Source organism: Pseudomonas cedrina subsp. cedrina (genome assembly GCF_001983175.1).
GTDB lineage: Bacteria > Pseudomonadota > Gammaproteobacteria > Pseudomonadales > Pseudomonadaceae > Aquipseudomonas > Aquipseudomonas cedrina.
In genome coordinates this window covers 114,119-166,758 of the sequence record NZ_MNPW01000013.1, presented here as the reverse complement: position 1 = coordinate 166,758, position 52,640 = coordinate 114,119, and the positions used below count along the sequence as shown (strand labels likewise).

Here is a 52,640-nt window from a genome sequence, read left to right as displayed (position 1 = left end):
ACCAATGGCCAGGATCGACGGCTCGGCGGTCTGGTAAAGGTCGTCCACCTCAACGAAACCACGCTTGTCGAGCTTGATGCCCGTGTGTTCCAACCCGAGATTATCCAGCATCGGGCGACGGCCGGTGGCGTAGAACACGCAATCGGCCTGCAGCACACGACCGTCTTTCAACGTGGCCTTGAGACTGCCATCCGCCTGCTTATCGATACGTTCGATATCGGCATTGAATTGCAGATCGAGGCCGCGCTTGGTCAGCTCTTCCTTGAGGTGGGTGCGCACCGAGCCGTCAAAACCACGCAGGAACAGGTCGCCGCGATACAACAGCGTTGTCTGGGCGCCGAGGCCATGGAAGATGCCGGCAAACTCAACGGCGATGTAACCACCGCCGACGACCAGTACGCGCTTGGGCAGTTGCTTGAGGAAAAACGCTTCATTGGAACCAATGGCGTGTTCATGCCCCGGAATTTCCGGGATCTGCGGCCAGCCACCGGTAGCAATCAGGATGTGCCTCGCGGTAAAGCGCTCACCATTGATCTCGACCTGATGCGGATCAACCAGACGCGCATGCCCCTCATGCAGGGTCACGCCACTGTTGACCAGCAGGTTGCGATAAATGCCATTGAGGCGGTTGATCTCATGGTCCTTGTTCGCGATCAGGGTCGCCCAATCGAAATTCGCTTCGCCCAGGGACCAGCCAAACCCGCTGGCTTGCTCAAACTCTTCGGAGAAATGCGCGCCGTATACCAGCAGCTTTTTCGGCACGCAGCCGACGTTGACACAGGTGCCCCCCAGGTAGCGGCTTTCCGCCACGGCCACCTTGGCACCAAACCCTGCAGCAAAACGTGCCGCACGCACACCGCCTGAACCGGCGCCAATTACATACAGGTCAAAATCGTAGGCCATTTCACTCTCCTCGGCAGGGCATCAGCATACCGCCTTACATGGGGCTGAAAAACGGAAAAGCCACCCGAAGGTGGCTTTCTCTTGGAACAGGCTGGCTGACGTGAATCAGTAAGCCTTGCCAGTCTTGTAGAAGTGCTCGAAGCAGAAGTTGGTCGCTTCGATGTAGCCTTCAGCACCACCGCAGTCAAAACGCTGGCCTTTGAACTTGTAGGCGATGACGCAACCGTCTTTGGCCTGCTTCATCAGGGCGTCGGTGATTTGAATCTCGCCGCCTTTGCCCGGCTCGGTTTCTTCGATCAACTTGAAGATGTCCGGCGTCAGGATGTAGCGACCGATAATGGCCAGGTTCGATGGCGCATCTTCAGGGGCCGGCTTCTCGACCATGTCCCGTACGCGGATCAGGCCATCACCAATGTCGTCACCGGCGATGACGCCGTACTTGTTGGTTTGCGATGGATCCACTTCCATCACCGCAACGATGGTGCAGCGGTATTTTTGATACAGCTTGACCATCTGGGTCAGCACGCCATCGCCGTCGAGATTGACGCACAGGTCATCCGCCAGCACCACGGCGAACGGCTCGTCGCCGATCAGCGGGCGACCGGTCAGGATGGCGTGGCCGAGGCCTTTCATCTGCGTTTGACGAGTGTAGGAGAACGAGCACTCATCCAGCAGCTTGCGGATGCCGACCAGGTATTTCTCCTTGTCGGTGCCCTTGATCTGGTTTTCCAGCTCGTAGCTGATATCGAAGTGGTCTTCCAGCGCGCGCTTACCGCGGCCGGTCACGATGGAGATTTCGTTCAGGCCGGCATCCAATGCCTCTTCGACCCCGTACTGAATCAGTGGCTTGTTCACCACCGGCAGCATCTCTTTGGGCATGGCTTTGGTCGCTGGCAGGAAGCGAGTGCCGTAACCGGCTGCTGGGAACAAGCATTTCTTGATCATATGGGTCCTTACATAGGGCTGTGTGCACGGAATTCGGCGCAGTCTAATCAGGCCGCAGTCGCCTTACAATGGCTCCTGCTGGCGTTGCGATGTCATCATAGAGAAAAAATGTCGGCGTAAGTTCCGCTGATCTTGCGAAGAGGGTTCCCGCCGGCATGGCAAAAATGCCTGCACCTCAATGTTTCAAGGGCTGCGACCCTTTTAGCACGCTTTGGCCCCCAGGACACTGACCGAGAATAACTCGCGCGGCCGCGTGACATTTGGCGCTATCATTACGCCCTTGAACCACACCACGAGATTGATAGATGTCAGAACCAAAAGGCGTAAACGGCTACCTCATCACGCAGCGCGCGGACGGCTGGCACCTGATCAACTTCCACGGCGACAGCGTCGCCGGCGCCTTCGCCACCGAAAGCCTGGCGATTGCAGTAGCCGAAGTTTTTGTAGACGAAGCAGGCCATGCGTCGAGCAAACGTCCGAAAAGCAAGTAATAAGCGCCAGAATCGTTGCGCAGCCCACCAGGAAGCCCCGCTCTGCGGGGCTTTTTAGTGGGCTGTGACTACACACAGGATGGCAGTTCGCTATAATCTTGCGCCAACGCTCCACGACTGTGTCAGCGCCCCCTCCAACACCCTCGACGATGAACCCCTATGAACAAGTTTCTGGCACTGACTGCGGTACTGGCGATCGCCGGGTGCACCACCACCTCTGACGTCTATCTGAAAAACGGTGAACAAGGCCTGACGATCGATTGCTCAGGCGAGGCCAATTCCTGGGCCAGTTGCTACGAAAAAGCCGACGCCTCCTGCGCGGGCACCGGCTACCGTATCGTCGGCACCGAAGGCACGCCTTCGCTCAAGGAGAGTGAAAAGACCTTGGGCCAGGACGTGGGCAACTTCAAAGGCCGCAGCGTGGTCGTGGTCTGCAAGTAAGCGTTACGTCCTTACAGCTGGATGTCGGCAAACTTGATACCCAGGCCGCGAATGGTCTCGACCAGGTCATCCAGGCGCGGGAAAGACTCCACCTCATCCTGATCGTCCACCAGGAAAAAACTGCGGCCGCCGCTTTTTTTGAAGAAGACAATCCACTCGCCCAGGTCGGCCGGGTTCTGGATGATATGGGTCGCCGTTATCTGGCCTTCGGCCTGGCGAGCCCTGACGTGTTCACGCTTCATGAAAGACTTCCCAAAAACAGAAGCCGGCATCAACCGGCAACTTGCAAAATGCGCTAAAAAAGCCCAGCGCCACGCTCGCGGGGGCCAGGCTTTTTATTGGATTAAAAGTAGCAAGGTGAAATGGGCCGCCTCAGCCTGAAATGCACTCTTCGCCAGCCTTCTTCACGTCACCCGGACGGATCGGCACGTTGGACATGCTCTCGTAGAGCTTGATGCTGCTGCCACTGGAACGTTCATCAATCTCGAAAATGGCCGACGGGTCCGCCGAAAACTTTTGCGGCACGATCACCTGCACGCCACCTTCCTTGTGCGGTTCGATCTGCGGCGGCCGACGGGTAGCGGAGAGTTTGCGCACCACACAGGCAGCATATTCCTGTGGTTTCTTTCCGGAAATGACCGCCAGGGTCGGCGGGGTCTGCTTGATATCTGCAACCGAAGCACACCCACCAATCGCCAGGGCCAGAACCAACACACTCCACTTCATACAAAACCTCCGATAAAGACCCTACGACAGCGGGGATGGTAAATTTCTCCCGCCAACGTAGGATTTATCCCTGATAACTCGGTAAATAACTGTTTTAAATTGTCGACGTCGTTGAAGACGATCCGATAATAAACGCGCTGGGGCTGATAAACTCCATCTTAACCTACGTATCGTTCTGATTTTTCAGAAAAAGCCCTTCTGGAGACACCCCAATGAAATTCATTCACCAGCGCGAGCACCTCAACGAGGGGGACATTGTCGTCATCGAATGCTCGCAAACTTGTAATATTCGTCTGATGAGCGACGCGAATTTTCGCAGCTTCAAGAACGGCGGCCGCCACACCTACCACGGCGGCGCCTTTGAGAAGTTCCCTGCCAAAATCACCGCGCCGAGCACCGGGTTCTGGAACATCACCCTGGATGTAGTCACGCGCCGCGCCATCAGCGTGACCCGCAAGCCCGCGTTGTCCCACAAGATCCGCATTGTGCGGCGCACCAGCACCAAGCTGAGCTGAGCTGATCTGAACCTTTCACAGGAAATAGCCGTGACGACCACTACCAAATACGTGATCAAGTACAAGCTCAACGGCGAACGCCGCTTTGAGTTCGCGCAACTGTCCAGCAACAGCGTGGAAGAAGCCAAGCAGGCGCTGGCGAAAATTCATGATGCCAGTGATGAGATCACCGACATCAATGTGAGCAAGGCACTGTAAGACGATGCCTGGCCCCACCGCCGACCTGTTCGCCGATGACGCGCTTCGGCAACCTGCGGGGCGCGAGCAAATAGGCGAACAGTCCTACGTGTTACGCGGCTACGCTTTGCCCTGGGTTGAGCGCCTGTTGCCGGAGCTGCGGCGAGTGCTGGCTCAATCGCCGTTTCGGCAAATGGTCACGCCCGGTGGCTTTACCATGTCGGCGGCGCTGAGCAGCTGCGGCGACCTGGGCTGGACCACCGACCGTTCCGGTTATCGCTACACCCCACTCGACCCGCGCAGCCAGCAGCCCTGGCCGCGCATGCCCGACGTCTTGCGCGAATTGGCGGTGCTGGCGGCGGCAGAGGCCGGTTTTCTCGACTTTGCGCCCGACGCCTGCCTGATCAACCGTTATGTGCCAGGCGCGAAAATGTCCTTGCACCAAGACAAAAATGAACGCCGCTACAGCGAACCCGTGGTCTCGCTATCGCTCGGCTTGCCGGCGATTTTCCTGTTTGGTGGGCATGCGCGCAGTGACAAGACCCGTAAAGTCTCGCTGTTCCATGGCGACGTGGTGGTCTGGGGCGGCGTCGATCGCCTGCGTTTCCACGGGGTGATGCCGATCAAGGATGGCGTGCACCCGGTCATGGGCCCGCAACGCATCAACCTGACCTTTCGCGCCGCAGGTTGATTTGACCGCAAGCTTCAGAGTGCCAGGTGTTGGCGGCACGACTAATCTGGGCAGGATCCGTCAAGAGTGTCGAGCATGACTACCGAACAAGACCCACGCTGGGCAGCGATTCTCGCCCGCGATCCCAAGGCCGATGCGCTGTTCGTCTATGGCGTGAAGACGACCGGCGTGTACTGCCGCGCCAGCAGCGTTTCACGCTTGCCACGCCCGGAAAACGTCGAGTTCTTCGACACCCCGGCGCAGGCCGAAGCCGCCGGGTATCGCGCGAACAAACGCGCCGCCGCCGACCAGACCCAACTCGCCGCTCAGCATGCACAGCTGGTGGCCGACGCCTGTCGGCATATCGAACAGGCCGAGACGCCGCCCAGCCTGAACGCACTGGCCACGCACGCCAAGTTGAGCCCCTTCCATTTTCATCGCGTGTTCAAAGCCGTGACCGGTCTGACGCCCAAGGGCTACGCCAGCGCCCACCGTTCGCGCAAAGTGCGCGACGGCCTCAAGGGCTCCCACTCGGTGACCGATGCGCTGTATGACGCGGGCTACAATTCCAACAGCCGCTTTTACGAGTCTGCCAACCAGCTTCTGGGCATGAAACCCAGCGACTACAAGGCCGGCGGCACCAACAACGCGATCCTGTTCGCCGTCGGGCAATGTTCGCTGGGAGCCATCCTGGTGGCGCGAAGCGAACGCGGCGTGTGCGCGATCCTGCTGGGCGATGACCCGGACCAACTGGTGCGTGACCTGCAGGATCAATTCCCCAACGCCGAGCTGGTGGGCGCCGACCCACGCTTCGAACAGTTGGTCGCCCAGGTTGTGGGTTTTGTCGAAGCCCCCGCGCTTGGCCTGGATTTGCCGCTGGATTTGCGTGGCACAGCGTTTCAGGAACGGGTGTGGCAAGCCTTGCGCGAGATCCCGCCCGGCAGCACGGCCAGCTACGCACAGATTGCCGCGCGAATCGGCGCGCCGACGGCGTACCGCGCGGTGGCACAGGCCTGTGGCGCCAACCGCCTGGCCGTGGCAATCCCTTGCCACCGTGTGGTGCGCAGCGACGGGGATCTGTCGGGCTACCGCTGGGGCGTCGCGCGCAAGCAGCAGTTGCTGCAACGCGAAAGCGAGGCTGAGCCCGTACGCCTCACGCACCACGAAACGTTACTTTAGTCCAGTGAATAAAACAGAGTGGCCGGCGGCCGAGGGCCCTGTTAAAACAGCGCAAAGCCCCATTGACGCTGGAGACACACCCCATGAGCACCTGGCCAGATACGCGCCTTCTCGACCTGCTGGGCATCGAAGTACCGATCATCCAGGCACCCATGGCGGTCGGTACCACCACGGCCATGGTCATCGCCGCCAATAATGCCGGTGCCCTGGGTTCACTGCCGGCTGCGGCGCTGAGCATCGAGCAACTGCGCGACGCGCTGACCGAGATCCGCCAAGCCAGCTCGCGCCCCATCAACGTGAATTTCTTCTGCCACCAGCCGCCCGCGCCCGACGACGCCCGGGATCACCGCTGGAAGGCATTGCTGGAGCCGTACTACCGCGAATTGGGTGCCGACTTTGATGCGCCAACCCCGGTCTCCAACCGCGCACCGTTCAACGAGGCGGCGTGCGAGGTGGTCGAAGCTTTCCGCCCCGAGGTCGTCAGTTTCCACTTTGGCTTGCCGGAAAAATCGTTGCTGGATCGGGTAAAAGCCACGGGTGCCAAAGTGCTGTCCTCGGCTACCACGGTAGAAGAAGCCCTCTGGCTGGAACAACACGGCTGCGACGCCATCATCGCCATGGGCATTGAAGCCGGTGGCCACCGGGGCTTGTTTCTCAGCGATGATCTCAACACCCAGATCGGCCTGTTTGCCTTGGTGCCGCAAATTGTCGACGCGGTCAGTGTGCCGGTGATTGCCGCCGGCGGTATCGGCGACGCGCGCGGGATTGTCGCGGCATTCGCCCTGGGCGCCTCGGCGGTACAGATCGGCACCGCTTACCTGTTTACCCCTGAAGCCAATATCACCGCGTCCCACCATCATGCGTTGCGCAACGCCCAGGCCAGCGAAACCGCGCTGACCAACCTGTTCACCGGGCGTCCGGCACGGGGCATCGTCAACCGGGTAATGCGTGAGTTGGGCGCGATCAACCCCGCCGCCCCGGCATTCCCGACTTCCGGCGGCGCGCTGATGCCGCTCAAGGCCAAGGATGAAGCGGGCTTCAGCAACTTGTGGTCAGGCCAGGCGCTTCGCCTGGGCAAAGACACCACCACCTATGAGCTGACGCGCGAACTGGCGGAGCAGGCGCTGGCCAAGCTCAGGTAAAAGCGTCACCCTGCGGCACCTGCGGCACCTGCGGCACCTGCGGCAACTTTGCGCTGTACCGGCACCGGGCTATCGCTATATATTCGCGTACATAGCGATTAAGCCTCCCGTTGTAGTGAGCGGGCTTGTCCCGCGCTGGGTGGCGAAGCCGCCCCAAACCAAGCGGCTCGGTTCTACCTGAAGGTCGGAGGTATCTCTATTGGGGCGGCTTCGCCACCCAGCGCGGCAAGCCCGCTCACTACAGGTGCAGGTCAGCCGTACGTATTCAAAGGAGCTGTTTGATGAAGATTCACGCCTCACGCCTGGCCGGCCTGGTCGCGGCCCTTGCTTTCGGTTCGGTGCATGCCGATGAAGTCCAAGTGGCCGTGGCCGCCAATTTCACCGCACCGATCCAGGCGATTGCCGCCAACTTCGAAAAATCCACCGGCCATAAACTGGTCGCCGCCTACGGCGCTACCGGCCAGTTCTACACTCAGATCAAGAACGGCGCGCCATTCCAGGTGTTCCTGAGCGCCGACGACACCACGCCGCAAAAGCTCGAAGCCGAAGGCGAGACGGTCAAGGGGTCGCGCTTCACCTACGCCGTCGGCACCCTGGCCCTGTGGTCGGCGCAGCCAGGTTACGTCGACGCCCAGGGCGACGTGCTGAAACAGAACCAGTTCAAGCACCTGTCGATCGCCAACCCCAAAGCCGCACCCTACGGCCTCGCCGCCACCCAGGTGTTGGCCAAGCAAGGCCTCACCGAACAGGTCCGGGACAAGCTTGTTGAAGGCCAGAACATCACCCAGGCCTACCAGTTCGTCTCCACCGGCAATGCCGAGCTGGGCTTCGTTGCCTTGTCGCAGATCTATAAGGACGGCAAGGTCACCAGCGGTTCGGCCTGGATCGTTCCGGCGTCCATGCACGACCCGATCAAACAGGACGCGGTCATCCTCAACAAGGGCAAAGACAGCGCCGCGGCCAAGGCGCTGGTTGACTACCTCAAGGGAGCTGACGCCGCTGCCGTTATCAAATCCTACGGTTACGAGCTTTAAATGCCGCTGTCGAGCGCCGACTTTTCCGCTATCTGGTTGACCATAAAGCTGGCGTCACTGACCACCGTGATCCTGCTGGTCATCGGCACTCCCATCGCCCTGTGGCTGTCGCGCACCCGTTCCTGGTGGCGCGGGCCCATTGGCGCCATCGTCGCCTTGCCGTTGGTATTGCCGCCAACAGTGATCGGTTTCTACCTGCTGCTGACCATGGGCCCCAATGGCTTCTTCGGCCAATTCACCCAGTGGCTGGGCCTGGGCACCCTCACCTTCAGCTTTGCCGGGCTGGTCATCGGCTCGGTGATCTATTCCATGCCGTTCGTGGTGCAGCCGTTGCAAAACGCCTTCTCGGCCATCGGCACGCGCCCATTGGAAGTGGCCGCGACCTTGCGCGCCAATCCCTGGGACACCTTCTTCAGCGTGACCCTGCCCTTGGCACGGCCGGGGTTTGTCACCGCCGCCATCCTGGGGTTTGCGCACACCGTTGGTGAATTCGGCGTGGTGCTGATGATCGGCGGCAATATCCCGGACAAGACCCGGGTGGTCTCCGTGCAGATCTACGACCACGTGGAAGCCATGGAATATGCCCAGGCCCACTGGCTGGCCGGCGCCATGGTGGTGTTCGCGTTCCTGGTGTTGCTGGCGCTCTATGCCAGGCGCAAGACACCGATGGGCTGGAGCTGACGATGATTGATGTACGCCTGCATCTTAAGTATCCGGGCTTTGCCCTCGACGTGGATGTGCACGTGCCCGGTCGCGGCGTGACTGCATTGTACGGGCATTCCGGTTCCGGCAAGACCACCTGCCTGCGCTGTATCGCCGGACTGGAGCGCGCCGAAGAAGCCTTTATCCAGGTCAACGATGAAGTCTGGCAAGACAGCCGCAAGGGGCTGTTCGTACCCCCGCATAAACGCGCGCTGGGCTACGTGTTCCAGGAGCCCAGCCTGTTCGCGCATTTGTCGGTGCGGGCCAATCTGGAGTTCGGCCTCAAGCGCATCCCGCGCCAACAGCGCCACGTGGACATGGCCCAGGCCACGCAGTTATTGGGCATCGGCCACTTGCTTGATCGCCACCCGCACCACCTGTCCGGCGGCGAGCGCCAGCGCATCGGCATCGCCCGCGCGCTGCTCACCAGCCCGAGCCTGCTGTTGATGGACGAGCCGCTCGCCGCTCTGGACAGCACGCGCAAAGGCGAAATCCTGCCCTACCTCGAACGCCTGCACGATGAACTGGATATCCCGGTGCTGTATGTCAGCCATGCCAGGGATGAGGTCGCGCGCCTGGCCGATCACCTCGTCTTGCTCAGCGACGGCAAGGCCCTGGCCAGTGGCCCCATCGGCGAGACCCTGGCGCGGCTCGACCTGCCCCTGGCGCTGGGCGACGACGCCGGCGTGGTGATCACCGGCACGGTGAGTGCCTACGACGAGCACTATCAATTGCTCACGCTGCAACTGCCCGCCAGCACTTTGCACATGCGCGTCGCCCACGCGCCGCTGGCAATGGGCAAGGCGTTGCGCATCAAGGTGCAGGCGCGGGACGTCAGCCTCAGCCTGCAAGCGGAGGAACACAGCAGCATCCTCAACCGCCTGCCGGTGACGGTTACCCAGGAGATTGCGGCGGATAACAGCGCGCATGTGCTGGTGCGCCTGGACGCCGATGGTACGCCGTTGCTGGCGCGCATCACGCGGTTCTCGCGCGACCAACTGCAACTGCACCCCGGGCAGGTGCTGTGGGCGCAGATCAAGGCGGTCGCGGTACTGGCGTAGCAAACCTTTTGGCACGTCCGCAAGCCGCTGCGGTCAATCAGACATACCGGCCTGATTTGCCAAGGAACCCGCACCATGCCTGATTCTGCGTTGCCTGCCGACCTGCCCCGCGACCTGCACTACGTTGACGACACTCAGCCCGGCATCCGCCGAAAAAAAGTGCGGGGCACCTTCCAGTACTTCGACCCCAAGGGCGAACGCATCACCGACGCCGACGAGATCAAGCGCCTCAACACCTTGGCCGTGCCGCCCGCCTACACCGATGTTTGGATCTGCGCCGACCCGAGCGGCCATCTGCAAGCCACTGGCCGCGACGCGCGCGGGCGCAAGCAGTACCGCTATCACGCACGCTGGCGCGAAGTGCGCGACACCGACAAATACTCAAGGCTGCAGGCGTTCGGCAAGGCATTGCCGAAACTGCGCAAACAGCTGGAAGCGCAAATTGCCGAACCGGGCTTCACCCGCGAAAAAGTGCTGGCCACGGTCGTGATGCTGCTGGATGCGACGCTGATCCGGGTCGGTAACACCCAGTATGCGCGGGATAACAAGTCCTACGGGCTGACCACCCTGCGCACCCGCCATGTGGATGTCAAAGGCAGCGAGATCCAGTTCCAGTTTCGCGGCAAAAGCGGCGTCGAGCATCAGGTCAGCGTCAAGGATCGGCGCCTGGCCACAGTGGTCAAGCGTTGCCTGGAACTGCCGGGGCAGAACCTGTTCCAGTACCTGGACGAGGACGGCGAACGGCACACTGTCAGTTCCCACGACGTGAATGAGTACCTGCATCGCCTCACCGGGGCGGACTTTACGGCCAAGGACTACCGCACCTGGGCCGGTACCGCCATGGCGTTGGCGGTGTTGCGCGAGTTGCAGTGGCAGCCTGAGTCCGACGCGAAAAAACATGTGGTCGCCATGGTCAAGGATGTCGCCAAACAGTTGGGCAATACCCCGGCGGTGTGCCGCAAGTGCTACATCCACCCCGCCGTGCTCGAGCATTTCAGCCTCGGTGAACTCTCCCGGTTGCCCAAGCCGCGCCTGCGCAAAGGGCTCAAGGCCGAAGAGGTTGCATTGGCCATCTTCCTGGAAAAACTGGCGGCGGACTTGCCGGAAAAAGCCAAGGCGGGTTAGGCTGCGCGTCCCTCCTGACTCATGGGACGACCGCCGACGTGAACAACTAAGCCTTCCAGAATGTACCCGCAACGAGCGCCTGGCGCGCTTGTTGGCCTGTCCGACATTTTTTTGGAGGTGCTGATGACTGACGTCAACTGGCTGCCCACGCTTGTTTCCCTGCAACACCTTTGTTTCCAGTTCGCCAACGGCGAAACCCTGCTGGACGACGTAACCTTGTCCATCGATCACCGCCCTACCGGAATCGTGGGGCGCAATGGCCGAGGGAAAAGCGTCCTGGCCCAACTGATCGCCGGGCTGCTGCCGCCCTCCTCCGGCACGTTGAATCGACCGGCCCAGGTGGCTTACGTGGCGCAGAACGTGGTGGTCGCACCGGGCGAAACTCTTGCCGACCTCACCGGCACCGCGGAGGTATCCGCAGCCCTCAAGCGCATGACTCAAGGTACCGCGCAAGTCGATGACCTGGCATTGATCGACGACCGCTGGGACCTGGCCGAGCGCTTGCGCAGCGCCCTGGACGCAGCGGGCTTGTCGCAACTGCGCCTGGATACCCCGGCCGACCAGCTCAGCGGCGGTCAATTGGCCCGCGTTGCGGTGATCGGTGCGCTACTGGCTGCGCCAGAGCTGCTGGTGCTCGACGAGCCCACCAACCATCTGGACAGCAATGGCCGTGCATGGCTACTGCGTGTGCTCGGCGATTGGCGCGGCGGCCTGGTGGTGGTCAGTCATGACCGGCAACTGCTTAATACCATGGGGCGCATCATTGAACTTTCCCCCCTTGGCGTTCAGGTGTACGGCGGCAACTACGCGGCCTACCGCGCCCAGCGCGATGCGCAACAACAGGCCGCCGCTGCCGCGCTGGAGCACGCGCGCCTGGAGCGCAGCCGCGAAAGTCGGCGCCTGCAGAACGAGCACGACAGCCTGCAACGTCATGCCGCCCGCTCACGCCAGCAGGCGCAAAGCGCCAACGTCGACCGTTTCACCAAGGCACGCTGGAAAGGCGCCGCCACGCAAATCGTCAGTAACGTGCGCAGCGCCCATCGGCAACACAAACACGTGCTGGACACGCAAGTGCGCCAGGCCTACGAACGGGTCGTGGATGAAACGCCGACTCTGCTGGCGCTGCCCACCTGCGCGGTACCCAATGGCCGACAGGTGTTATCGCTGGTCGACGCACAGTTGCCATGGCTGCCGTCGAGCCGCCTCAACCTGCATCTGGCAGGCCCGGTGCGTGTCGCTGTGCGCGGGCCGAACGGCTGCGGCAAGTCCACGCTGCTCAAGGTCATTGCCGGCGCATGCGCCTTGGCCAGTGGAGAATGCAGCGTGCAGGTGCCCAGCGCCTATATTGACCAGCACCTCGTGCTGCTGGACGAGCATCGCTCGCTTGTCGAGCAGCTCAACCTGCTCGACACGCCATTGGCCCAAGCCGAATTGCGCACGCGCCTGGCCCTGCTGCAACTCGACGCCTTGCGCGTGACCCAGCCCGCCGGGCAACTCAGTGGCGGCGAGCGCCTGAAAGCCGCCATGGCGATTGCCTTGTGGCGCAAGGTGCCGGCGCAGTTGTTGTTGCTGGACGAGCCAACCAACCACTTGGACCTGGAATCGGTGGAGGCTTTCGAGCAGGCATTGCAGGGTTTTACCGGCGCGCTGATGGTGGTGTCCCATGACCCGGCGTTTGTGCAAGCGATCCGGCCGACCCATTTCCTCGACTGGCAGCCTGCAGGCTGGACCCTGACGTATGCCTGAGGTCATTGCATGCGCGCTCAAAGCATCCTACGGTAGTGGCCGGATAATCTCACCGAGGAGCCCCAGCCCTATGCTGCCTTCGCCCCGCAAGCCTTACGCCAACGCCGCATTGGCCCATCAACAACGCTGGCGTGGCCGGGTCGGGCTGATGCTGGTGGCCAGCCTGTCGGTGCTGGCCGGGATGACCGATGCCATCGGCTTCATGGCCAGCGGTGACTTTGTGTCGTTCATGAGCGGCAACACCACGCGCCTGGCGGTGGCGATCAGTGCGGGGGACCTGGGCCTGACCGGCCGGCTGCTGTTGCTGGTGGCAACCTTTATCGTCGGTAATGCCTTGGGCGTGGTGGTCGGCCGACTGAGCCGTCGTCATGCGCTGCCGTTGCTGTTGTGCATTGCCGCCTTGTTGTGCGGCGCCGCACTGCTGCCCTTCGCCGATACACTGCCTGCGCTGTTGGCGGCGATCATTGCGATGGGCATGCTCAATGCCGCCGTGGAAGAGGTCAACGGGTTGCCGGTGGGGCTGACTTACGTCACCGGAGCGCTTTCCCGCTTTGGTCGCGGGCTGGGGCGCTGGCTGCTCGGGGAACGCCGCAGCGGCTGGCGCGTGCAGTTGATACCCTGGGCGGGCATGTTCGTGGGCGCGGTGATCGGCGCGCTGCTGGAGCAACAGATGGGGCTCAAGGCGCTGCTGATCAGTGGCACGCTGGCGGGCTTATTGGGGTTGGTATCGCTGAAAATACCGAGGCGCTGGCACTTGGGTTACATGCCGCGCTAAAGAAAGAGGATGCTCGCCCGGCATTCAGGCCTCGACATCCATGTACTGGTAAAGAGCCATCATGCCGGGCGAGCGTGTGAATCATAAGCCAATGCCTTGGGCCTGTCGTGCCAGGCATTTCCTAAATCGCCTGAGGCAACGGACTACAGGCAGGTCGCGAGCGCGGCCAAACGACGCTTGGCCGGCATGGTGTCCTCTGCCGCGTAGTACTTGATGGTTGAGCCGGCACCCGCGCTTTGCACATCGACAAAGTAGTCACCCGCCGTGGTGTACACGGTAAAACCGCCCGCGCCGATCGGCTCCTTGAAGCCGCCGGCGTCAACCCCGAACACGCTTTCATCCTGCCAGCCGAACTGCACGCATTCGGCAACCGCCAGGGTGGCCTTGTCCGAAGCCAGGGTTTTGTAGGGCGCGCCCGCGCGCGCCTCCTTCATCTTCGAACCCGCGCAACCGGCTAATGCCGCCAGTACCAGTGCGCCTATTACCACCTTGTGCATGCCATTGCTCCGTTGAAAAAAACGCGACTGTATCATTGCCGTGGGCCGGTCTGACGACTGCATGAACTTTGTTTCACTGTCAGGGCGAAGATGCGCCGCTTAGAGTAACCACGCTCATTTTTGGAAGCCTCCCTTCTGCCCGCTCTCCCGCGGGCTTTTTTTCGTCCGGGTTTCAGATCAACCAACGCAGCAGATAAAACAACCCCATGCTCAACAGCACCGTGATCAACACATTGCGTGTCCAGACCATCAACGCCACCGCACTGACACCCGCCAACAAATAAGGGTTGGCCAGGCTCAGGTTGAGTTGATGGTCGTGCAGGAAAATGATCGGCCCGCAAATCGCCGTCAGCATGCCAGGCACCGCGAACCCGAGGAACTCGCGCGCGCCACGGTTGAGGCGCACCGGCAGGCGCGGTTCGATGAACAGGTAGCGGTTGAAAAATACCACCAGCCCCATGGCCACAATCATGATGTAGATCATCGTTGCCCTACTCCCAGGCGTTTGCAGGCATAGCCGGCGCTCATACCCAGCACGCCGGACACCACCACCGCCGATTCCCAGTGCAGGAAACTCAACCACACCGAAAACAGCAACGACACCGCCACGCAGACCACCGTGGGAATGTCACGCACCACCGGTGTGATCAGCGCGATAAACGTGGCGGCGATGGAGAATTCGAGGCCCAGTTGATCAAGGCCGGGAATGCTTTGGCCGAGCACGATGCCGGCCAGGGTGAACAGGTTCCAGATGATATAGAACGTCAGGCCGACGCCCAGGGCGTACCAGCGGTTGAAAGTCTGGCGGTCGAAGTGGTTGACCAGCGCGAAGAATTCATCGGTCAACAGAAAACCCAGGCTCATGCGCCAGCGGGTCTTGAGGGGCGCGAGGATCGGGCGCATGTGCATGCCATACAGCAGATGCTGGGAGGTCAGCAGCAACGTGGTCAGTACGATGGAAATCAGGCTGGCACCGCTCTTGACCATGCCGATGGCGACCAGTTGCGCGGCACCGGCAAACACGATGGCGGACAAGCCCTGGGCTTGCAGAGGGGTGAATTGCGCATCAATGGCCATGGAACCGGCCAGCAGCCCCCACGGCGCACAGGCCAGGGACAAGGGAATGACGGCGATGGCGCCGCGAGCGAAGGCATATCGAGGTAAGGCAGTGGGCATGGAAACGGCTCATCGACAAACAGTCGCCAAGCATGCCAGCCTCACAAGAGGCTTGTCTTGAACGATCTTGCTCAGGCGAGCCTGACCGACACTTGCTCCACCGAATCCCGTGCTTCGCGCAACTCATAGGCATCCTGGTTGAGACGGTGGATGGTGTTGAGCAGGCGCTGGCGCAGCAGTTCATCGCCGAGTTTTTCGACGGCGCGCATCAGGTCGAACGCGGCGGTTTCGTTATTTTCCGCGACGGAATCCAGGGTCTTGCGCAGGTTGCGAGTGGCACGGGTCACACGGGTCTTCCTTCATCAGCAATGGGCAGGCACTTTAGGACATTCATGTTTCATTTTAATTTCAACCACTTGTGGCGGATTTCGGTATCTTTGATCCATGTCAAATCGATACAAGGTTTGACTGAATGAAACGCAGCGATGCTATTGATCCACCCAGGCAAGAACTTTACGGACGCCAACCGATCCATGCTCTGCCTATCCCACTACTACGCGCCAGCAGCACCTGCTGAGCCACCGGAGCGCTGATCGATGCTTGTCGCCATTGCCATTTTCATCTTCACCATCGTCCTGGTCATCTGGCAGCCCAAGGGCCTCGGCGTGGGCTGGAGCGCAACAATGGGCGCGATCCTCGCCCTGGCCTGCGGCGTGATCAGCCTGGCCGACATTCCGGTGGTGTGGCACATCATCTGGAATGCCACCGGCACCTTCGTCGCGCTGATCATCATCAGCCTGTTGCTCGACGAGGCCGGTTTCTTTGCCTGGACCGCCCTGCATGTGGCGCGCTGGGGCCGTGGGCGCGGCCGGCGTCTGTTTGCTTATATGGTGCTGCTGGGCGCGCTGGTATCGGCGCTGTTCGCCAATGACGGCGCCGCGCTGATCCTTACGCCGATCGTGATATCGATGTTGCTGGCCCTGCGCTTTTCTCCGGCGGCGACCCTGGCATTCGTCATGGGCGCCGGTTTTATCGCCGACACCGCCAGCCTGCCGCTGGTGGTGTCGAACTTGGTGAATATCGTCTCGGCGGACTATTTCAAGATCGGCTTCAACGAATATGCCGCGGTGATGGTGCCGGTCAACCTGGTCAGCGTCGCGGCCACGCTGGCGGTGCTGTTGTGGTTCTTTCGCCGCGATATCCCGCAGGCCTACGACCCGGCCGACCTGGATGACCCTGCCAGCGCGATCCACGACCGCGCCACCTTCCGCGCCGGCTGGTGGGTGCTGGGCATCCTGCTGGTCGGTTGCTTTGCCCTGGAACCGCTGGGCATCCCCATCAGCGCCATTTCCGCGGTGTGCGCGGTGCTGCTGCTGGTGATCGCCGCCAAAGGCCACATGATTTCCACGCGCAAAGTGCTGAAAGAAGCACCGTGGCAAATCGTGATCTTTTCCCTGGGCATGTACCTGGTGGTCTACGGCTTGCGCAACGCGGGCCTCACCACCTACCTGGCGACCTGGCTCGATACGTTTGCCACTTACGGCGTTTGGGGCGCGGCCATGGGCACGGGCGTGCTGACGGCCCTGCTGTCGTCTGCGATGAACAACTTGCCGACCGTGTTGATCGGTGCGCTGTCCATCGAGTCCAGCCATGCCGTGGGCGTGGTCAGGGAGGCGATGATCTACGCCAACGTGATCGGCAGCGACCTGGGCCCGAAAATCACCCCGATCGGCAGCCTGGCGACGTTGCTGTGGCTGCATATCCTGGCGCGCAAGGGCATTACCATTACCTGGGGCTATTACTTCAAGGTCGGGATCGTGTTGACGCTGCCGGTGTTGTTGGTCACGCTTGCCGCCCTCGCCTTGCGCCTGAGCCTTTGAAGGAAATGCCGCCATGAAAGTCCTGTTCATGTGTACCGCCAACAGCTGCCGCAGCATTTTGTCCGAAGCGGTGTTCAATCACCTGGCCCCAGAGGGTTTCGAAGCCGTCAGCTCCGGCAGCTTTCCCAAGGGCCAGGTACTGCCGCGCAGCCTTGCTACCCTGCAGGCGGCGGGCATCAGCACCGAGGGTTTGTACAGCAAAGACAACGATGCGTTTGAAGGCAGCCCGCTGGACGTGGTGATTACCGTGTGTGATAAAGCTGCCGGTGAAGCCTGCCCGGTGTACTTCGGGCCCGCGCTGAAGGCGCATTGGGGGTTGGAAGACCCTTCGGATGTCCAGGGCGACGACGCGGCTGTGCAAGCTGCATTCGACGCTACGCTGGACATCATTGCCATGCGCTGCCGGGCGTTGTTCGCCGTGCCTTTTGCCGGCCTCAGTCGTGCCGAAGTAAAAGCCGAACTCGATCGTATTGCGCTGTAGAGCGGGCAACCGCTAGCCAGTGGATTCACTCTGGGTGCCAGCGTATGCTTTCGCACTTTCCTGAAAGGACGCGGGCATGGTGACGATTTTTTTCTACGCACTGGTATTCGGTTTTGTATTTTGCCTCTCCCCCGGCGCCGTACTGGCAGAGACGCTGCGCCGTGGTCTGCTGCATGGCTTTACCCCGGCACTTCTGGTGCAGGTTGGCTCACTGGTGGGCGATGCGGTGTGGGCGGTTATCGGGCTGACCGGGATCGTCCTGCTGATCCAGCATGACGCAGTACGCGTGCCGTTGACGGTGATCTGTGCGTTGTACCTGGCCTGGCTGGGCATCCGCAGCCTGATCGATGCCTGGAAGCTACCGGCATCCGACGAGGCCCCCGCCAGCAGCCGGAAAAATGCACTGGCGGTTGGCGCGGCAATCTCCCTGGCCAACCCGAAAAACATCGTCTACTGGGGCGCATTGGGCAGTGCGCTCTCTGGCATCGTCGGCGCCACGCCCAGCCATGGGCAAACCCTGATGTTTTTCGCCGGGTTCATGCTGGCTTCGGTGTTGTCATGCTTTCTGGTTGCGGCGCTGGTCAACCTCTTGCGCAAGAACGCATCCCCGCTGTGGCAACGCATCAGTTATGGCACTTGCGGGGTGGTATTGATCTACCTGGCGGTGCTGGCGGCAAAAGGGGTATGAGGTAAAAAAACCGACAACGGACCAGCGTTGCAGCTGCGATGGTGCTCACGGATGCAGCTCGATTCCACCTGACACAAGCGATCTCCTGTGGGAGCTCTCGAGCTTTAGCGAGGCAGCGATAGCGGAGTGTCAGGCGAAGAGCATACCAGCAATGCCGCCGTCTTCGCAGCCTCGCTGGGGCTCGACAGCTCCCACATTTAACCTTCGTCGCGCGTGAGATTGGGCTCGCGCGCGCAACCCAATTCCAGCCGAAACAACAATTGCGTCATTTGCCTTGCTTCCCCATTTCAGTCACAGGTATCTACGCAACGCTCAGAAGTTGGCGAGTTCCCTGTGGCGAGCGGGGCAAGCCCCAATGCCAGTCAGTTAAGGTTTTTTGTAGGAGCGAGCTTGCTCGCGAAGAGCTCACAGCCGCCGCGTTCACTCAGGAAACACGCGTTATCGTTGATGTTTTTCGCGAGCAAGCTCGCTCCTACAGGGGGCGATGTACGCTTAACTGAACGGCATTAGGGCAAGCCCGCTCGCCACAGTAGCCCCTAGATACCTATGTCTTTTCAATCAGGGTTTGGCTTTTTGCTCCAGATGCAGCTGCAATTGCGCGTCGATTTGCAACTGGCCCGCCAAGTCGTCCAGGTAATCGCGTTCGGCGTCTTGCTGATCATCCACCATCATCACACTGGCCAGGTAAACCTCGGCGGCGACTGCCGGGTCGCTGGCGAATTCGGCGAAATCCGCAGCATCCAGGGGCTTGGCGACTTCAGCGTCGAGCCACTGTTGCAGTTGCGGGTCATCGGTATGGCGGCCCAGCTCAGTGGAAATAAGCTGATGCTCGCTCTCGTCGATACGCCCATCGGCCTTGGCGGCGGCGATCAAGGCACGCAGTACGGCATGGCTGTGGGCTTCGGCGGCTGGACCGTCAAGCTGGTCGACCGTCTGAAGGGCTTGCTGCGGCGCATCAGCCTGCTGGCGTTGCCACGCCTGGTACGCCTGGAATGCGGCCATGCCCAGGGAAGCCAAGGCCGCGTAGTTCATTCCACCAGCACGCCCCTGGGCGGGACGCGTGCCAGGTGTTGTGCCCAACAGGCCGCCCAAGCCGCCTAATAGCCCGCCCAAGCCACCACCGGCCGAGGTATTACCGGTGCGGGAGCCTTTCAACAACCCACCGAGCACGCCACCGAGGCCGCCAGACGAAGCATTGCCGCCTTGCCCGGCGCGCAAGAGTTGTTCGAGTAAGTCGCTGGTGTTCATGGCGTCACCCTCCCAGGGTGCCGTATTGGCTTCTAACAAACATAGCTCGATCTTGCCGGAACACCATGACCGCCGGGCAGCCACGGCCTATCATGACGCCCGCGTGATTTATAGAGAGAGCCCAAGTGAACCGGATTGAGCACGTCATACTGATGGCCCGCTATAACCAATGGATGAACCGCAAGCTCTACGATGCGGCCGGCAGGTTGTCGGATGCAGAATTGCAGTTGGACCGCCAGGCGTTTTTCGGCTCGATCCTCGGCACACTCAACCATCTCGCCTTGGGAGACACCGTGTGGCTCAAGCGTTTTGCCCAGCACCCCGCAGGCTACGAGACACTGGCGCCGTTGAACGCCATTGCCACACCCGCCGATCTGACGCAGCTGGCATTTGCCGACCTCCGTGAACTGGCGGCCCGGCGCGCCTGGCTGGACCAGCTCATCATCGACTGGGCCCACACGCTGCAGGAGCCCGAGCTGGACCATCGCCTGCACTACCACAACATGCGGGGGGCGCCCGCAGAAAAGCCCTTTTTCGGCCTGCTGGTGCATTTTTTCAATCACCAGACCCACCACCGGGGCCAGGCAACCACCTTGCTGACCCAGGCGGGACTGGATGTGGGGACGACGGATTTGCTGGCGTTGATTGACTGAGCGGGATTCAGGCCAAGCCCCACGCCCCCACCTCAAATGCTTCAAAGCCCATACTTCCGCTAGCGGCAGGATTCTTCGCATTGGTTGCAAGCTCATGTAGCTCACTGATCTACCGAGCTTTTTCATTTTCCCCTCATGCGAGAAAGCCGCAAAGCTACCTTGCGCAGCAGCGCCTGGATCTATATATTCCCAACCCTGCTGCACCGCGCTGCCGCCCGAATGGCGAAACTGGTAGACGCATGGGACTTAAAATCCCCCGCTCGTAAGGGCGTCCCGGTTCGATTCCGGGTTCGGGCACCATAGATATCAAGGGCTTGCCAGGGAAACCTGAGCAGGCCCTTATCGTTTCTGCTCCGCAATTTCAGAACCTGCTCCGCAATTACCCATCTCCGGCGTCCTGCCGACGAACACCACTCCCAAATCCGCAGCGCCTCGATTACTGTATACGCATACAGTATTTGAGTTTCGCAATATGAACGTTGACATGGATACCGATGACTGGCTTGGCTGCCCCACTCCCCTCGAAATGTACAAGCACCAGTGCGCGCTGCTCGAGGATGAGCTCATCCAGACCGGGGCAATGCTCCGTAAAGCACGGGCGAACATCGCCGGCCTGGTGCAGATGAACGATTTGCTGATCACCTGGAAGAAGGAAGCCGACGCACGCCTGATTCGGTACGCTGAAGAGGTTAGCGCTCTGAATCACGCAAATTCTGAAATGGGCAGGAAGATCAATAGCCTGATGATCGTCTCGAGCCAGCGTGACCATCTGTCCCGAGAGAATCAGCGCGTGCTGCTGGAGCTGAAGGTGCTCAAGGGGCCGTCAGACTAATTCTTCGGCATACGCGGCGCCCGCCTCTTCGACTAGCTCCCGCCAATCTCCGCTGTCAATTAAGCCGCGCTCTTTGAAGTCGTCGGCCAGCGCCAGCCTGGTTTCGTAGCGATCTTCAGGCGTTGCGGAAATGAAGGCGGGATCGTTGCGCAGCGCAAACCACGCCTCCAAGGCGTTGACTTGCTCAATGTTGGTCGTCATGACGAATACTCGTGGCCATTGTCTACAGTGTAGAAATCGGCCGGCGAGCAGCTGTTCAGCAGCGCCGACGAGTGGAGAAATGTATGTGTGGAAGACTCTCGCAGTACCGCGGTATCCATGACTTCGCGGCAGCCTTGAGCATGCCCAACGCGATGGTGAATTCCGTGGGTGACGATTCGATCGATCGATACAACGTCGCGCCAACGACGCAGGTTGCGCTGCTGCACCTGCAGGGTGACCTACTGCACGCTGACCCGGTGCGCTGGGGTTGGCGGCCGCACTGGGCGAAAGATCGTGCAGCACCGATCAATGCTCGAGTCGAGAAGGTGGCCCACGGACCGTTCTTCCGGGCGATCTGGCCGCACCGGGCAATCGCTCCTATCGACAACTGGTTTGAGTGGGTGGACGAAGGCGGACCGAAAAAACAGCCCTACCTGATCCGTCGGCGGGACGGTGCCCCCGTGCTGTGCGCCGCCATCGGCCAACTGCCGGATGCCGATGAAGGCCCAGGCGAGCATGACGGCTTCGTGATCATCACCGCCGACAGCGCCGGCGGCATGGTGGACATTCACGATCGGCGGCCGGTGGTGCTGACGCCGGACCTGGCCAGAGAATGGTTGGACCCTGCCACACCCAAAGAGCGAGCCGAACAAATGGTTTTTCACCAAGGCGAGCAATCGGAGGTGTTCGAGTGGTTCAAGGTCGACACGGCAGTCGGCAACGTCAGAAATCAGGGTTTAAATCTGATTGCAAGAAAAGATTGACACAAGCGATTTTACTTTCCTATAGTTTCAGCACTCCGTCTTGCACGGTAAATGGGAGCTTAGCTCAGTCGGTAGAGCGGCGGTTTTGAAATCCGCGCGTCGGGGGTTCGATTGCCTCAGTCCATTCAGAAGCCCTGGCTAAATGCCGGGGCTTCGCTTTTTCAAGTCAGGCAGTTTGTGCTTACGGTGCAGGGCCTATAGCCCTGACGTACGCCTGGCAGGCCCGCAGCGCGATCACGGCGTTGTCCCCGTCGTCGGTGATGGCGATAATTCGTTGAGCATGCGCTGGGTCAAGCTGGGCTCGACGGGCTGCATGAACCACGCTGACGGTGCCGGGGGTGGCGGGCACGTTGCAGCCACTGGCTGAATCCGTGGCGTCGAGAAGGACTGACAGCCGCAGATCAGAAGTGGCAAGGCGATCGCGCAGGCGAGCCTGGTTGCGTTGGACATCGATCAATTCCTTGGTGTGTTGTTGGTCCTGGATGGCGAGCTGCTGCTCGGCGGCCAGGCGCTTGTCCTGCTGGGTGCGGGCCTGGGCGGCAGCGGCATTGCTGATGGCGGCCAGGTCATCCTTGTGCAGGCCGGCCTGCTCTGCGAGCTTCTCGCCCATGCGCCAGTCTTGGACCTGCCAGGCGGCGCCAAAGCCAACGGCCAGCACCAGCACGAATGCCAGACCCAGGCCGATCAGCTTCTGTACGGGGGTCATCACGGCACATCCTTGAAGAAAATGTGGTGGCCGAGGCGCAGCGTCTCCTTGGCCCCCGCCGCCCAGGCCGGAGGCTTCGGCATGGTCGTGGCGTAGTAGTGAGTGGCGCCGCCGGTTGGATCGGGCACCGCACCGGACATCACCATGTCAGCCGCTTTCTGCGCCTGGGCGAACTGCGCGGCCGGGATCGGCTTAGCGCCACTCAGGTAGGCGTAGTTCGGGTCGTTCTGGTTCCAGCAGCTGAATTGCCACGGCTTCAGGCACACGCCAGCGTAGCCTTCGCCCCACCAAGACTTGGCCTTTCCGTCGAACACGCGGTTGCGGATCGTCCAGGCCGCGGCGATCTGCCCGTCCAGCCCTTCGCCGCGGGCCTCGCCCCAAAGTGTGCGAGCCAGGACGTCGCGGTCTTTGTCGGTTGCGTTCATACTTTTCTCCAGGCAAAAAAATACCCGCTCATGGCGGGTGGCGGTGTTCGGAAGAAGATCAGCTCGGCGCTATAGGGCGCTTGGTGCTGTCGGGGAAGTCAGGGTTATCCGCAGTCCACTTGCGCAGCGCCAGCCAGTATTTTTGCCACTGCTGGGCAGTGCCGGGGATTCCTTCCTCACCGTACTCGATGGCAGTGACGTTTTGCTGGGCCTTGGGCATCTGCGAATCACGCCACTCGTTTTCAGTGAATGCGTTCTCTGCATTAACTACATCCATCGGTATCTGCCACTCACCGCTAATTAACGCCTGATGCCGGTCACTGGGCCTTTCAGAAACCATTTCTACGATTGTTCCACCTATGAATACAGCGTATTCATCAATATCAATTTCATCGGCGAGATTAACTACAAACCCATCAGGGTTAAAAAGCATTCTCATTATCGCCCCCCAAAAACTTGAAGTACGCATAGCCCGCGATCTATGAGGGTATCCGCTAAACGGTTGACGACATCCACGTAGGCTAGTTGCAGGTTGAACGCGTAAGGTGAATTGCCCTGGTTAGTGTTGGCTGCGACGTTAGACACAAATACCGGCGCATAGTTAACGTTCAATAGCGGGGTTGTGAACGTGACTCGGTATGTGCCTACAGCCGTTCGCACTACACTTGCTACTCCGAAACTTGACCTTATGGTCCCCGTTGCTCCATCAAAATTAACCCATGCTGTTGCGAGCTGCTGGGGGGAGCCAGAGAGCTTTGCGCTCAATGCATTTTGCAGATCTGTTTGATTGGCTAGGGTGCCGCCGATTGCCCCCCAAGATAAGGCGCTGACTGGGTTCATGTTAACCCAAGCCAGCCAAGTTCCGTCTAATCGAAACCGTATCATGCGAGGCAATGAGTTGTTTAGGTACGTCCACGTCTGGACAGCTACACTCGAGTTGTAGTTGTCCATAGTAAGAAAGCCTTGATTTCGGTTATCGTTACCAGGGAAAACAGAGCCCTCCCAAATGAGCTCGGTCAAATATCTCCCGTTATTAAGCGGAGCATTAGCATCTGATATCCTCTCGCCAACAAGCGCGCCGTTGCCGCCCTGCCTAATGGATAGTGGCGTGGTCAAACCGTTAATTGAGGTGATATCGCTGTTTGCGCCGCTTGCCGCCTTCCCAACTGTCACAGCTTCGGCTTGCTCGGCAGATTCAGCAGCGGCGGCTGCCGACGCAGCAGCAGCCTGCTCAGATTGAACAATCGAATCCCGAGCCGTTTCTGACCGATCTGCCGCTGAGCCCGATGCCTGAGCGGATGTAGCGCTTTGCTGAGCCGCGAGTTGCGCTGCTTCCTTGTTGCCGGTGGACAGTGTTGCGGCATCGCTGGCAATAACTGCCTGCTCGGTGGCAACTGTCTTTGACTGCCCGGCAGACGCTGCTGCCTCGGTAGCGGCAGCAACCTGCTCCTGCATATCGGCAACACCGCTGGCAATCACCTGAGTAGCTGCACGCAAGGCGTCGGCCGAATCCTTTACGTAACCCTGCATGGGCGCAAGCGAATACACGCCAGCTTCTACCGCGGCACCCTGATAGGCAGGCGCGATTGATAGCGCGGTGTTGCTGGCGATGTTGGTGACTTCGTACCATTCGCCATCAGGCCCGCGGAATGCGTCACCGACGCGCGCGTTAGCGATGAAGGAGGTGCCCGTTCCGATCACAGCGTTGCTGTCAGGCGTAACGGCAACCGTTCCTGTTTTGTACCAGGTCATTAAATTCCCCTAAGAAATAGGTTTTGCGAAAACAACGGGCGTATATAGGGTGGTTTGAATATCTACTCCAATAACTTGAATCACTAATCTGTTGTTGCCGTATTCCCAGATTGCATACATATTTCCCTGCCTGGATGTACCGCCGGCCACATCCATTGCGATGTTGTTGAGTAGCATGTAGTCGCCGGTGTTTAGGGGCGAGTCCGCCGTCCAGCTCAGCCTGTATACACCCTGGCTTGTCTGATCGGCTCCTAGATAACCCCAGCCAGAAATAGTCCTCGTAAACTGGGCAGCGGGCGTCCCGTTATCAAAAAGTAATTTGGAATTTCCATCCCAAAGCCTTATTCCGTAGGTTGCAGTTTCGTTAGACTTAAAAGCTGCGGAAAACCAGGAACCTGATGTTCCCTGCCCTGAAATACCCACGAAAGAAAATCCCGTCCAAGAACCGGGCGAGCCAAGCACTTTGCAAAAACAGAATGTATTCGACTGGCTGGGCCTGACAAACACAAGCGGCGGCTCGGCAGTTGTTACTGTTGCAGGGAAAGAAACACCTACGCCCGAACCATTTCCACTCCAAGTTCCGCGAGCAACAACAACCAACCTAGAAAACTCAGAATCTAAAGTAACGACATTTCCACTATTCACATAGGTCAAGCCATGAGCCATTACCGATACCTCATTACTAGAAGCCTTTGCGGAGTTAACCCTATAGGTCCAGTTGATTTAGAGGGGCACCCAAAATAAACCGTAACCCCACCATTACCAACCACAGGGGTGTATTGAATGGCGTAGGCGCTCTGCGCGTCGGTACTATAGTTAGATATCGGCACACAAACAGCAGAGTGCGTTGCCGGACTTACCCCAGGAATTGAGATAAATGTGCTGCGCCCCGCCACTGTAACTACGGCAGAATAGGTAACTCCTACAGTGAAAGAGTTCTCATCTAATTCAAGGGCGCCTGTAGCGCCCCAAATCCTGAGCCCGGCAATCATGCTGTTAGATCTCCGAGTTGCACGCGCTTAACGTTGTTTTCGTCGTATACCTTGATCGCCCGGTTGGTCATGGTCAGGCGCCCACCGCCGGGTGCGGGGCCGTTGAACTCCAAGTTGCCGGCCTTATCCAGCCGCCATCCCTGAACACCGGCGACATAGTTGTCGGATTGCAACGCCTGGCCGATCTTCAGCATGGTTATGCTGCCGTCCTGAATGAAGGCCGAGCGCATAAAGACTTGCCCGTTCTGCACCGTGAATGGCGTGAACACCTGACCACCAGCGAGGGTGCTCACAATCGCGAAACGATCAGCGCTCACCAGGAACTGACTTTGAAGCACGCCCTCCTCGTCCTGCTCGATACCCAGGCCGAACCCGGCCGCGACCAACTGGCCGGCGGCATTGACCTGCATCTTCACGGAATACATCGTGGAAAACTTGCCATCGGTGTTGGCCAGGGCCTGGCTCACGGTTTGAACTGCCGCCGAGGTATCGCCAAGCTCTACGCCTATCTGCTGGATAGCCTGGGCCGTTGCTTGCCTGTCCGTGACAACCACGCTTTCGAGTTCGCTCACCGAGCCGGCGACATCACCCACCGAAGCGGTGAGTTCGGTCTGGCGCTGCACCATGGCGGCGTTCTGCGAGGCGCGCGTCTTCACCTCCTGCGCAAAACTCGCCGAGGCGTTGTAGCCCTGGAGTGCGTCAGCGAGATCACCTTCGCCAGTGTCGTCCCGGTAGGCGGACTGAAGCGCCTGCAGGCTCGACGCGGCCGCGGTGACCACGCCATCCAGCTCGGTAATGCTGGTGGTGTTGATCTCCACCTGGCGCGCCAGCCCGTTCGCGGTGACCAGCACCTGGCCCACGTCCACCCAGTAAGCAGCGTTCGGCGGCGAGGTATTGACCGGCACCAGGCCGGTGGCCTGATAGATCCGCTTGCCAACCACCACCAGGTCGCCCTCGAGGTAGGTTTGCTCAGGGTCATAGGCCGAAAGACCGTCCAGCGCATCGATCTGCGCCTGCAGGCCTGGGATCTTGTCGATTTCGTCAGTGATCTCCTGGCCCAGCTCCGTGCGACCGATCTGCCCGGCGATCAGCTCCAGCACCGGTGCCGCATCGGCACTGGCCTGGCCCATCACGCCGTTGCCGACCGGGTAGAACGGTCCCACGTTGCCGGTGCGATCTACCAGGCGCGCCCAGAAGAAGAACTGCGCGCCAGCCTTGAGGGCCTGCATGCTGTAATCCGCCTGAGGGTGCGCCAGGTCTGCCAGCTTGGTGGCCACCGAAAGGTCATTGGCCTGGCCATACCACAACTCGGTGCGCTGGGTATCCTCGGCGCCAGCAGGGAAACTCCAGCGAATGCCGATGCCGAACAGTTCGCTCGTGGTGGACAGGAACGCCACCGCCGGCGGCAGACCGACCTTCCCTTCCAGGTTGGTCAGGTTGGAGCTCTTCCAGATCGAAGATATCTCGAAGGCGCTTACCGACCGAACCCGGGCAAGGTAGGCGCCCGAGTAAATGCCGGTGACGTCAACACTCGTCGCGCCCGTGCGCTGCAGCTTGATCCAGTTGCCGCTGTCCTTGCGCCACTCCACGTCATACGCGACAGCACCGTTCACGGCGGGCCACGAGATGTTCATGGTGCTGATCGCCAGGCCCTGATCAACGGAATAGTTCGATGTAATGTCGACGCTCGCCGGTGCCGGTACCACGGTGATTGGCACAACACTGATTGGCCGCTCTTCCAGCCGGGCGCCGGTGTCGATGTGAGCGAACTTGCTCGGGTCGTACTGCACGGCCGAGATTTCAAACACGCCAGGCTCCGGCCGCGCCACGCTGACCACGCGATAAAGCGGGATGGCCAGATCGTCAGCATCCAGCGCCCAAACCAGTTCGCGCTCAGGCGGTACGGAGTAGGCGACGGTAACGGTTACCTGTCGGCCGCTGACCAGTTGTACGGTCCGCCCTTCACACTTCCCGTCTGGCAGGTTGAGGATCAGCCTGTCGCCGGGCTTGGCCTGGGTGTCTCGGTCCAAGGTGATGACCTTGCCGTTCACCGCCGAGATGCGCCCGCCCACCGGCCGGCCTGCAAGCAGTTCGTCAGCGATCGGGATCACATATCCAGGCAGCGGAATACGGCCATCGAGGCCGACCTTGAAAGTAACCGCCCGGTCCTTGGAGTTGGTCAGCAGCGCCCACTTACCGCGGCGCTGGGCCTCGGATTCGCGGGTGCAACCGATAGCGCTGATCTCCAGCGGGTTGTCGCCGTAGCGCCTCTGCAGCTTGGCATCGGTAACCGCGGTGACGTCGGTGTCGAAGTTGTTCAGTGGGTTGTCGTAGCTGATCAGCGCCCGGGTGTAGCGGGTGCGCTCCGATGCGCTGGAATAGATGAATGGCTGACGACCTTCGGTGATGACGTTCGCAGCGGTATAGGCGAAGTCGTAATCGGTGGCCCGCGGCATATCCGCAAGCGTGAACACCTGGCCCTGGGCCCAGTAGGTCATGCCGCGGTAGATCGTCGATATGTCGCGAAGCAGCGACCAAGCGTCAGCCTTGCTCTGCAGGTTCAGGTTGCAGACAAAGCGCGGTTCCATGCCGCCTTTTCCGTCCGGCACCAGCTGGTCGCAATACTGCGAGATGCGGTACAACTCCCACTTGTCCACCATCCACGGCTTGATGCGACGGCCCAGGCCGAAACGGTCGTTCGTGGTGATGCCGTAAGTGTGCCAGACGGGGTTGTCGGTCCACGCCTCTTTGAAAGTTCCGTCCCAGACGCCCGTATAGGTGCGCGACCTGGTGTCGTAGTTGCTCGGCACCTGCCACTTCCGACCATCGCATTCGATCGTCACAGCCGGGATGCTGCGGAACTGCTCAGCAGAAAACTCGATGTAAAGCAGCGCGGTGTTCGGGTACCGGATCTTGGCGTCGATCACCTCGGTGAAGCCCGCAATCTGCATCGTGTCCGAGATTTTGTTGTTGTTCTGGTTGGCCGTCAGTCGAGTGATGCGCAGCAGCCACCCGGTGGTCGCGCGCGGCAGGTTGATACGGCGGGTCCGCTCGTACAGGCTGGTGGTCTTGCCGGATACTGCCTCGTTCAAAACCTCCTGGTAAGTCCCCCCATCCGTTGCCAACTCGACCTTATAGCCGATCGCGTAACCGGTGATGTTGCCGCCGGCGTCCACCGATTGGAGCGCAGGCCAGGCAAAGCGCACTCGTACAGCTGAGAGCTGGGTATTGGTGATCGCTCGAACCCACGGCGTTCCGCTGCGGAGCTCAGTGCTGATGGTTGTTTCGTTTTCGACCGATGGGATGCCCTGGATATAGGACTGGTCCACAGCCCCGCTGCGCCACTCCCACTTCACGTTCGGGAAGTTCATGTTCCCCTGCGGGTCTTGCAGGGGCGTATTGTCGAGAAAGATGTCCTTGGCGGTCGGAGCACCGTCAAACTCGCCCTCGCCCACAGCAATAAGCATTTTCGCAATGGCGACGGAGCGCAGGCTGTCTGGTGCCTCGGTTGGGGTTTTAGGCTTCTCGGAGCCGCCCTTGGCGCCATAAACATCGATCTTGCGTGCTGCGCCCATGCTTTTCTCCAGGCAATAAAAAACCGCCTCGTGGGCGGTGTGGTGGCGTTTGTCTGTGTGTCGTGGTGCTGGACATAGAGCGATAAGCCCTTACCATGGGCGTTCCGATCAGCCATCAGGGAAGTAAATGCTGATGAATAAAGCACTTTATTGGCTACGTTTTTTAGCCTCAATACCCTTTTATGCAATATCCATTTTGATATGGGCATATATCGTAAAAACGGTTATCAAATCTGCGGTGCTCGTATTTTCAGTGTATTTAAGCCCTTTCCGATTTGGGCAGGTGTTGGGAATCTGGATTATTTGCATTGTGGCGGCGGGCATATCTGTTGGCCTATGGATGCTTGGCAGATACGTGCGTACCTCGAGCTTTAAAAGGGCCCCCCAACCGACGACCACCGAGCTGCCATAAGATCTTACATCTGGTCTTCCGCATAAATGGCGGCACTGATGATCGCACCGCCCCACCGTCGGCGGCCGGCACACAGCGACACAGGATTACCGGAGGCAGTTGTGTTCTTGGCGCTGCCGAAGGCGTAGCCGGGAGTGTTCTCGGGCGCGGCGCTTGTCTTGAGGCCGCCAGCCTGAGGGCTGAGCATCTGTATTACGCCGCCCAGCACCATTGAGCCACCCATCATTACCAGGGCCGAACCGAAAGGCGCGCCAGCGCCGAAAGTGCCGCCAGTGATAACAAGGCCCACAACGATCAATACGGCGCCGATGATGGTTTGCAAGGCCCCTCCGCGCTTGCTGCCAGTGATCACCGGTGCGATGCGAATGTCACCTTCGCCGGTGAATCCAAGCTCCTTTTCCGCCAGGTTGGTCTTCCCTCGAAAAACTGCGAACTCAATCCCCCTGGACTCGGCATTTGACAGGAAGCGTTCGAAGCCGGGGATTTGCACACACAGCGCTTTTACCGCTTCCGCCGGCGTCCTTACAGCCATTCGAAAAGACCGTCCAAACTGCCGAAGTTGACCGTAAAGCAGGATCGTGGTCATGGGCTGATAATTGATGGCGAGTGCTGCCATTGAGTTTTCTCCGGACAATAAAAAAGCCCGCCGAAGCGAGCCTTTGATGAAGTGGTGCGGACTATAGGCAGCCTTGCAGCGCGGCCAATCGCTTATTCGCAATCCAGTTGGGGACCACCACATAATACTTCGCTTCGGACCCCGACCCTTTCGGCTGGATGTCAACGAAGTATTGCGATCCCTCGGTGAATACCGTGTATCCGGTGTCACGGCCAGGCTGAAGGGTTGCGCCAGGCGTACCGCCGAAAATTGACTGGTTCTGCCATTCGTACTGAACGCATTTGGCGAGCGCAGCATCAGGCTTCTTGGAGGTCATCACCTTGTAAGGTCCGCTTTGGCGCGCCTCATTCATCGTCGGCGCCATGCACCCCGCCAGCATCGCCACCGCTACCGCCGCTATCAAAAACCGCATGATCAATCCTCATCCCGAAAGTGCCGACTGTATCGTGATGCTGGTCAGGTATCCAGCATGTTCAAATGCACAGTAACCGAAATCACCCCAGCCATAGTAGCTTTGCGCCACTAAACTTCCACTAGAGCGACGAGTGAAGGAATAACAGGGATGGATGAAATTTCAAAGGAGCTTCTCCCGGCATTACAGCTTTTCTTGCCCGGCTTTCTCTCCATGACAATATTTTACTGGTTTGCAGAAGTACCTAAAACCAGCCAGTTTGAGCGTGTTATACAAGCCTTGATATGCACAACCTTCATCACTATGTGCGTCGAGGTTATTCAGCAAGTAGCTTTGCTGGTAGGCCAAAGCTATTTGATCGGAACTTGGACAACCGTAACCGCGAATCTCTACGCTTTAGGTCTCGCCGTGGCGCTAGGATCTCTCTTGGCGCATGGCAGCAACCATGACTGGATATACGCTTTAGCTCGAAAATTCGGTCTCACGTCCAGAAGCTCAACCCCGGAGACGGTACATTTATTTAAAACCTATGGCGGGGACGGTGTGGTTCTTCATATGCTGGATGAACGTCGACTTATGGGATACTTGGTTTCCTTTCCCAGCCACGAATCGTCTGGTCTCTATTTGGTAGAAGAGCCTCACTGGCTCCTTCCTGGTAAGCCGGTTCCGGAGCGAATTATAGGAAGCGGGTTCTTAATGGTAAACTCCGTCGATGTACGCTGGGTAGAGTTCCTCAAGGAGGGCAAGTCATGAGTAGAGAAGACACTGAAACACTTAGAAAAGTATTGAATGGGGAGTGGGTTATCTCTAAAGAAAGCTTCATGCCCGAGGTCACTCGACGGCCCCTCCCTAAGGTTGCTCCAACCCCACCCCCGCCTCCTCCTCCCACGCCATCGAGGCAAGACGGGCAGTAGACAACTTTTGCCTGAGGATTAGGCGTGTCCTGTCATGCCAAGGCCCGCCGTAGATGATAATTTCGGACGGCCTGCCATACAGGTGGTGCAACAGGAAAGGTCCAGGACCATAGGTGGCCGAGTCTTCGCCCGGTAGCGCCGGGTCAGCACCCAAGTAAATGCCGGCATGGTTCGGGTGAGCCGTCCGTCCAACCTGCATGACGATCATGTCACCGCGCTGGGGCTGGTCGACGCGCACGAAGCCCGCGGCCTCGTAGTGCTGCTCGTAGAGACTGGCGTTGTCCGCGCTCTCCCACCATCCATCCGCGCGCTGGAAGGCCTCAAACTCAAGCCCCCATTCGCGCTGGTACCAGTCAGCGCAGACCTGCCAGCAATCCCATGCCCCATGCACGAACGGTCGCTTGAGCAGCGGCGTGCTGCCCGTTGGCGTGATAGTGCGGAGGTCGCCCTCGGGCCAGCTCAGTATGTGCCATGGCAGCGCCGTAGCCTCGCACATGGCCAGATCATGCGGTGACGGCCTGCTGGTGGCGTCAGGGTGCGAGTGGACAATGCCGATCACTTCGCCCAGATCTTCCGCCGCAGCGTAGTCCTCGGGGTCGAGCCGGAACTCTTCGCTCGGCTCCGTGGCGATATTGCCGCACGGGAAGTACTTCTGCGCTCGCCCGGCAGCCAGCAGCAGCCCGCAGCATTCGCGCGGATATTCCGCCGCTGCGTGCGCCTGGATGGCCGCGATGATGTGCTTTCGCATTGTCAGCTCCTCGCGATCAAGCTGACGGCGGGGAATCCACCGAAACTGAGCTCGTTGTTTTCGCCGAAGCGCAACTTGCAGGACGACAAACAGCCCTTGCACTGATCCAGCGCGGGATCGTCCGTTGGGTTGTCCTCGTCGTCGAACATGGCCGCGCCGGTATAGCCGCAGTCCGGCCCCCGGTAACCATTGGTCATGGCCCAGTGGCAGAAGGTCGTCATCTGTCGGCCGGGCAGACCGTGATTATCAATCTCACCCGGTGAGGAAAGCTCCCAAACCACCGCCTCGCCGTCCTCGCTGGTTTTCTGGTCGATGTACCAAATCTCCAGCGCCTCCTGGGTTGGGTCGGCGGTTGGGTTGCCATCGGGGAAGTTGGCCGCGTCCAGGTACTGGGCCAAAGTCTCGCGGACCGTCAGCTTGAACTTGAGCATGTCCTCAAAGGCCAGGCAGAGTGCCGTGACGCGCCCGTTGACGTTGCCCGCAGCGAAAGTAGGCCGCGAGGCGGTACCGTCGCTACTCGAGGAAATACCCTCAATCTGCACCGGCCAGGCCGCGTACTCCTGGCCCTGCCAGATAATCGACTTGGCTGGCAGTTCATCATCCGAATGCTCGTAGGCCAGCAGTTCCTCGGGCGTATGCGGAATGGCGTGCCCGTGGAAGCGCAGGTAATCGGCGCCGTATTCGGTCCCGTCGATTTCAAACAGGCGAATCTCGCCGCCGGGCTCCAGTTTCTGGATGTCCGTGATCAGTGCCATGGGCGGTTATCTCAGGGGTGGAAGGTTTGCTGGAAGGTGGCGGTGATGGCGTAGACCTGGCCGCCGCGGTGCACTGGCTTGTAGCCGTTGCACTTGTATAGGCCAAGCTCACCCAGGGGCGGCTCCCAGAGGAAGCCCTTCGCCCCTTTGTGCCGATCGAGGAACGCCATGATGTCTTTGATGCGCGGCTTCAAGCCAGTGAAGGTCACCGGCCACGATTGCGACCGGTTGTTGAGACCGTCCTCGACCGACTGCTCGTAGCCATCGCCGAACTTCTTGGAGCGGACGCGCTGGGTGATATCACCCTCCGCCCACTTCTCCGTCGACCAGGTGAATCGTTCGATTGCCATCATCGCCCCTTGATTGCGTTGTTGATGACGCCGCCCTGGCGCATGTCCCTGCTCCGCAGTTCTTGATATTTCTGCTCCACGAAGGTCGCCAGCTCCTTGCCGAACAGGTCGTAGCCAGGGGCGTCAGCGCTTGACGAGGCGTTACCTTCACCATCGATATGCACCTCGACGTTGATCTGCGTGCCGCCAGCCCCGCCGCCGCCCATCGCCATAACGCCCAGCTTGCCGCTCGACGTCCGGGTCAGAGGCATGATCGCCTCTTCCCCGGCTTCCCCCATGACGCCGGTTTTGCCGTTGGCCATACCGAATGCCGTGGGCTTGCTCACCACAGAGTTGGTGAAGGCGCCGCCGTCGGCGAACATCTGCACGCCACCGGACCAGGCTCCGCCCTTGGCTTGCGGGAAGTAGGCGCTGGAGTAGCCGGCCGAGGACGCACCCAGGTTTGAAGAGGTCGCACCGGCAGACCCGGCCGCCATTCCATTGCCACCGCCAGCGGCGCTACCACCGAGGTAGCTTGCCGCTGCGCCCACCAGACTGCCCAGCAACGCCGAACTCGCTTGGCGTGTGGCGATCCGCGCCATGTCCGCCAGGATCGATTTGGCGAAGTCTGAGAACGACGCCTTACCGGTCATGGCAAAGTTGACGATGGAGTCTTCCATGGAGCTGAAGGCGTTGCCGAAGAGGCTTTTGGTCTGGCCGGCGATATCTTTTGCCGAGTCCAGGTAGTTTTCCCAGGCAGCCGTTGCGCCCTTCGTCCAATAGCCCTGGGCGTTCTCCACATCAGCGTAGTTCTGCCGAATCTGGTCAGTGGCGGCCTTGTTCGCGTCTGCGAGCGCCTGCGACTTCCGTTTGAATTCTTCCTCCGACATGTTCCGCGACGGATCGGAGCGCTGGTTTTCCAACTCAAGCGACTGCTGAGCAAACCGGTCTTGCTGGCTGTTCAGCTGACCACTCAATGCGTTCTGGCGGTCACCCTGACCCACACCCAACACGGCACGTTCCCCGGCCAACTCCAGGGCCCGCTGTTGCTGCCCCAATGTTTGCACGTAGGAACTGATCGCGCGCTCCTGCTTGGCGAGTCGTCCTGTTTCGTTGGTCCCCAAAACCTCAAGCTGGCTGTCCGCATCCTTCTGCGCCTTGACCATGCCTGCGCGCGCATCGGCGATCTTCTGGTCCAGCTGGATGCTTTGAGCAGCCGAGGTGCTTTTCTTGGCCTTGGATGCTTCCAGGGCTGAGATCTCGGCCTCGTAGGCTGCAGTCACCTGGTCAAGCTCGTTGCCGATCAGGGCCTGGCGGCGAAGCAGATAGTCTTCCTCGGAAAGCAAACCAGCTTTCTGCGCGGCCTCCAGTTCCTTCTGGTAGTTCTTATAGGTGTCGGTGATCGCCGCCAGGTCGTTTTTGGCGTTGTTGAAGCTGGTCAGGTCGACCTGGTTGCCAGCGGCTTTTGGATCCTTGAACTTGTCGTTGATGTTGGAGATGTTTTTATCGACTACAGACTGATCAAGGCGCGAGTCCTTTGGGTCTGTTTTTCTAATGTCAGCAAGTTGCTGGCGATATTCCTTAAGAGCTTCGTTTCGTTTCTGCTCGTTCGTCCACGTCGATTTAGTGAGCGCATCGACCTTGATCATCGCCTGCTGGGACGCAAGCTGCGCCTTTGCTTGATCGCCCTCCCACTTTGCGATGTCCGCCTGAGCCGCCTTTTCGTCCTCCAGCATGTTCAGGCGGTTTTGCCTGAACTCAATCAAAGCATCCTTGGACTTTTGGCTTTGGAACAGGCCATCCATGTCCTGAGCTTCAGCCAGGCCAGCGCGAGCATTCTCGATGTCTGAGTTGATGTCTCGGCGTCCGGCGTTTTTCAGGCCGTCCGCCGCCTGAGCGACAGCGTTGTATGCCTTTTCCCAGAAACTCAAGTTTTCCAGAATCTTTGGCGTGCGCTCGTTGATCGCGTCGGCGTAGGATTCGGTCGCCAGCTTCACGGCACCCGCGTGATCGCCCTGCTCTTCCAGCGCGGCGATCTGTGAGTAAACCGATGCCGTCAGGTAGTGATACTGCTCGTTGAGCGCAGCGGATGCCTTGATCGGGTCGTCGGCCAGCTTCACGAATTCGGCAACCGTCTCGCTGACAGCCTTGCCGGTGGCTTCCTGCATCGATACGGCGGCCCGGGTGATGCCTTCGAAGCTCTCGCCAGCGATCTTGCCATTGTCTGCAAGCATGGCCAGAACTGCAGCAGCTTGGCCGGTGGAGCCCACGGTCGCGCTCACCTGCCGCGCCATGTCGCCCAGTTGACCAGCGCTGACCCCGGCGTAGTTACCAGTCAGGATCAGCGATTTGTTGTAACGGTCCTGCTCTTCGCTGCCCTTGTAGTAAGCAACGGCCAGGCCACCAACCGCGGCGGTGGCCAGTGCCAACGGCGCCAGGATAGCCAGCAGCCCGGCAGCGCCCGCACCAGCACCGGCGCCCAACTGCGCGACGGCACGAACGCCGCTACCCCAATCACCCGAAGACAGCGCATTGCCCAGCTGTACGACGTTTTCCTGGGCTTGGCGGGTGCCGAGGCGCAGCTTGTCGAAACCAGTGGCGGTCTTTTCGAGCTTTCCGTAATCCTTGTCGATCTTGCTCAGGGCGCTGTTGTACTGGTCTTGACTGATCCGGCCCTCGTCGAGGTGCTTACCGAGCTGCTCGACCTGGTTGTCCAGCTTTGCCAGCGCCGCGCGGGCCGGGTCAATTGCCCCCAGCAGGCTGTTGAGTGCCTTCTGCTCGTCCATCGCAGACTTGGCCAGGGCGATCTGCTGCTTGTCCAGCTGAGCGGAGATCTTCGCCGCCTCGGCCTCGCCATAGGCGCCGGTTTTGGTCAGCTTGGCGAGAGCGTCACGCTGCTTTGCCAGGTCCTGGGTGGTTTTGGCGCTGGTGGACAGCGACTTTTCCAGCGCCTGCATTTCGTTCATCAGCGAAACAGCGGACTGCTCGGCCCGGCCGCCAGCCTTCGCCATTTCATCCAGGCTCGTTTTGGCCTGGATTGCATCGGCCGAGTCGATCTTGACGCCGAGTTCTGCAATGTTCATCGACTCACCTTGAATAAGTGCCCGTAGTTACGGGCTGTTTTCCCTTTCCTCCGCCATTACGCGCAGGGCTTCGCCTTCCAGCACCTGAAGGTCAGGGAAGATTTCAGCGAGTTTCTTTTTCTTGATGCCGAGGAATCCGGCTACGTCGCGGATGCTGCTGTAGTCGAGACCGATCGCGCCGCCGGCGCCTGCTCGCCACTGGGTGGACATGCGATTGAACAAGAGGAAGGCCGGCCAAAGGCACGGCCAGATCTCGAATTCTTCTTCCATGTCCTCTGCGTCCCAGCCGAAAGCAGCGATCTGCTCGGCATCCGGCGGGGACTCATACAGGGCGCGGGCGGCGCGTATCAGTTTCCCGTGCGGGCCTTGGAGTAAGCTTCCTGATAGGCGTCTACGACAGACTCGGTTGTGCCCTGACAGGACGTCACCAGCGCTTTGATGCTCTCGTCGTCAAACTTGTCATCGAACTCCCAACCCACAACCAGATCCTTGATTTGCTGAATCTGATTTTCGGTGTCGACGGCAACGATTTCGGACACGGAGGGGTTTTCTCCCAACTTATCGAGGCCCTCCTTGCGCCGCTGGTTCCACTCATCGAACAACGCTGCAAGCTCGATGCGGTTTCGATATTTGAAGGTGAAGCCCACCTTCACCGGATCCTGGCCAACTACCGGGACCATCACGGCCCCCAGGAACGTCGGTGATTGGGCAATCTTGAACTTCGCCATGATTAAGCCCCGCCGCCAGCGACAACAGGCGCGCGATACGCGGTGATCTCGGCGTTGATAGTGAATCCGAACGCGACCGCGGCGCCTTCGTTACGTACCAGGGTCGGGCTTTTGTTGAAGGAAGCGTAACCGGCGTAATAGATCGTCTTGCCGTTGGGCAGCGACATACGCAGGATGCGTACTTCCTTCTCGCGGTCTGCCTTATCCAGCTCGTCGTACCAGGCCAAGCTGTCATCGTCAGCGAGCTGGAATGCAAAGGCCTGGGCGTTTTTCGTGGTGGGGATCTGTTTGTCGCGGCGGGCCTCAAGCGGCGCATACGTCCAGTATTGCTGCTCACCGCCGGACATGGAGTTGCCGATCACCTGGTTTACCGCCACCCAGCCGGTGACTTTCTTGGCGGTGCCGGCGCTGATGCCGTCAGGAAAAAACGAGGTATTCGAGGTGTCGATACCTTCCAGTGTGAATGCGCCAGCTTCGGCAGCGGCGACACGCACGGCGCGCTCGTTGATGTCCTCCCAGCCGGACGTGATCAGCAGGATGTCACCATTGGCGAAGCCGTTGGCGAGTGCGGTAGCGACGCCAGGGTTTGCGTTCGTGATGCTCGCAATCACCTTCGCAGCGGCAAAGCCGGTGGAGAGCGCCAGTGTTGCCCCGTTGGGGAAATAAACAGACATGGGTTTTCCTCTTTGCAGAAATGACAAAACCCGCACTTGGCGGGTTCAGGATGTGCCCAACGGGCGGGTTATGGCGTGGTGTCGGACCGATAGGAGAAAGACAGCGGGACGGTGTAGGTTGAGTCGCCAGTAATGCCTGGACCAATATCCACAGGCGTCATAGGCGTCACCACGAAACCGTTCTTCACGTCGCGTACATACAGTGGGAATAGCGCGCTGAGCTCGGCGGCAATTAGGTTCGTCTTGGCCTTCCCGGTACCCGCCGGCGCGATGATGCTGACCTGGAGCACCCCGGTGTACAGCCGGTGATCGCCGCCGAGCGTGTTGCTCGCGGTGTCGCCTGGGATCGTGAACGCCCGCAGATACGTTTCGCCCGCCGCCGGCGTGTAGGCCGTGTTCTCGAAGACGATCTTCAGCTTCTCCGACCTGGCAGCGTTCCAGGCGATGAGCTTAGCTTCGTAGATCGAGGCGATGATTGCGTGACTCATACCTGGTTGTTCCTGATGGCCTCCAGCACGATCTGCTGAAAGCGAGCCACGGTGACCCGGACCATGCCGCCGGGGGCCTGAGTCGAATGGCCAAACTCCAGCGGTATCGCGTAGGGCAAGTTGTTGACGATGAAAGCGGTTTCGCCTGCATTGAACTCAATCGCGCCAGCCACCAGTCTTGCGGTCGCTGCAGCGCCTGTCGGATCGGGGTGAATGCGGATGCTGTTGTCGGCCGAGCCAATGGAGAGGTTCCAGTTCGCCCGGAATCGGCCGCCAACATAGTCCTTGCCGGCAACCAACCCATTCACATTGAAATTCTGGTCGCGCTCGGTCTTCGTCAGAGGCTTGGCGTATTTCACTCCACGCTTGAGGTTTCCCGCCTTTGTGAAGTTCGATTCGTTCAGGTTGATGATCGTGTTGCGGACCGCGACCTTGAAGTCGTAATCGTCGGCTGCCCGAGTGTTTGCCTGGCGGTGCGCGACGTTCGCCGCCCATATCTCAGGGTTGCCCACGGGAGACATGCGAATCAGGCTGCTGCCGATCTCGATAATGATCTCGCGCAAGCTGGCGTCTATGGCCTCACTTGTCTGAGCGGCGAACTCAGCCAGGCTCAGGGCGAAGCTGCCGGACTGGCCGGCACCCGCCCGACTCATGACCGCACCTGCAGTTCATACAAGATGGGCGTTCCGGCCGGGTTGATCTCTTTCAACGGTGGCACGATTGACCAGGTGCGGCCTTGGGCGACCACCCTGTCCAGCAATCCAGGAACCCATGCCAAACCCTGAGCGGCAATCTTCAGCTTCTTGTCGCCCTGCCTGATAAGGCTGTTGTTCTGGAATTCGATACCGGTGAAGTCGAGCAGGACGCCTTGCGCGATTTGCTCGACGGTCGCGCCCGGCGCTTCCCCGCCCGTCTCCGGGTCGTACTCGCCGGGCTCCGTCTTGCTGATGGTCACGGGCTGGCCGAACTCTGTGATCATCTCCAGAGCCATCACGGCCATTTCATCGTAAAAGGCCATGGTGGCTCCAAGTTATTCAGCCTGAGCTCAGGTCGCGGACGAATACTCAGTGAAGGGTTTTCACCGGTTCTGGCTCGCCTTTCATTTCGGCGATTCCCTCCTTCAGGATCATCCTCAGGTACTCCTGCGCGTCCATCTTCATAACTGCAGCTTGGACTTCGATTTCTAGCCACTGCTCGTCCGTGAAGCTCAAGCGCAATTTTTCGTCTTCGCTGCTCATTTTGGGTCACCTGACTGGATCAGATCACTTTATCAGGCCCGAATAGCAAACAGCCCGCGTTTTTGCAGGTAGTCGGCGAATTGCGTAGCGCTGGGTCGGTCCGGCGCCGCCGGCAACAATCGATTGCTGGTGTTCGAGATAGTCGCGTACTCGCGAGTTACCGCCCCTTCGACGCGCTCCAGCGTCACAGCACCCTTGCGCTTGTCGATTGGGTCGATGTCGTCCTGATGGATCTCGGCCGCCAGGGCCATCTGCCCGTACTCAATCCGCGCCGGCAGGTAGTTGTCTGGCTTGATCTGGCAATCCAGCTCAACACCCCGACGCGGCCAGGCCAGGGCTTGCTCGCTGCTCATCTTGCGGCCTTTCCAGGTTTTGCCATCCATCACCAAGGCGGCCCGGCGCAGCAACGCTTCCCGCTCGGGAATACCTGCAGGGATGACAGTGCCGAACTTCACGGCATACAGGGCCAGATCCTCTGCGCTCGCGTAGCTTTCGGCGTCAGGCTTGCCGGTGCCGTCCTCGATGATGAGCATGGGTTACTCCTTGACTTCGTTCAGGCGGTCAGCCTCGGCCTTCGCTTCATCGGCAGTGCCGACGAACTCGCCGAATCGTACACCGTCGCGGGTGATGATGATCCACTGGTCATTCGATTCCAGCTTCGGAATGTAGACCGGCTCATCCTTCGTGCCATCCTTCAGGGTCCCGTTGGTGCCACCGGTCAGCACGTTTTTACCGGTCTTTTCCTTACCGGCGGCCACTTTGTCCTTAGCGGTCTTTTCCTTGCCAGCGGCGGACGTCACCGGAGTTTTGCGGGTCTGTACCTCCACCTCGATCTCGGTGGCATCGTAGGCGGCCTTGATCTCAGGGTAATCGCCGACAATAACGACCTTGGTCACGCCAGGCTCCACCGCGCGAAACAGATCGGGATTGCGGTACCGCTTGTTCGGGTCGAAGTCACCCAGTTGGTTGCTATAAACGAGTTCCATGCTTCTCTCCATGGCGGCCATTGCTGGCCGCGCCTTGAGGTCAGTGTTAGCCGCCGACTGGCGGGGTGGTGGTGAGGGTGATCATCACGCCGGCGGTGACCTTGTTGCTATCCGAGTGCTTGACCCAGTTGGCGGCCGAACCAACAGCGGCCAGGGTTGGGTTGGCACCGCCGGTGGTTTCCTTCCAGCTGTAGCCCAGCACGTCGATGTTTACGGTACCTTCTGCGCGGTAGCCGATGCCGAGGTTCTCTTCATCGTTCACCTCGTAGGACCGGAAGCCGGGCGCCTGGGACTCGGTGATCACTACGGCATTCGGCAGCAGGCCGAAAATCACGTCCGCTGGTGCGGTGTCGGTCACCAGCACTGGCTTGCCGAGCGTGCCAGGCAGACCACCGTAGATGACGACGCCGGCCTCCTCGTAGACCTTGTTCGCGATCGCTTCGTCCACGATGTCGAAATAGGCCGACGAGTGCATGACCCACAGGGCAATGCGGCCGAACTTGTCGCCGAACTTGCGCATGCCGCGAGTCAGGGTTTTCTTGCCATCGGTCTCGATGTTGGCCGAGACCACCATGCCTGCGTTGGAGCCGATCGCAGCACGCAGGGCTGCGGTGGCGTAGTGGATGAAGCCTTCCAGGGTAGCGTCGGCCACGTCAACGCCAATGATTTGGGAGAACTCATCCACCGGACGACCGCGACGCTTGAACGCTTCTTCCGTGGTCTGGTACGGGCCGTATTTCCACGGCGCCTTCACACCAACAGCTTCGCCAGCGCCGATCTTCTTCGAAACCACTTTGGCTTCGGAGTTGACGTCGCGGTGATCCAGGCCGCCGCCGAGCTTGTAGAAAGCGCGCTTGCGGAAATCGCCTTCGATCATTTCGTTATCGAGGACGATGGCGCCGTTGGAGGATGCGTTGAACACATCCAGGTTGTCCTGGACGCGCTCCAGGTATGCGGTTTGCGCCTCATCGTTGTAGATGATCAGGTCGCTGTTGACGGTTGTCGCCATGGGTATTTCCCCTTACTTGGGCAATTGCAGATATGCGGTTTGGCCGTGCTTGCGCTGGTAGTCGCGCTTCTGCTCGGAGGTCATTTCGGAGCGCTTGAATGCAGCCTGGCCGCCACCCCCGCCCGGGGCTTGTGTCCCTGAAGCCCTTGGCCACAGGTGAGGCGCGCTTTCGCGCAGGGATTCCGCCCATTCGAGCGGGGTTAGAGGGGTCTTGCCGTCTTTGCCGAGGATGGTCTGGCCGGACTCATCCACAGCGACCGCATCGCCATCTTCGTTCAGGGTGAACACGCCTTTGGCGCGTAGGATGATGTCGTCGGTTGCTTCCGGCAGTGCGCCGGCCTTCAATGCAGCGCCGCGCACCGCGTCACCCAGGACTTTGCCCTGGAACTTGGCCGCGAAGGACTCAGCCTTCTCTGCGCGCGCGCTGACGGTCTTCAACTGCTTGTCGTATTCGCCACGCAAGCGTTCAGTGCGCTTGTTGAACACTTCGTCCACCTTGCCCTCTGTCAGCAGCTTGGTTTCCTCGTCCTGGCCGGCACGGCTGAGCAGCCCTTTCACAGCGTCGATATCGATGCCTTCGAACTGGGTTTCGAACTGGGTCAGCTTGCCGGTCGTTTCCTTCAGCTTGCCCAGCAGCTCATTGTTTTTGGACTTCAACCCAGTCACGGAGGCTTCAACGGCAGTCGCGATAGCGGCCTTGATTGCCGGGTTTTCCAGGTCGATTTCGTTTTCTTCTGCCACGTTGATGCACCCCTTGGGTATGTTTCGCCCGCTTTGCAGGCAATAAAAAACCGCCCGGAGGCGGCTGAGTAAGTGTGTTCGGCTAAATTCCGGCGCGTTCGAAGGCGAGAGGCTCCAGGCTTTTCATCTGCTTCAATGTCAGCGGCGCAAAGTTGCGATCAAGCTGCAGCTCGGCGAAGCGCTCGACGGTCAATCCGCCTTCCCGGAACAGCTTGCCCCGTACAGGGCCGATAGCCACATCCTGGAACGATGCCGGCTGCTGCTGGAGCCAGTGGTAGTAATCCAGGCTCGCACTGACCTGCTGGCCGCCACCGGCGCCCACTGAAGCGCGGGTAGCGCCTTTGGCGAACATCGCGCTGAGCTTGGTCAGCAGAATGAAGGTGGTACGGCAGTTCGGGTGAAACGGCGGCCTTGGCCCGGAATCCACCGGAAACTTGCGCTTATCCATCGAGCGGCATTGCTGGCTGGTCTTGCTGTCCAGCGTAGCCACCATCTGGATCTCTTCGACGATATCCGTATTGGCCTTGGCCACCTCCATACGGGCCTGGGATGACACATGCTGAATGGAGGTGTGAACGACCGTGCTGGCGTTGCGATTGGTGGTAGCGAGAATCCCGTCCTTGTACCCTGCGGCCTTGGTACCGCGAATGCTCTTGATGATCTGGAAGTTCGTCTGTCCTTCGAAAAAGCCCTGCCGGATAGTGCCGGTGACACGCTCACGCTCGGCGCTAGTCCAGCCCTTGATGAAAGCCTTCAGCAGCTTCCCGCCGCCGGTACCGCGCACGCTCAGTGGATTCGTTAGCACGGCTGTGCGGATCGCGGCCGCCGCCGGCGCGACGACATCCAGCGAAACGCCAACCGGTGCCGACCTGGCAACACTGGTTGCCTCAAACTCAGCCTCGTAGTTGGCGATGTCCACAAGGTCTAGGTTCAGCTGCGCGCTGTAGCGGTCGAAGATGCCCAGCAGCAGGCTATCCACTTCCTTCAGCAAAGCTTCAAGGCGCTTGACGTTGTACTCAGTCAAGTCCGACTGGGTGAGCCGGTCGCGAATCGATCGGTCGATCTCTTTGAGAAAAGGGGCGAACTTGCCCACCTCTCCAGCCTTGAGCTTTTCGAGGAAGACGGCGTGCCGGATGGTCGCGTCAAGTATTGCCTGGTTCGCTGCCATCTACTTTGCCCTCGTCGTCCAGCCCAAGTCCATCGCCCTGCTCTTCCAGCTCGCCGTCGATCTGTTTGTCCGTGCGCTCTGGTGCGATCAGCCCAAGCTTGCGCAGGTAAGCCCGCAAGTCAGCCTTGGCGAATCCACCGTTCTGCCACAATCCAACCAAGGCCGTGATCATCTGCGGATCAGCCGAGAGTTCGACGAACTCCTGATTCACCTGGTAGGCGACCTTCTTGTCGGTGATGCCCATGTAGGTGCAGCACCACATGATGGCCCGTGTGTAGGCTTCGCTGACGTTCGCCACGCACCCGGCAAGAACGGATGTCGATGCCGACTGATCCCCACGGGACTCGGTAGCGGTCTTGGTCGCCAGTGATGCAACCACCATCCGGGCGCCCAGCTCGATCATCATCTGATTCTTGTCGGCCATGGCCTCCTTGACCAGGGTGTTGGGCGTGGGCTGCGCGTACCCGAATGCGCCCCCAACGGGCAGCATCATTGGGGCTCTTGAGCCTACATAGATGCCGTTTTCCTCCATCCAGTCGCGCCAGGACTCGTCGAGCCCACTGATCCATGGCTGGGCCTGGCCGCACCAGAACACGCTGTCTTCGTAGTCAGCGCTGTTCCGGTAGTGGCCCAGGTTGATCATGGCGATGTCGTAGAGAGGCGACTCGTCAATGCTCGGGTCGTTGTTTTGTGCACCAACAAAGGTAAACGGGATCTCCCTCAGTCGGCCGCCAGCACCTGTCGGGCGGAATTCTTCGATAACCGCCAGTGGCCCGCCAGTCTCTGGACCTGACCGGCGCCATACTCGACAAACGAAGCCGTCTTCCTCCAAGGCCAGCTCCCGGTACTGCTCAACCGTCTTGAAGCCGAAGCCATCGGGGATTTCCGGCGATTCCTTCAGCACCACCAGCGTCAGCACGCTATGACCGTTCACCATACCGGTGCGCCAGTTGATGATTTCTTCGGCGCAGTAGGTGAGGATCACCGCATGCCCGCCGATACCGTCGTCCTGGTGATAGTCGACATACAGTCCATGCCGGCCAGCCTCGAGCACCTTTTCCAGCGTGCCCTGGGAGTGCTGATAGATGCTCACCCCGGAGCCGTTGGCATTGTCTTGCAGGTACCCAAGCTTCGTCGGTACCGTCAGCGTCGGGTCTTTGTGAAAAGCCAGGCCCAGCAAACCATTTCGAGTGTGCCCTGTGGCGTTCTTGAACACTGCGCGCTCTCGGTAAGCCCGATTTCGGTCCTGATTCTCCGGCGACTTGTCGTGCGCGTTGATGTAAGGCAGCCGATCGACTACCCGGTGCTGGCCCGCACAGACGTCGCGAACGGTTGCCCAGCGGTCCAGCACTGCCGTGTATTCCGCCCGCTTGAAGGAGACGTCGTTGCTCATCGGGCGTATCCCATTTTGATAGCGGTGACCGGTTTGATGATCGGGTACTCGCGGTGAATGAAGTAGCCGCCGGCGTCGTTCGCGTGATCGATGCCTGCGGTCTTGTCTGGCTCCCCGTTCGCGCCCCACACCTGCTGCTCCAGGCCATCGGCGTAGGTTGGGCAGGTAAACGGGTTGACCAGGTAGCGGCGCTCGCCCTGCGCATTGCAAAAGACGGCGTTCATTGCGTTGATTCGGTCCTTCACAGGCGGGTTTGCCGCTGGAGCGATAACCGCGAACCCAGCCTGCTTGAGCATGGCAAGGTCGGTGATGCTGGCGTTCACGGACTTGCGCGAATCGCCCGAGGCATCAGGGTAGATCCTGATCTCGCACGTTTTCTTGAAGTCGTTGCCGTCGTGCTGCCAGTAGCGTTCCTTGATGCGGCGGATCATGTCGGGCGTGTCGTACCCGTCGATCAGCTCATCCACTGCCCTGGGCAGCCCTTGGTCGCGCTTGACGTGGGTGATCGCCGCCATCTTGCCGACGTTGAAGTCCATACCGATAAACAGAGGCTCACCGGGCTGCACCGTGTCGAAGCATCCGTTGAGCTTGCGGTCGTAGGCGGTGTAGATCGTTCCCGACGTCAGGTTGACGAACTGGCCTTTGAGGTACGCCATGATCAGCTGCGGCGGATACGACTCCATTAGGGAGGCGATGTAGTCATCCGGCAGGTTCAGCTCGTTTTCGAACGTGCTGGCCTGCACCAGACCGTACATTTCCTTGAGAGACGGCTTGTCGCGCAGCTGCTTCACGAACTGCAGGAAGACGAACTTGAAGCCTTCCGGCGTCGTGGTGACGTCCACCCCGTTCTTCAGCCCGGGCAAGTTGTAGCGCATGCGGGCGATGATCTTGCGCCAGGCCTGCTGCGCCTTGACTGCGGTCAGCACGTCCAGCTCATCCACCAGGGCCTGACCGATCTTGAAGCCGACGATGGTCTGGGGCTTCTCCATCGATCGGCATATCACAGTGCCGCGGTACTGCCGGCCGCTGTAGATGTGAACTTCGTGGTTCGCCTGGTTGATCTTGGTCTTCAACCCCCAGTCATAGGCCACCTCATCCATGGTCGGATAGAAAATGTCGCGGATCTGCGGGTAAGTCGGTGCGAAGTAACCAGCGTTGACGCCGGGCCACTCCATGAAGTGCTTGCTCAGCGCCGAGCAGCCAACCCAAGTCTTGCCTGAGCCGAACCCAGCAACGAACGCACGAAACTTATGGGGCAGCGTGAGGAACTGAGCCTGCGGAACGTTAAGGCTCGGCATTCGGCTTCCTCGCATCCACCACGTCGACCTGGATACGGGTCGGAATCACCGGCGCGTCGCCCGCCTCTTCCTTTCTGGCCCGGTTTACGTAGATGTCACCGGTTTCTTTCGCGGCCTGCTCGAGGATCTGCATGGCCAGGCCGATGTTCTTCATAGTCTCGGCCTTCTCCACGAATCGGTTCATGGCACGGAGCCGGAAGGCGCGGTTGGCGATCGGTATCTCGGCTGTCTCTTCGCGGAATCGCTTTCGGGTGTCCTGGAATAGGGTCACCCACTTCACGGCAAGCCCTTTCCCGGCGGACTTGGTTGGGTCGTGCGTCTCCACCTGCTGACGACTCACCGCAATCCCGTATTCGTTCTTGACGGCTTCCACCACCTGGGATGGGGTGTCAAAGCACGCCAGCGCCTGAACGATGAAGCTCTTCACCTCATTTTTCAGGGCTGCCATAAATTCTCATCCGTCTAGAGCCTGTCAAGAATCAGGCCGATCTCAGCAGACAGGTTCCGCAGGCCCTCGCAATATTCAATTTCCCCACCTCAGCAGGACTGTTTGCCGCATCCACCAACGCTTGAACGTCAGGGCTTGCACCATAGCGGCGGACGACACCGACGAACTCTTCGACGTCGTGCCCCTGCAGCTTGATCTTTGGTGCACCGTCTTGGGTGAATGCTGGCTGACCGTACTTGTCGGTCGCATGAGCTAGGTGATACAGCTCGTGTTCGATCAGGGCGCAGAACTCAAGGTCGCTGCACTGGGCGCAGTAGTCAGCAGCCAAGGTGATAATGAAGGCCGGCACATCGCCGAACCAGTCACGCATCTGTTGCTCCATCCTGGCCTTCTGCCAACCACCGGCGCGGAACGCTATTTGTTCCGCCTGGCCCAGGACTGTGCGGCCTTGCTTGGCGATGCTCGACGATGCCCACATGATTCGGATGTCTGCATCCAGCAGGTGGGCATGGTCTTCGTTGTGAATGCTGCCGACGTCGGAAAGGATCTCGGACTGGAGCCACTCCCACACCTCAGGCGCGGGCGTCAGGCGCATACCGAAGTCAGATAGGTCGGACAGTTCAAGAAGCGACGATGGAGGGTATGGCCTGTCCATAGATCACCTTGAGCTTGAAATAGTGGCGCGCTGCCGGTATTGGTGAGGTTCAACGAAAAGGAGACGTTTATGTCGCAACCAAAAGACCTGACCACTTACAACTTGTACTCACACTCAAGCGAGGACAAGCGAGCAATTGCCGTGTCTGCCGCGCTTGCCTTGATCCACGCTAAAGCGGCAAACACACCCGCCAACTGCGACATTATCAAAGATGAAATGGCTAGACTTGGCGCCTACGCAGACCAGATCCAAGAAGCGCTAAAAGTGAAGTGACTCACCCGTGCCGCACTCACCTGCGGCACACCTACCCCGCGCACGATGGAGGAACAAATGGAACTGGACCACAACGAGGCTCTGGCCATTATTGGTGAACTACAGCGATGGCATGACGAAGCCCGGAGCCTAGTCGATGACGCCGCCGATAAATCAAGACTCTCGTCAAACAGCATCGACCTTTTAAAAATCCGGCTGACCAAGCTGAAGGATGAGATCAAAGACGCGGCCAAGCACGAAACACTATCGCGCAGGAAAGAACCAAAAACGGACTTGGAGCAGTTCTTCTTTGGTCCAGCCGTTAGGAGTACGTCCGCGAACTTTCGAATGAGGACCGATACGAGTCCACATAGCGAAAAGTGGAACCAGGGGCTTCACGAAGTAGAGCACGAGCTTTCGTACGCGCTTCACAATATTCAGGGATCCCTCAAAACAAACAGTTAGCTTAAGAGCTGCGCAACGATTTGGCGCATTCGAAAACGTGGCGCGAATTACTGTTTGCGCCGCTCGATACCTTCAGGCGCCTTTGGGCAGCTCATGCAGTGTTCGCAGTTGAGCGTCCGGCAAAGCCAGGCTTTAACCGGCTGCCAGTACGTGACCATGAAGATGTGGCGGGCACCGGCCATGGCCAGGGCGACATGCAGCGTCAGGCCAGCAGTCGTCGGGCCAAAGAAGATGTTTTGGCTGCGCACCGACACAACGAAACCTGTGATGGCGATCGTGGTGTAGATCAGCTTCCCGAGAATGCCGTCCCTCACCTTCCCGCTAAGTACGCACCAGGTGGCCCACAGCGCAATAAGGCCGCAGGCGACGGAGTTGATCAGTTCAAGATTCATGGTGGGTTGCCTCCCCCGAACCGCTGGCGAATAAGCGCCCAGAGGTCAGCGGCTTTGATGGCTCGGTTGATTGCTGCCAGGAGCGAGCCGCCAAACGTACCCAGCAGGAAGCCGATACCGGCAACAATGCTCGGCTCGGTGACATTCAGGTAAGCGCTCACCATCCCGGTCAGGTACAGCGAACAGGCCACACCTGTGATCAGGAAGATCACCCATGCGCGCCAATCGGCGAGGTCGTCCTTGTGCCACCAACTGGCGACAATTGCGCCGATCAGGCCGGCGATTAGCCACTCGGTCTTATCGAGCAGGCGATGCAGAAACTCCATGCGCTCGACTCCGTGGGGCATGTATGAAATATGTCAGCCCCAGCAGCACTCCCAGCCATAGCGATGGGTGTGGTGGAGCCGAAAACGAAAAAGCCCCGCACGATGGCGAGGCCTTTTAAATTCTGATGAACCCTCAGGTACCGATCGAGGGTTCAAGGTTCAGATCAACGCGAACTGATCTCCAAGTGCCCGTCGCAACTCAACAAAGCTTGGGCTCGCTCATCGCCGTAATCGAACGGGACAATCCACCAGTCGTTGGTTTCGTCATAACGTGCACCCGGTTGTAACGTATAGCTCTGATCATCCCCAGTACGAGGATGCTTTGAGAAGTATGCGTTCAGTGACTCGGTAAAAAACGCCTCTCCCTTACCCGAGCAGTTTTCCACCTGCTTTTCATTACCGCATGCAGACAACGTGACGCAGGCAAAAAACAGCGCGAGTATTCCGAAAACCTTTTTCAACTGAATCCCTACCTTGTCCCTGAGTATTGAACGGCCTGTTCACCCAGAATATTGATGTAATAGTCATTGTGACCGAACGACTCACCTAGCCCTTTCAAGAAAGTGGTCAGAGCCTCCTGCGCCCAGGTACGGTTGCTTTTGTCAGCATCGTAGTAGTCGCGATTCAAGGAATAGCTGCCATTAAAACCATACGTGCCGTCAGACTGAATAACAAGGGTGCCTTTCACATTGCCAGATACCCGGCCGAGCATGCCGGCTGCAGGCACGTCTATCGGTGCCTTGTCAAAAATGTTGTAGCTGAACGGCTCATTGATTTCAAAGGTGCCAAGATTATTGGGGTCATTCAGTAGCTTAGCGATCGGCTGAAAATCACGAGGAAGCAGCTGCAGGTTGAGAGAGGCAATGTGGACATTTCGGTCCTGACCCCCGCCATAGATCCAGTAGCCAATTGCCGCCAATGGCATAAGCGGAGTGCCATAGAAATCAATCCCGTTGGCACGGAATGGAATTTCACGTGTAATCGGACCCGAGTAGAGAAGACTACCCCAAGCCGGCTCAAAATAGTCTCCTCGACCATTACCAATGTAGTACGGGGCGCCGTTATAACTGGAATAGGTCTGAAGCAGCGTCAACGCGGCTTGGCAGTGGACCTGAAGATCCTGCCGCAAACTAATCTCTACCTGGCCGCTAAAGCCCAGAAAGGCCTGCTCCATGACAGCAAGACTATCGCATCTCTGCGCAGCTTCACGGATGCCTTCACCGTTCAGCATCATGTTTGGTACTGCACTATTAATAAACTCAACCTCAGCCTGCGCGGCAGGCAGATTGAGAAATTGATTGGACCATGAGGAGTCAATAGAAAAAGAACCCGGAAGGCCTGGCTGGTCTGGGTAAACGTATGTTGGCGCTAGTTCGATTGTCATTTGTAGAACCTTTGAGTCGAATGATTTGTCGCGGAGGATTCCGCTTTCATGTCGCTCAAAGGCGATTGCTCGAGGCTCGCGGCCTTCACATGATTCAACGTCCCGCATCGGGAACATTTGATCTGGAGCTCTGTAAACCCACCCATACGGGCGAGAAGCTTTTTGCAGTTACCACACCTGAATTCTCTCAACATCTGCAAATTCCTTTTGCTGAATCACCCTTTCCGTGGGCAATAAAAAACCCCGCCTTGTGGACGGGGTTCGTGGAGCCCTTACGGACTCAAATCAGAGCGGCAAATAGTGAGCTTGCTACGAGTCCGGCGCCAACATTGTTGCTGGTTTCAAGAAACGCGGTGTCGATATTAGCCATTTGACTAACCTCCTTCGCAGACGGTACCACTACGCTTGGCTGTTGCAGTTTTTGAACAAGATACTTAAGTACAACAAGAATCAGGTACCCAACAGCGCCGACTACGAGCAAACACCCTGCTGCCGATGATCCCGATGGGACACGGTCATCGATCCCTAACGCGCAAGATCGACAGGATAGGTAAATAATCTCTCACTTTCTCACTCAATACAATTACTTTTTGCTACGCCGCGCAACTTTCGATCAAGCCCTCCGCGTCGAGCAGTTCCTGGGCGGCTGTCAGCGCCTCGTTCACTTGGTCATCGAGCGCCTTGCGAATAGTTGATCGCCACCGGTACCGAGTCGATTCTGGTTTGCCGTCGTTGTCCCAATTGGTGATGTCGTACCAGGCGGCCGGCAGCACCGCTGCAGAACGCTTGCCCTCGGCACCGGCAACTTGCGGAATGGCCCAAGTCAGTACAGCACATTCACGGAAGCGTTTCGGCGCCGGCGTGCGCACCGAGTTGAGCAGCTCCAGTATCGCGCCGTGCTTTCGTTCCTCATGCGTCGAGTACTTCGCCACCAGCGCGCGCCAGTGCACCGGGGTCAGCGCTTTGTGAAGCCGCCCAAATACCCAGCAGTCCTGGAGAAACGCCGCCTCTTTGCCGACGATCTCCCCTTTCTGCTTGGCGCACTGCACCTTCGGCTCAAAGTCGCAGCCGCCGGCAGAACTGATGGTCTCGGCCGCAAGGGCGCTAACTACTGCTGAAACAACGTTGCGATAGGTCATGCGGCCTCTCCTTTTTTCAGTTCTCTTGTCTTTGCCCGGTAATAGGCCTTGATGCCCTTGATCTGCTCGAGGGAGTACTTGCGCGGCGCCTGATCAGCCTCCAGCGCGTCGACTGCCTCCTGGCCGATGCGCTCGATCAGGCCTATCCGGTAGTCCACGGCGTTGCCGGATAGGAACCGGTTGTCCTGCTTGCTCTGTGCGTGGCAGTTGCGCTCATCGAAGCGCAGGTGCGGTGCGGAGCCGACGCTGCGGTAATGGCCTGCATCTACCGCATTGCCGCTCCAGTCCAAAGGTTTGCCACTGGAGATGCACAGGTGGCCGGCGGCCTGGTCCCGGGCTCGGATGTACGCGTTGAATGCCTGTTGGGCCTCGCGCATGTGGTCGCCGCGGGACTTCAGCTTCTCTTTGCGGACCTTGATTTCCTTGCGCTCGATTTGCGCCAGGGCCTTGCGGGCCTTCGGCTGGTGCCTGGGCGCGTCGATCATTGCGCAGGCCGGGCTGCAAACCGCCTGCCCCATACGCGAAGGGACGAATGAGGCCCCGCACGTAGCAACGCGGCATTTCTTAGGCTTGGCCGGCTTCCGCTCGATAGTCATACAGCCTCCTTGGCTCTTTGCTGCTCATGGGTGAAGTCGCCGCGCAGAGGCATCAGCTTGTATTCGCAAATTGGCCCGCGCATGACGTAGGCCTTCCGGCGCGCTTCCAGAGGCTCACCATTCACCTCGATCACCCAAATCTGGCTCCCAGTCGTATTGCGGTACTCAACCCCTTCCCAAAAATACACAGCTGGTGAACCGAGGCTTTTGACCAGGGAAACTGTTCTTCCTACGTTCGCTTCACGTGCGCGACGATCAACGATCATCGCCAGGTCGCCCGGCTTGAAGTTATGGCTCATGCGGCCTCCTTGAACGCTTCAAATTCCGCCATTTCGGTCAAGCGCTCTTCCGTGAGCGTCGGCCAATCGTGCAGCACCAGGTACGCGCAGCACTGGCGCCAGAAGTCTTGGAAGGTCTCCTCCCCCATTGAGTCGTAGGAAAGGCTGCGGGGTGTCTTGCGGGTGAGCTGGCCCAGACCTGGGATATCGAACGCTTCCTCGTCGCAGTACACGCCCGACTCCAGTTGCAGAGCCTTGATTGCGTCGTGGG

69 protein-coding genes and 2 tRNA genes (2 of these 71 running past the window's edge) are annotated in these 52,640 nt (G+C 59.6%); 24 read left to right on the top strand and 47 right to left on the bottom strand.

Features of this window, described 5'->3' with window-relative positions:
- Together gorA and galU are read right to left on the bottom strand one after the other, a co-directional pair.
- Window positions 1-903: the 5' portion of a glutathione-disulfide reductase gene (gene gorA / locus BLL36_RS24825; RefSeq protein WP_076954245.1), read on the bottom strand. Its footprint begins 456 nt before the window's first position; only the first 903 of its 1,359 coding nucleotides appear in the window; it begins with the start codon at window positions 901-903; the stop codon falls past the left edge of the window.
- A 105-nt stretch (window positions 904-1,008) separates the two neighbouring features.
- On the bottom strand, window positions 1,009-1,848 hold the full coding sequence (gene galU / locus BLL36_RS24820; RefSeq protein WP_046068218.1) for a UTP--glucose-1-phosphate uridylyltransferase GalU: 840 nt from the start codon (window positions 1,846-1,848) through the stop codon (window positions 1,009-1,011).
- A 305-nt stretch (window positions 1,849-2,153) separates the two neighbouring features.
- Here galU and BLL36_RS24815 point away from each other — a divergent pair, with 305 nt between their 5' ends.
- Complete coding sequence (locus BLL36_RS24815; protein WP_076954244.1) at window positions 2,154-2,339, top strand: hypothetical protein; 186 nt, start codon at window positions 2,154-2,156, stop codon at window positions 2,337-2,339.
- A 159-nt stretch (window positions 2,340-2,498) separates the two neighbouring features.
- A complete protein-coding gene (locus tag BLL36_RS24810) occupies window positions 2,499-2,780 on the top strand; it encodes a hypothetical protein (RefSeq protein WP_076954243.1) in 282 nt (93 codons plus the stop codon).
- A gap of 11 nt (window positions 2,781-2,791) precedes the next feature.
- Here the strand turns inward: BLL36_RS24810 and BLL36_RS24805 are convergent, their stop codons facing one another.
- On the bottom strand, window positions 2,792-3,022 hold the full coding sequence (locus BLL36_RS24805; RefSeq protein ID WP_025856013.1) for a hypothetical protein: 231 nt from the start codon (window positions 3,020-3,022) through the stop codon (window positions 2,792-2,794).
- Between the two features lie 130 nt (window positions 3,023-3,152).
- Window positions 3,153-3,506 carry a hypothetical protein gene (locus BLL36_RS24800; RefSeq protein ID WP_076954242.1) on the bottom strand — a complete coding sequence of 118 codons (354 nt, stop codon included), beginning with the start codon at window positions 3,504-3,506 and terminating at the stop codon, window positions 3,153-3,155.
- A 212-nt stretch (window positions 3,507-3,718) separates the two neighbouring features.
- Between BLL36_RS24800 and BLL36_RS24795 the strand changes: the two genes are divergently transcribed.
- From BLL36_RS24795 to BLL36_RS24750, 11 genes are all read left to right on the top strand, one after another.
- A complete protein-coding gene (locus tag BLL36_RS24795) occupies window positions 3,719-4,021 on the top strand; it encodes a DUF1883 domain-containing protein (protein WP_064452528.1) in 303 nt (100 codons plus the stop codon).
- Between the two features lie 30 nt (window positions 4,022-4,051).
- On the top strand, window positions 4,052-4,219 hold the full coding sequence (locus BLL36_RS31120) for a hypothetical protein (RefSeq protein ID WP_090219980.1): 168 nt from the start codon (window positions 4,052-4,054) through the stop codon (window positions 4,217-4,219).
- 4 nt (window positions 4,220-4,223) lie between these two features.
- A complete protein-coding gene (gene alkB / locus BLL36_RS24790) occupies window positions 4,224-4,889 on the top strand; it encodes a DNA oxidative demethylase AlkB (RefSeq protein WP_076954241.1) in 666 nt (221 codons plus the stop codon).
- 75 nt (window positions 4,890-4,964) lie between these two features.
- Entirely contained in the window at window positions 4,965-6,047 is a 1,083-nt protein-coding gene (gene ada / locus BLL36_RS24785; protein WP_076954240.1) for a bifunctional DNA-binding transcriptional regulator/O6-methylguanine-DNA methyltransferase Ada, read from the top strand.
- An 83-nt stretch (window positions 6,048-6,130) separates the two neighbouring features.
- Window positions 6,131-7,189, top strand: coding sequence for an NAD(P)H-dependent flavin oxidoreductase (locus BLL36_RS24780; RefSeq protein WP_076954239.1), 1,059 nt, complete (start codon window positions 6,131-6,133; stop codon window positions 7,187-7,189).
- A gap of 281 nt (window positions 7,190-7,470) precedes the next feature.
- On the top strand, window positions 7,471-8,223 hold the full coding sequence (gene modA, locus BLL36_RS24775; protein ID WP_076954238.1) for a molybdate ABC transporter substrate-binding protein: 753 nt from the start codon (window positions 7,471-7,473) through the stop codon (window positions 8,221-8,223).
- On the top strand, window positions 8,224-8,904 hold the full coding sequence (gene modB, locus BLL36_RS24770; RefSeq protein WP_076954237.1) for a molybdate ABC transporter permease subunit: 681 nt from the start codon (window positions 8,224-8,226) through the stop codon (window positions 8,902-8,904).
- Between the two features lie 2 nt (window positions 8,905-8,906).
- Window positions 8,907-9,986 (top strand): molybdenum ABC transporter ATP-binding protein, encoded by a 1,080-nt coding sequence (modC, locus tag BLL36_RS24765; RefSeq protein WP_076954236.1) that lies wholly within the window; start codon window positions 8,907-8,909, stop codon window positions 9,984-9,986.
- Window positions 9,987-10,061: 75 nt separating this feature from the next.
- The gene (locus BLL36_RS24760) at window positions 10,062-11,111 is read left to right on the top strand and encodes a DNA topoisomerase IB (RefSeq protein WP_076954235.1); all 1,050 of its coding nucleotides are present in this window, start codon (window positions 10,062-10,064) and stop codon (window positions 11,109-11,111) included.
- Between the two features lie 123 nt (window positions 11,112-11,234).
- Window positions 11,235-12,857 (top strand): ABC-F family ATP-binding cassette domain-containing protein, encoded by a 1,623-nt coding sequence (locus tag BLL36_RS24755; protein ID WP_076954278.1) that lies wholly within the window; start codon window positions 11,235-11,237, stop codon window positions 12,855-12,857.
- Between the two features lie 70 nt (window positions 12,858-12,927).
- Entirely contained in the window at window positions 12,928-13,632 is a 705-nt protein-coding gene (locus BLL36_RS24750; RefSeq protein WP_076954234.1) for a YoaK family protein, read from the top strand.
- A 143-nt stretch (window positions 13,633-13,775) separates the two neighbouring features.
- Here BLL36_RS24750 and BLL36_RS24745 read toward each other — a convergent pair whose 3' ends face one another.
- From BLL36_RS24745 to BLL36_RS24730, 4 genes are all read right to left on the bottom strand, one after another.
- Window positions 13,776-14,129: a hypothetical protein gene (locus BLL36_RS24745; protein ID WP_076954233.1), complete on the bottom strand. Its 354-nt coding sequence runs from the start codon at window positions 14,127-14,129 to the stop codon at window positions 13,776-13,778.
- Between the two features lie 172 nt (window positions 14,130-14,301).
- A complete protein-coding gene (locus tag BLL36_RS24740) occupies window positions 14,302-14,613 on the bottom strand; it encodes an AzlD domain-containing protein (RefSeq protein WP_076954232.1) in 312 nt (103 codons plus the stop codon).
- Entirely contained in the window at window positions 14,610-15,305 is a 696-nt protein-coding gene (locus BLL36_RS24735; protein ID WP_076954231.1) for an AzlC family ABC transporter permease, read from the bottom strand. The genes BLL36_RS24740 and BLL36_RS24735 overlap by 4 nt, the downstream gene beginning before the upstream one ends.
- 71 nt (window positions 15,306-15,376) lie before the next feature.
- A complete protein-coding gene (locus tag BLL36_RS24730; protein ID WP_076954230.1) occupies window positions 15,377-15,592 on the bottom strand; it encodes a hypothetical protein in 216 nt (71 codons plus the stop codon).
- Window positions 15,593-15,841: 249 nt separating this feature from the next.
- Between BLL36_RS24730 and BLL36_RS24725 the strand changes: the two genes are divergently transcribed.
- The 3 genes from BLL36_RS24725 to BLL36_RS24715 all read left to right on the top strand — a co-directional run bounded on the left by BLL36_RS24725 (window position 15,842) and on the right by BLL36_RS24715 (window position 18,294).
- Complete coding sequence (locus BLL36_RS24725) at window positions 15,842-17,125, top strand: arsenic transporter (RefSeq protein WP_076954229.1); 1,284 nt, start codon at window positions 15,842-15,844, stop codon at window positions 17,123-17,125.
- Window positions 17,126-17,138: 13 nt separating this feature from the next.
- The gene (locus BLL36_RS24720) at window positions 17,139-17,606 is read left to right on the top strand and encodes an arsenate reductase ArsC (RefSeq protein WP_076954228.1); all 468 of its coding nucleotides are present in this window, start codon (window positions 17,139-17,141) and stop codon (window positions 17,604-17,606) included.
- Window positions 17,607-17,682: 76 nt separating this feature from the next.
- Complete coding sequence (locus BLL36_RS24715) at window positions 17,683-18,294, top strand: LysE family transporter (protein ID WP_076954227.1); 612 nt, start codon at window positions 17,683-17,685, stop codon at window positions 18,292-18,294.
- A 558-nt stretch (window positions 18,295-18,852) separates the two neighbouring features.
- Here the strand turns inward: BLL36_RS24715 and BLL36_RS24710 are convergent.
- A complete protein-coding gene (locus BLL36_RS24710) occupies window positions 18,853-19,542 on the bottom strand; it encodes a tellurite resistance TerB family protein (protein WP_076954226.1) in 690 nt (229 codons plus the stop codon).
- A 125-nt stretch (window positions 19,543-19,667) separates the two neighbouring features.
- On the opposite strand from BLL36_RS24710, the gene BLL36_RS24705 reads away from it, so the two are divergent.
- The 3 genes from BLL36_RS24705 to BLL36_RS24695 all read left to right on the top strand — a co-directional run bounded on the left by BLL36_RS24705 (window position 19,668) and on the right by BLL36_RS24695 (window position 21,027).
- Entirely contained in the window at window positions 19,668-20,195 is a 528-nt protein-coding gene (locus BLL36_RS24705; protein WP_076954225.1) for a DinB family protein, read from the top strand.
- Window positions 20,196-20,408: 213 nt separating this feature from the next.
- Window positions 20,409-20,495, top strand: a tRNA-Leu gene (locus BLL36_RS24700).
- Window positions 20,496-20,667: 172 nt separating this feature from the next.
- Entirely contained in the window at window positions 20,668-21,027 is a 360-nt protein-coding gene (locus BLL36_RS24695) for a hypothetical protein (RefSeq protein WP_076954224.1), read from the top strand.
- Here BLL36_RS24695 and BLL36_RS24690 read toward each other — a convergent pair.
- Entirely contained in the window at window positions 21,019-21,228 is a 210-nt protein-coding gene (locus BLL36_RS24690; RefSeq protein WP_076954223.1) for a hypothetical protein, read from the bottom strand. The two genes, BLL36_RS24695 and BLL36_RS24690, sit on opposite strands and share 9 nt — an antisense overlap.
- Before the next feature lie 83 nt (window positions 21,229-21,311).
- On the opposite strand from BLL36_RS24690, the gene BLL36_RS24685 reads away from it, so the two are divergent.
- Window positions 21,312-21,992: an SOS response-associated peptidase family protein gene (locus BLL36_RS24685; protein ID WP_076954222.1), complete on the top strand. Its 681-nt coding sequence runs from the start codon at window positions 21,312-21,314 to the stop codon at window positions 21,990-21,992.
- 53 nt (window positions 21,993-22,045) lie between these two features.
- Window positions 22,046-22,116: transfer RNA gene (locus tag BLL36_RS24680), tRNA-Ser, on the top strand.
- A 57-nt stretch (window positions 22,117-22,173) separates the two neighbouring features.
- Here the strand turns inward: BLL36_RS24680 and BLL36_RS24675 are convergent.
- The 8 genes from BLL36_RS24675 to BLL36_RS24635 all read right to left on the bottom strand — a co-directional run bounded on the left by BLL36_RS24675 (window position 22,174) and on the right by BLL36_RS24635 (window position 30,882).
- Complete coding sequence (locus BLL36_RS24675) at window positions 22,174-22,698, bottom strand: lysis system i-spanin subunit Rz (protein ID WP_076954221.1); 525 nt, start codon at window positions 22,696-22,698, stop codon at window positions 22,174-22,176.
- Entirely contained in the window at window positions 22,698-23,123 is a 426-nt protein-coding gene (locus BLL36_RS24670; protein WP_076954220.1) for a cell wall hydrolase, read from the bottom strand. The genes BLL36_RS24675 and BLL36_RS24670 overlap by 1 nt, the downstream gene beginning before the upstream one ends.
- Before the next feature lie 58 nt (window positions 23,124-23,181).
- Window positions 23,182-23,562 carry a hypothetical protein gene (locus BLL36_RS24665; RefSeq protein WP_076954219.1) on the bottom strand — a complete coding sequence of 127 codons (381 nt, stop codon included), beginning with the start codon at window positions 23,560-23,562 and terminating at the stop codon, window positions 23,182-23,184.
- Window positions 23,562-24,875, bottom strand: a complete 1,314-nt coding sequence (locus tag BLL36_RS31390; RefSeq protein WP_231998974.1) for a hypothetical protein — start codon at window positions 24,873-24,875, stop codon at window positions 23,562-23,564. The genes BLL36_RS24665 and BLL36_RS31390 overlap by 1 nt, the downstream gene beginning before the upstream one ends.
- Before the next feature lie 9 nt (window positions 24,876-24,884).
- A complete protein-coding gene (locus BLL36_RS24655) occupies window positions 24,885-25,541 on the bottom strand; it encodes a hypothetical protein (RefSeq protein ID WP_076954218.1) in 657 nt (218 codons plus the stop codon).
- 322 nt (window positions 25,542-25,863) lie between these two features.
- On the bottom strand, window positions 25,864-29,442 hold the full coding sequence (locus BLL36_RS24645) for a host specificity protein J (RefSeq protein ID WP_076954216.1): 3,579 nt from the start codon (window positions 29,440-29,442) through the stop codon (window positions 25,864-25,866).
- Window positions 29,443-29,858: 416 nt separating this feature from the next.
- Complete coding sequence (locus tag BLL36_RS24640) at window positions 29,859-30,470, bottom strand: tail assembly protein (RefSeq protein WP_076954215.1); 612 nt, start codon at window positions 30,468-30,470, stop codon at window positions 29,859-29,861.
- A 61-nt stretch (window positions 30,471-30,531) separates the two neighbouring features.
- Entirely contained in the window at window positions 30,532-30,882 is a 351-nt protein-coding gene (locus BLL36_RS24635) for a hypothetical protein (RefSeq protein ID WP_076954214.1), read from the bottom strand.
- 150 nt (window positions 30,883-31,032) lie between these two features.
- Between BLL36_RS24635 and BLL36_RS24630 the strand changes: the two genes are divergently transcribed.
- On the top strand, window positions 31,033-31,635 hold the full coding sequence (locus BLL36_RS24630; RefSeq protein WP_076954213.1) for a DUF6338 family protein: 603 nt from the start codon (window positions 31,033-31,035) through the stop codon (window positions 31,633-31,635).
- A 96-nt stretch (window positions 31,636-31,731) separates the two neighbouring features.
- Here the strand turns inward: BLL36_RS24630 and BLL36_RS24625 are convergent, their stop codons facing one another.
- The 20 genes from BLL36_RS24625 to BLL36_RS24535 form a co-directional block, all read right to left on the bottom strand.
- Complete coding sequence (locus BLL36_RS24625) at window positions 31,732-32,544, bottom strand: C40 family peptidase (RefSeq protein ID WP_076954212.1); 813 nt, start codon at window positions 32,542-32,544, stop codon at window positions 31,732-31,734.
- 2 nt (window positions 32,545-32,546) lie between these two features.
- On the bottom strand, window positions 32,547-33,299 hold the full coding sequence (locus BLL36_RS24620) for a phage minor tail protein L (protein WP_076954211.1): 753 nt from the start codon (window positions 33,297-33,299) through the stop codon (window positions 32,547-32,549).
- Between the two features lie 11 nt (window positions 33,300-33,310).
- Window positions 33,311-33,649, bottom strand: a complete 339-nt coding sequence (locus BLL36_RS24615; RefSeq protein WP_076954210.1) for a phage tail protein — start codon at window positions 33,647-33,649, stop codon at window positions 33,311-33,313.
- Window positions 33,649-36,711 (bottom strand): phage tail tape measure protein, encoded by a 3,063-nt coding sequence (locus tag BLL36_RS24610; protein ID WP_076954209.1) that lies wholly within the window; start codon window positions 36,709-36,711, stop codon window positions 33,649-33,651. Before BLL36_RS24610 ends, BLL36_RS24615 begins: the two co-directional genes overlap by 1 nt.
- A 27-nt stretch (window positions 36,712-36,738) precedes the next feature.
- Window positions 36,739-37,011 (bottom strand): DUF1799 domain-containing protein, encoded by a 273-nt coding sequence (locus BLL36_RS24605; protein WP_394329500.1) that lies wholly within the window; start codon window positions 37,009-37,011, stop codon window positions 36,739-36,741.
- Between the two features lie 47 nt (window positions 37,012-37,058).
- Window positions 37,059-37,439: a phage tail assembly chaperone gene (locus BLL36_RS24600; RefSeq protein WP_076954207.1), complete on the bottom strand. Its 381-nt coding sequence runs from the start codon at window positions 37,437-37,439 to the stop codon at window positions 37,059-37,061.
- Between the two features lie 2 nt (window positions 37,440-37,441).
- Window positions 37,442-38,113 (bottom strand): phage tail protein, encoded by a 672-nt coding sequence (locus BLL36_RS24595; RefSeq protein WP_076954206.1) that lies wholly within the window; start codon window positions 38,111-38,113, stop codon window positions 37,442-37,444.
- 68 nt (window positions 38,114-38,181) lie between these two features.
- Window positions 38,182-38,601 carry a phage tail terminator-like protein gene (locus tag BLL36_RS24590; RefSeq protein WP_076954205.1) on the bottom strand — a complete coding sequence of 140 codons (420 nt, stop codon included), beginning with the start codon at window positions 38,599-38,601 and terminating at the stop codon, window positions 38,182-38,184.
- Window positions 38,598-39,254, bottom strand: a complete 657-nt coding sequence (locus BLL36_RS24585; RefSeq protein WP_076954204.1) for a hypothetical protein — start codon at window positions 39,252-39,254, stop codon at window positions 38,598-38,600. Before BLL36_RS24585 ends, BLL36_RS24590 begins: the two co-directional genes overlap by 4 nt.
- Entirely contained in the window at window positions 39,251-39,619 is a 369-nt protein-coding gene (locus BLL36_RS24580; RefSeq protein WP_076954203.1) for a hypothetical protein, read from the bottom strand. Before BLL36_RS24580 ends, BLL36_RS24585 begins: the two co-directional genes overlap by 4 nt.
- 46 nt (window positions 39,620-39,665) lie before the next feature.
- Complete coding sequence (locus BLL36_RS31115) at window positions 39,666-39,839, bottom strand: hypothetical protein (protein ID WP_157697310.1); 174 nt, start codon at window positions 39,837-39,839, stop codon at window positions 39,666-39,668.
- A 32-nt stretch (window positions 39,840-39,871) separates the two neighbouring features.
- Window positions 39,872-40,372, bottom strand: a complete 501-nt coding sequence (locus tag BLL36_RS24575) for a DnaT-like ssDNA-binding protein (RefSeq protein WP_076954202.1) — start codon at window positions 40,370-40,372, stop codon at window positions 39,872-39,874.
- A gap of 3 nt (window positions 40,373-40,375) precedes the next feature.
- A complete protein-coding gene (locus tag BLL36_RS24570) occupies window positions 40,376-40,825 on the bottom strand; it encodes a CTP synthase (RefSeq protein ID WP_231998973.1) in 450 nt (149 codons plus the stop codon).
- A gap of 46 nt (window positions 40,826-40,871) precedes the next feature.
- Window positions 40,872-41,834, bottom strand: coding sequence for a major capsid protein (locus tag BLL36_RS24565; protein ID WP_076954200.1), 963 nt, complete (start codon window positions 41,832-41,834; stop codon window positions 40,872-40,874).
- A gap of 12 nt (window positions 41,835-41,846) precedes the next feature.
- Window positions 41,847-42,575 carry a hypothetical protein gene (locus BLL36_RS24560; protein ID WP_076954199.1) on the bottom strand — a complete coding sequence of 243 codons (729 nt, stop codon included), beginning with the start codon at window positions 42,573-42,575 and terminating at the stop codon, window positions 41,847-41,849.
- Window positions 42,576-42,657: 82 nt separating this feature from the next.
- The gene (locus tag BLL36_RS24555; protein ID WP_076954198.1) at window positions 42,658-43,743 is read right to left on the bottom strand and encodes a minor capsid protein; all 1,086 of its coding nucleotides are present in this window, start codon (window positions 43,741-43,743) and stop codon (window positions 42,658-42,660) included.
- Complete coding sequence (locus BLL36_RS24550; protein ID WP_076954197.1) at window positions 43,718-45,136, bottom strand: DUF4055 domain-containing protein; 1,419 nt, start codon at window positions 45,134-45,136, stop codon at window positions 43,718-43,720. The genes BLL36_RS24555 and BLL36_RS24550 overlap by 26 nt, the downstream gene beginning before the upstream one ends.
- Entirely contained in the window at window positions 45,133-46,434 is a 1,302-nt protein-coding gene (locus BLL36_RS24545; RefSeq protein ID WP_076954196.1) for a terminase large subunit domain-containing protein, read from the bottom strand. Before BLL36_RS24545 ends, BLL36_RS24550 begins: the two co-directional genes overlap by 4 nt.
- On the bottom strand, window positions 46,421-46,882 hold the full coding sequence (locus BLL36_RS24540) for a DUF2280 domain-containing protein (protein ID WP_076954195.1): 462 nt from the start codon (window positions 46,880-46,882) through the stop codon (window positions 46,421-46,423). Before BLL36_RS24540 ends, BLL36_RS24545 begins: the two co-directional genes overlap by 14 nt.
- A 31-nt stretch (window positions 46,883-46,913) precedes the next feature.
- Complete coding sequence (locus BLL36_RS24535) at window positions 46,914-47,537, bottom strand: putative metallopeptidase (protein ID WP_076954194.1); 624 nt, start codon at window positions 47,535-47,537, stop codon at window positions 46,914-46,916.
- Window positions 47,538-47,606: 69 nt separating this feature from the next.
- Between BLL36_RS24535 and BLL36_RS24530 the strand changes: the two genes are divergently transcribed.
- Window positions 47,607-47,810: a hypothetical protein gene (locus tag BLL36_RS24530; protein ID WP_076954193.1), complete on the top strand. Its 204-nt coding sequence runs from the start codon at window positions 47,607-47,609 to the stop codon at window positions 47,808-47,810.
- Window positions 47,811-47,867: 57 nt separating this feature from the next.
- Entirely contained in the window at window positions 47,868-48,254 is a 387-nt protein-coding gene (locus BLL36_RS24525) for a hypothetical protein (protein ID WP_076954192.1), read from the top strand.
- Window positions 48,255-48,301: 47 nt separating this feature from the next.
- Here the strand turns inward: BLL36_RS24525 and BLL36_RS24520 are convergent, their stop codons facing one another.
- The 9 genes from BLL36_RS24520 to BLL36_RS24480 all read right to left on the bottom strand — a co-directional run.
- Window positions 48,302-48,646, bottom strand: coding sequence for a hypothetical protein (locus BLL36_RS24520; RefSeq protein ID WP_076954191.1), 345 nt, complete (start codon window positions 48,644-48,646; stop codon window positions 48,302-48,304).
- Window positions 48,643-48,972 (bottom strand): MFS transporter, encoded by a 330-nt coding sequence (locus BLL36_RS24515; protein ID WP_076954190.1) that lies wholly within the window; start codon window positions 48,970-48,972, stop codon window positions 48,643-48,645. The genes BLL36_RS24520 and BLL36_RS24515 overlap by 4 nt, the downstream gene beginning before the upstream one ends.
- Window positions 48,973-49,136: 164 nt before the next feature.
- Entirely contained in the window at window positions 49,137-49,433 is a 297-nt protein-coding gene (locus BLL36_RS30785; protein WP_076954189.1) for a lipoprotein, read from the bottom strand.
- Between the two features lie 8 nt (window positions 49,434-49,441).
- Window positions 49,442-50,356 (bottom strand): lipid II-degrading bacteriocin, encoded by a 915-nt coding sequence (locus tag BLL36_RS24505; RefSeq protein WP_076954188.1) that lies wholly within the window; start codon window positions 50,354-50,356, stop codon window positions 49,442-49,444.
- On the bottom strand, window positions 50,353-50,550 hold the full coding sequence (locus BLL36_RS24500) for a zinc finger domain-containing protein (RefSeq protein WP_076954187.1): 198 nt from the start codon (window positions 50,548-50,550) through the stop codon (window positions 50,353-50,355). Before BLL36_RS24500 ends, BLL36_RS24505 begins: the two co-directional genes overlap by 4 nt.
- 399 nt (window positions 50,551-50,949) lie before the next feature.
- The gene (locus tag BLL36_RS24495) at window positions 50,950-51,495 is read right to left on the bottom strand and encodes a hypothetical protein (RefSeq protein ID WP_076954186.1); all 546 of its coding nucleotides are present in this window, start codon (window positions 51,493-51,495) and stop codon (window positions 50,950-50,952) included.
- Complete coding sequence (locus BLL36_RS24490; RefSeq protein ID WP_076954185.1) at window positions 51,492-52,091, bottom strand: recombination protein NinG; 600 nt, start codon at window positions 52,089-52,091, stop codon at window positions 51,492-51,494. The genes BLL36_RS24495 and BLL36_RS24490 overlap by 4 nt, the downstream gene beginning before the upstream one ends.
- A complete protein-coding gene (locus BLL36_RS24485; RefSeq protein WP_076954184.1) occupies window positions 52,088-52,390 on the bottom strand; it encodes a hypothetical protein in 303 nt (100 codons plus the stop codon). Before BLL36_RS24485 ends, BLL36_RS24490 begins: the two co-directional genes overlap by 4 nt.
- Window positions 52,387-52,640, bottom strand: partial view of a hypothetical protein gene (locus BLL36_RS24480; RefSeq protein ID WP_076954183.1) — the end only. Its footprint extends 262 nt past the window's final position; the window shows 254 of its 516 coding nt (coding positions 263-516); its start codon lies off the right edge, out of view — the gene reads right to left on this strand; the stop codon is at window positions 52,387-52,389. Before BLL36_RS24480 ends, BLL36_RS24485 begins: the two co-directional genes overlap by 4 nt.

Coding starts and splice junctions, on each gene's coding strand:
- galU (WP_046068218.1), bottom strand. CDS start 1,848: ATGATCAAGAAATGCTTGTTCCCAGCAGCCGGTTACGGCACTCGCTTC.
- BLL36_RS24815 (WP_076954244.1), top strand. CDS start 2,154: ATGTCAGAACCAAAAGGCGTAAACGGCTACCTCATCACGCAGCGCGCG.
- BLL36_RS24810 (WP_076954243.1), top strand. CDS start 2,499: ATGAACAAGTTTCTGGCACTGACTGCGGTACTGGCGATCGCCGGGTGC.
- BLL36_RS24805 (WP_025856013.1), bottom strand. CDS start 3,022: ATGAAGCGTGAACACGTCAGGGCTCGCCAGGCCGAAGGCCAGATAACG.
- BLL36_RS24800 (WP_076954242.1), bottom strand. CDS start 3,506: ATGAAGTGGAGTGTGTTGGTTCTGGCCCTGGCGATTGGTGGGTGTGCT.
- BLL36_RS24795 (WP_064452528.1), top strand. CDS start 3,719: ATGAAATTCATTCACCAGCGCGAGCACCTCAACGAGGGGGACATTGTC.
- alkB (WP_076954241.1), top strand. CDS start 4,224: ATGCCTGGCCCCACCGCCGACCTGTTCGCCGATGACGCGCTTCGGCAA.
- ada (WP_076954240.1), top strand. CDS start 4,965: ATGACTACCGAACAAGACCCACGCTGGGCAGCGATTCTCGCCCGCGAT.
- BLL36_RS24780 (WP_076954239.1), top strand. CDS start 6,131: ATGAGCACCTGGCCAGATACGCGCCTTCTCGACCTGCTGGGCATCGAA.
- modA (WP_076954238.1), top strand. CDS start 7,471: ATGAAGATTCACGCCTCACGCCTGGCCGGCCTGGTCGCGGCCCTTGCT.
- modB (WP_076954237.1), top strand. CDS start 8,224: ATGCCGCTGTCGAGCGCCGACTTTTCCGCTATCTGGTTGACCATAAAG.
- modC (WP_076954236.1), top strand. CDS start 8,907: ATGATTGATGTACGCCTGCATCTTAAGTATCCGGGCTTTGCCCTCGAC.
- BLL36_RS24760 (WP_076954235.1), top strand. CDS start 10,062: ATGCCTGATTCTGCGTTGCCTGCCGACCTGCCCCGCGACCTGCACTAC.
- BLL36_RS24755 (WP_076954278.1), top strand. CDS start 11,235: ATGACTGACGTCAACTGGCTGCCCACGCTTGTTTCCCTGCAACACCTT.
- BLL36_RS24750 (WP_076954234.1), top strand. CDS start 12,928: ATGCTGCCTTCGCCCCGCAAGCCTTACGCCAACGCCGCATTGGCCCAT.
- BLL36_RS24745 (WP_076954233.1), bottom strand. CDS start 14,129: ATGCACAAGGTGGTAATAGGCGCACTGGTACTGGCGGCATTAGCCGGT.
- BLL36_RS24740 (WP_076954232.1), bottom strand. CDS start 14,613: ATGATCTACATCATGATTGTGGCCATGGGGCTGGTGGTATTTTTCAAC.
- BLL36_RS24735 (WP_076954231.1), bottom strand. CDS start 15,305: ATGCCCACTGCCTTACCTCGATATGCCTTCGCTCGCGGCGCCATCGCC.
- BLL36_RS24725 (WP_076954229.1), top strand. CDS start 15,842: ATGCTTGTCGCCATTGCCATTTTCATCTTCACCATCGTCCTGGTCATC.
- BLL36_RS24720 (WP_076954228.1), top strand. CDS start 17,139: ATGAAAGTCCTGTTCATGTGTACCGCCAACAGCTGCCGCAGCATTTTG.
- BLL36_RS24715 (WP_076954227.1), top strand. CDS start 17,683: ATGGTGACGATTTTTTTCTACGCACTGGTATTCGGTTTTGTATTTTGC.
- BLL36_RS24710 (WP_076954226.1), bottom strand. CDS start 19,542: ATGAACACCAGCGACTTACTCGAACAACTCTTGCGCGCCGGGCAAGGC.
- BLL36_RS24695 (WP_076954224.1), top strand. CDS start 20,668: ATGAACGTTGACATGGATACCGATGACTGGCTTGGCTGCCCCACTCCC.
- BLL36_RS24690 (WP_076954223.1), bottom strand. CDS start 21,228: ATGACGACCAACATTGAGCAAGTCAACGCCTTGGAGGCGTGGTTTGCG.
- BLL36_RS24685 (WP_076954222.1), top strand. CDS start 21,312: ATGTGTGGAAGACTCTCGCAGTACCGCGGTATCCATGACTTCGCGGCA.
- BLL36_RS24675 (WP_076954221.1), bottom strand. CDS start 22,698: ATGACCCCCGTACAGAAGCTGATCGGCCTGGGTCTGGCATTCGTGCTG.
- BLL36_RS24670 (WP_076954220.1), bottom strand. CDS start 23,123: ATGAACGCAACCGACAAAGACCGCGACGTCCTGGCTCGCACACTTTGG.
- BLL36_RS24665 (WP_076954219.1), bottom strand. CDS start 23,562: ATGAGAATGCTTTTTAACCCTGATGGGTTTGTAGTTAATCTCGCCGAT.
- BLL36_RS31390 (WP_231998974.1), bottom strand. CDS start 24,875: ATGACCTGGTACAAAACAGGAACGGTTGCCGTTACGCCTGACAGCAAC.
- BLL36_RS24655 (WP_076954218.1), bottom strand. CDS start 25,541: ATGGCTCATGGCTTGACCTATGTGAATAGTGGAAATGTCGTTACTTTA.
- BLL36_RS24645 (WP_076954216.1), bottom strand. CDS start 29,442: ATGGGCGCAGCACGCAAGATCGATGTTTATGGCGCCAAGGGCGGCTCC.
- BLL36_RS24640 (WP_076954215.1), bottom strand. CDS start 30,470: ATGGCAGCACTCGCCATCAATTATCAGCCCATGACCACGATCCTGCTT.
- BLL36_RS24635 (WP_076954214.1), bottom strand. CDS start 30,882: ATGCGGTTTTTGATAGCGGCGGTAGCGGTGGCGATGCTGGCGGGGTGC.
- BLL36_RS24630 (WP_076954213.1), top strand. CDS start 31,033: ATGGATGAAATTTCAAAGGAGCTTCTCCCGGCATTACAGCTTTTCTTG.
- BLL36_RS24625 (WP_076954212.1), bottom strand. CDS start 32,544: ATGCGAAAGCACATCATCGCGGCCATCCAGGCGCACGCAGCGGCGGAA.
- BLL36_RS24620 (WP_076954211.1), bottom strand. CDS start 33,299: ATGGCACTGATCACGGACATCCAGAAACTGGAGCCCGGCGGCGAGATT.
- BLL36_RS24615 (WP_076954210.1), bottom strand. CDS start 33,649: ATGGCAATCGAACGATTCACCTGGTCGACGGAGAAGTGGGCGGAGGGT.
- BLL36_RS24610 (WP_076954209.1), bottom strand. CDS start 36,711: ATGAACATTGCAGAACTCGGCGTCAAGATCGACTCGGCCGATGCAATC.
- BLL36_RS24600 (WP_076954207.1), bottom strand. CDS start 37,439: ATGGCGAAGTTCAAGATTGCCCAATCACCGACGTTCCTGGGGGCCGTG.
- BLL36_RS24595 (WP_076954206.1), bottom strand. CDS start 38,113: ATGTCTGTTTATTTCCCCAACGGGGCAACACTGGCGCTCTCCACCGGC.
- BLL36_RS24590 (WP_076954205.1), bottom strand. CDS start 38,601: ATGAGTCACGCAATCATCGCCTCGATCTACGAAGCTAAGCTCATCGCC.
- BLL36_RS24585 (WP_076954204.1), bottom strand. CDS start 39,254: ATGAGTCGGGCGGGTGCCGGCCAGTCCGGCAGCTTCGCCCTGAGCCTG.
- BLL36_RS24580 (WP_076954203.1), bottom strand. CDS start 39,619: ATGGCCTTTTACGATGAAATGGCCGTGATGGCTCTGGAGATGATCACA.
- BLL36_RS31115 (WP_157697310.1), bottom strand. CDS start 39,839: ATGAGCAGCGAAGACGAAAAATTGCGCTTGAGCTTCACGGACGAGCAG.
- BLL36_RS24575 (WP_076954202.1), bottom strand. CDS start 40,372: ATGCTCATCATCGAGGACGGCACCGGCAAGCCTGACGCCGAAAGCTAC.
- BLL36_RS24570 (WP_231998973.1), bottom strand. CDS start 40,825: ATGGAACTCGTTTATAGCAACCAACTGGGTGACTTCGACCCGAACAAG.
- BLL36_RS24565 (WP_076954200.1), bottom strand. CDS start 41,834: ATGGCGACAACCGTCAACAGCGACCTGATCATCTACAACGATGAGGCG.
- BLL36_RS24555 (WP_076954198.1), bottom strand. CDS start 43,743: ATGGCAGCGAACCAGGCAATACTTGACGCGACCATCCGGCACGCCGTC.
- BLL36_RS24550 (WP_076954197.1), bottom strand. CDS start 45,136: ATGAGCAACGACGTCTCCTTCAAGCGGGCGGAATACACGGCAGTGCTG.
- BLL36_RS24545 (WP_076954196.1), bottom strand. CDS start 46,434: ATGCCGAGCCTTAACGTTCCGCAGGCTCAGTTCCTCACGCTGCCCCAT.
- BLL36_RS24540 (WP_076954195.1), bottom strand. CDS start 46,882: ATGGCAGCCCTGAAAAATGAGGTGAAGAGCTTCATCGTTCAGGCGCTG.
- BLL36_RS24535 (WP_076954194.1), bottom strand. CDS start 47,537: ATGGACAGGCCATACCCTCCATCGTCGCTTCTTGAACTGTCCGACCTA.
- BLL36_RS24530 (WP_076954193.1), top strand. CDS start 47,607: ATGTCGCAACCAAAAGACCTGACCACTTACAACTTGTACTCACACTCA.
- BLL36_RS24525 (WP_076954192.1), top strand. CDS start 47,868: ATGGAACTGGACCACAACGAGGCTCTGGCCATTATTGGTGAACTACAG.
- BLL36_RS24520 (WP_076954191.1), bottom strand. CDS start 48,646: ATGAATCTTGAACTGATCAACTCCGTCGCCTGCGGCCTTATTGCGCTG.
- BLL36_RS24515 (WP_076954190.1), bottom strand. CDS start 48,972: ATGGAGTTTCTGCATCGCCTGCTCGATAAGACCGAGTGGCTAATCGCC.
- BLL36_RS24505 (WP_076954188.1), bottom strand. CDS start 50,356: ATGACAATCGAACTAGCGCCAACATACGTTTACCCAGACCAGCCAGGC.
- BLL36_RS24500 (WP_076954187.1), bottom strand. CDS start 50,550: ATGTTGAGAGAATTCAGGTGTGGTAACTGCAAAAAGCTTCTCGCCCGT.
- BLL36_RS24495 (WP_076954186.1), bottom strand. CDS start 51,495: ATGACCTATCGCAACGTTGTTTCAGCAGTAGTTAGCGCCCTTGCGGCC.
- BLL36_RS24490 (WP_076954185.1), bottom strand. CDS start 52,091: ATGACTATCGAGCGGAAGCCGGCCAAGCCTAAGAAATGCCGCGTTGCT.
- BLL36_RS24485 (WP_076954184.1), bottom strand. CDS start 52,390: ATGAGCCATAACTTCAAGCCGGGCGACCTGGCGATGATCGTTGATCGT.